The 40454-nt window shown below is 73.9% G+C and carries 30 protein-coding genes (1 of these 30 running past the window's edge); 7 read left to right on the top strand and 23 right to left on the bottom strand.

The genetic code is table 11. The features are described from left to right. Window positions 1–230: 230 nt before the first annotated feature. The 4 genes from ACZ6TV_RS20710 to ACZ6TV_RS20695 all read right to left on the bottom strand — a co-directional run bounded on the left by ACZ6TV_RS20710 (window position 231) and on the right by ACZ6TV_RS20695 (window position 5547). Window positions 231–1082 (bottom strand): FAD binding domain-containing protein, encoded by an 852-nt coding sequence (locus ACZ6TV_RS20710; RefSeq protein WP_465298822.1) that lies wholly within the window; start codon window positions 1080–1082, stop codon window positions 231–233. Beyond that, window positions 1079–3466, bottom strand: a complete 2388-nt coding sequence (locus ACZ6TV_RS20705; protein WP_465298821.1) for a xanthine dehydrogenase family protein molybdopterin-binding subunit — start codon at window positions 3464–3466, stop codon at window positions 1079–1081. Before ACZ6TV_RS20705 ends, ACZ6TV_RS20710 begins: the two co-directional genes overlap by 4 nt. 174 nt (window positions 3467–3640) lie before the next feature. Continuing rightward, window positions 3641–4147 (bottom strand): (2Fe-2S)-binding protein, encoded by a 507-nt coding sequence (locus ACZ6TV_RS20700; protein ID WP_465298820.1) that lies wholly within the window; start codon window positions 4145–4147, stop codon window positions 3641–3643. Window positions 4148–4293: 146 nt separating this feature from the next. Continuing rightward, entirely contained in the window at window positions 4294–5547 is a 1254-nt protein-coding gene (locus ACZ6TV_RS20695; RefSeq protein ID WP_465298819.1) for an LGFP repeat-containing protein, read from the bottom strand. Window positions 5548–5658: 111 nt separating this feature from the next. On the opposite strand from ACZ6TV_RS20695, the gene ACZ6TV_RS20690 reads away from it, so the two are divergent. Next, window positions 5659–5970: a LysR family transcriptional regulator gene (locus ACZ6TV_RS20690; RefSeq protein ID WP_465298818.1), complete on the top strand. Its 312-nt coding sequence runs from the start codon at window positions 5659–5661 to the stop codon at window positions 5968–5970. A 7-nt stretch (window positions 5971–5977) separates the two neighbouring features. Here ACZ6TV_RS20690 and ACZ6TV_RS20685 read toward each other — a convergent pair whose 3' ends face one another. Genes ACZ6TV_RS20685 through ACZ6TV_RS20670 form a run of 4 tightly spaced genes read right to left on the bottom strand, consistent with a single transcriptional unit; the run spans window position 5978 to window position 9729 of the window. Continuing rightward, window positions 5978–7096 carry an XdhC family protein gene (locus ACZ6TV_RS20685; protein WP_465298817.1) on the bottom strand — a complete coding sequence of 373 codons (1119 nt, stop codon included), beginning with the start codon at window positions 7094–7096 and terminating at the stop codon, window positions 5978–5980. Then, window positions 7089–8153, bottom strand: coding sequence for a vWA domain-containing protein (locus tag ACZ6TV_RS20680; protein WP_465298816.1), 1065 nt, complete (start codon window positions 8151–8153; stop codon window positions 7089–7091). Before ACZ6TV_RS20680 ends, ACZ6TV_RS20685 begins: the two co-directional genes overlap by 8 nt. After that, the gene (locus ACZ6TV_RS20675; RefSeq protein ID WP_465298815.1) at window positions 8143–9012 is read right to left on the bottom strand and encodes an AAA family ATPase; all 870 of its coding nucleotides are present in this window, start codon (window positions 9010–9012) and stop codon (window positions 8143–8145) included. Before ACZ6TV_RS20675 ends, ACZ6TV_RS20680 begins: the two co-directional genes overlap by 11 nt. A gap of 33 nt (window positions 9013–9045) precedes the next feature. Next, entirely contained in the window at window positions 9046–9729 is a 684-nt protein-coding gene (locus ACZ6TV_RS20670; RefSeq protein ID WP_465298814.1) for a nucleotidyltransferase family protein, read from the bottom strand. On the opposite strand from ACZ6TV_RS20670, the gene ACZ6TV_RS20665 reads away from it, so the two are divergent. Continuing rightward, the gene (locus tag ACZ6TV_RS20665; RefSeq protein WP_465298813.1) at window positions 9728–10231 is read left to right on the top strand and encodes an NUDIX domain-containing protein; all 504 of its coding nucleotides are present in this window, start codon (window positions 9728–9730) and stop codon (window positions 10229–10231) included. The genes ACZ6TV_RS20670 and ACZ6TV_RS20665 overlap by 2 nt on opposite strands. Window positions 10232–10386: 155 nt before the next feature. Here ACZ6TV_RS20665 and ACZ6TV_RS20660 read toward each other — a convergent pair whose 3' ends face one another. From ACZ6TV_RS20660 to ACZ6TV_RS20635, 6 genes are all read right to left on the bottom strand, one after another. Next, window positions 10387–12048, bottom strand: coding sequence for a bifunctional 3'-5' exonuclease/DNA polymerase (locus tag ACZ6TV_RS20660; protein ID WP_465298975.1), 1662 nt, complete (start codon window positions 12046–12048; stop codon window positions 10387–10389). Window positions 12049–12132: 84 nt separating this feature from the next. Beyond that, the gene (locus ACZ6TV_RS20655; RefSeq protein WP_465298812.1) at window positions 12133–13050 is read right to left on the bottom strand and encodes a carbohydrate ABC transporter permease; all 918 of its coding nucleotides are present in this window, start codon (window positions 13048–13050) and stop codon (window positions 12133–12135) included. 10 nt (window positions 13051–13060) lie between these two features. Continuing rightward, window positions 13061–13933: a carbohydrate ABC transporter permease gene (locus ACZ6TV_RS20650; RefSeq protein ID WP_465298811.1), complete on the bottom strand. Its 873-nt coding sequence runs from the start codon at window positions 13931–13933 to the stop codon at window positions 13061–13063. A gap of 49 nt (window positions 13934–13982) precedes the next feature. Continuing rightward, window positions 13983–15431 carry an N-acetylglucosamine/diacetylchitobiose ABC transporter substrate-binding protein gene (gene ngcE, locus ACZ6TV_RS20645; protein ID WP_465298810.1) on the bottom strand — a complete coding sequence of 483 codons (1449 nt, stop codon included), beginning with the start codon at window positions 15429–15431 and terminating at the stop codon, window positions 13983–13985. 21 nt (window positions 15432–15452) lie between these two features. Beyond that, window positions 15453–16205: an SIS domain-containing protein gene (locus ACZ6TV_RS20640; RefSeq protein WP_344502896.1), complete on the bottom strand. Its 753-nt coding sequence runs from the start codon at window positions 16203–16205 to the stop codon at window positions 15453–15455. Then, window positions 16202–17209, bottom strand: a complete 1008-nt coding sequence (locus ACZ6TV_RS20635; RefSeq protein ID WP_465298809.1) for a MurR/RpiR family transcriptional regulator — start codon at window positions 17207–17209, stop codon at window positions 16202–16204. Before ACZ6TV_RS20635 ends, ACZ6TV_RS20640 begins: the two co-directional genes overlap by 4 nt. 501 nt (window positions 17210–17710) lie before the next feature. On the opposite strand from ACZ6TV_RS20635, the gene ACZ6TV_RS20630 reads away from it, so the two are divergent. Next, window positions 17711–18718, top strand: a complete 1008-nt coding sequence (locus ACZ6TV_RS20630; protein WP_465298808.1) for a coiled-coil domain-containing protein — start codon at window positions 17711–17713, stop codon at window positions 18716–18718. A gap of 1 nt (window position 18719) precedes the next feature. On the opposite strand, the gene ACZ6TV_RS20625 is transcribed toward ACZ6TV_RS20630, so the two are convergent. The 9 genes from ACZ6TV_RS20625 to ACZ6TV_RS20585 are packed head-to-tail and all read right to left on the bottom strand — an operon-like array spanning window position 18720 to window position 36994. Continuing rightward, a complete protein-coding gene (locus ACZ6TV_RS20625) occupies window positions 18720–20276 on the bottom strand; it encodes a PucR family transcriptional regulator (RefSeq protein WP_465298807.1) in 1557 nt (518 codons plus the stop codon). A 40-nt stretch (window positions 20277–20316) separates the two neighbouring features. After that, a complete protein-coding gene (locus tag ACZ6TV_RS20620; protein ID WP_465298806.1) occupies window positions 20317–22164 on the bottom strand; it encodes a N,N-dimethylformamidase beta subunit family domain-containing protein in 1848 nt (615 codons plus the stop codon). Beyond that, the gene (locus tag ACZ6TV_RS20615) at window positions 22161–23513 is read right to left on the bottom strand and encodes a condensation domain-containing protein (RefSeq protein WP_465298805.1); all 1353 of its coding nucleotides are present in this window, start codon (window positions 23511–23513) and stop codon (window positions 22161–22163) included. Before ACZ6TV_RS20615 ends, ACZ6TV_RS20620 begins: the two co-directional genes overlap by 4 nt. After that, window positions 23506–23757 (bottom strand): hypothetical protein, encoded by a 252-nt coding sequence (locus tag ACZ6TV_RS20610; protein ID WP_465298804.1) that lies wholly within the window; start codon window positions 23755–23757, stop codon window positions 23506–23508. The genes ACZ6TV_RS20615 and ACZ6TV_RS20610 overlap by 8 nt, the downstream gene beginning before the upstream one ends. After that, window positions 23754–23951, bottom strand: a complete 198-nt coding sequence (locus tag ACZ6TV_RS20605; RefSeq protein ID WP_363522186.1) for an MbtH family protein — start codon at window positions 23949–23951, stop codon at window positions 23754–23756. Before ACZ6TV_RS20605 ends, ACZ6TV_RS20610 begins: the two co-directional genes overlap by 4 nt. Continuing rightward, on the bottom strand, window positions 23948–26875 hold the full coding sequence (locus ACZ6TV_RS20600) for a non-ribosomal peptide synthetase (protein ID WP_465298803.1): 2928 nt from the start codon (window positions 26873–26875) through the stop codon (window positions 23948–23950). The genes ACZ6TV_RS20605 and ACZ6TV_RS20600 overlap by 4 nt, the downstream gene beginning before the upstream one ends. Beyond that, window positions 26872–28437, bottom strand: coding sequence for a class I adenylate-forming enzyme family protein (locus ACZ6TV_RS20595; RefSeq protein ID WP_465298802.1), 1566 nt, complete (start codon window positions 28435–28437; stop codon window positions 26872–26874). Before ACZ6TV_RS20595 ends, ACZ6TV_RS20600 begins: the two co-directional genes overlap by 4 nt. After that, entirely contained in the window at window positions 28434–33944 is a 5511-nt protein-coding gene (locus tag ACZ6TV_RS20590) for an amino acid adenylation domain-containing protein (protein ID WP_465298801.1), read from the bottom strand. The genes ACZ6TV_RS20595 and ACZ6TV_RS20590 overlap by 4 nt, the downstream gene beginning before the upstream one ends. Then, complete coding sequence (locus ACZ6TV_RS20585) at window positions 33941–36994, bottom strand: amino acid adenylation domain-containing protein (RefSeq protein WP_465298800.1); 3054 nt, start codon at window positions 36992–36994, stop codon at window positions 33941–33943. The genes ACZ6TV_RS20590 and ACZ6TV_RS20585 overlap by 4 nt, the downstream gene beginning before the upstream one ends. A gap of 486 nt (window positions 36995–37480) precedes the next feature. Between ACZ6TV_RS20585 and ACZ6TV_RS20580 the strand changes: the two genes are divergently transcribed. The 4 genes from ACZ6TV_RS20580 to ACZ6TV_RS20565 all read left to right on the top strand — a co-directional run. Beyond that, on the top strand, window positions 37481–37663 hold the full coding sequence (locus ACZ6TV_RS20580) for a hypothetical protein (protein WP_465298799.1): 183 nt from the start codon (window positions 37481–37483) through the stop codon (window positions 37661–37663). A 134-nt stretch (window positions 37664–37797) separates the two neighbouring features. Beyond that, on the top strand, window positions 37798–38937 hold the full coding sequence (locus tag ACZ6TV_RS20575) for a SigB/SigF/SigG family RNA polymerase sigma factor (protein ID WP_465298798.1): 1140 nt from the start codon (window positions 37798–37800) through the stop codon (window positions 38935–38937). A 34-nt stretch (window positions 38938–38971) separates the two neighbouring features. Beyond that, window positions 38972–39841, top strand: a complete 870-nt coding sequence (locus ACZ6TV_RS20570; RefSeq protein ID WP_465298797.1) for an ATP-binding protein — start codon at window positions 38972–38974, stop codon at window positions 39839–39841. Window positions 39842–39891: 50 nt separating this feature from the next. After that, window positions 39892–40454: the 5' portion of a chemotaxis protein CheB gene (locus ACZ6TV_RS20565; protein WP_465298796.1), read on the top strand. 115 nt of this gene lie beyond the right edge of the window; 563 of the gene's 678 nt are visible here — the first part of the coding sequence; its start codon is at window positions 39892–39894; the stop codon falls past the right edge of the window.

The following is a 40454-nucleotide window of genomic DNA, read 5'->3' as shown; positions in this document are numbered from 1 at the left end:
GGAGGTTTGTTACAACGATGGTGGGGCAACAACCACAAGACGGGGGGAGGGGGCTGGGGGGGTACGCGTCCACCCCCCCAACCGAACCCCCTCCCCGTAGAGCGGTAGATTTTTTCCCCCCCGAAACCCCGGGCGTCCGACCCGGCGTCGCCGGCCGTGCAAGGCCGTTGCGACACCCGGACGCCCGGAGGATGAGGGCAGCGGACGACCCTCCTCCTCCGGGCCCGGGATCAGATGCCGAGCGCCTTGCGGACCGCGCGGGCGGTGAGGATCCGCGCCAGGTCGCGGCGGTAGTCCGCCGACGCGGTCAGGTCGTCGACGGGCGACGTGCCCGAGGAGGCGGACGCGCACGCCGCCTCCACCGCCTCCACCGTCGCCGGTCCGCCGGTCAGCGCCGCCTCGACCTCGACCGCCCGGTGCGGCACCGGGCCCATGTTGGTGAGTGCGACCCGCGCGCCCGTGATCGTCCCGTCCGACCGGGACACGGCGGCGGCCACGCCCACGATCGCCCACGCCTGCGCCGTGCGGTGGAACTTCTCGTAGTGCGCCGCCCAGCCATCCACAGTGGACAGCCGCACCTCGACGAGGACCTCGTCTGGGGCGAGCGCCGTGGTGAACAGGTCCACCGCGAAGTCCGCGGCGGCCACCTCGCGCCGCCCGCCCGGGCCCTGCACGACGTACGTCGCGTCGAGGGCCGCGGCGACCGCGGGCAGGTCCGCGGCCGGGTCGGCGTGCGCCAGGGAACCGCCGAGCGTCCCGCGGTGCCGCACCTGCCGGTCGCCGACGCTCGCCGCGGCCGCCGCGAGCAGCGGTGCGTGCCGCTGTACCAGCGGCGACGCGGCGACCTCGGCGTGGGTGGTCATGGCGCCGACCACCAGGGTGTCGCCGTCGAGCCGGACGCCGCTCAGACCGGGCACCCCCGCGAGGTCGACCAGCAGCGCCGGTGCGGCGAGCCGCAGCCGCAGCACCGGCAGCAGCGACTGCCCGCCGGCGAGCACCTTGGCGTCCTCGGAGGCGCCGAGCGCCGCGACCGCGTCCTGCACCGTGGACGGTTTCAGGTAGTCGAACGCGACGGGGATCATGACGTACCTCCGCGCTTGACGGCCCGCCACACCCGCTCGGGCGTGCAGGGCATGTCGATGTCGTCGACGCCGTACGGGCGCAGCGCGTCGACGACGGCGTTGACGACGGCCGGGGTGGACGCGATGGCGCCCGCCTCCCCGACGCCCTTGACGCCCAGCGGGTTGGAGGTCGCCGGGGTCTCGGTGCGGTCGGTGACGAAGTCCGGCAGGTCGGCGGCGCTGGGGATCGTGTACTCGACGAACGACCCGGTCAGCAGGGTGCCGGACTCGTCGTACACGGCCTGTTCGTGCAGGGCCTGTGCGATGCCCTGCGCGACGCCGCCGTGCACCTGCCCCTCGACGATGAGCGGGTTGACGACCTTGCCGACGTCGTCGACGGCGACGTACCGGTGGATGGTGACCTGCCCGGTCTGGGTGTCGACGAGCGTCGCGCACAGGTGGGTGCCGTGCGGGAACGAGAACGTCTGCGGGTCGAACGTGGCGTCCGCGTCCAGGGTCGCCTCGACGCCGTCCGGCAGGTCGTGCGCCGCGAACACCGCGAACGCCGCGTCCGCCAGGGTCTTCGAGGCGTCGGGGGTACCACGGACCCGGAACGCGCCGCCGGTGAACTCGATGTCCTCCGGGCTGCACTCCAGCATGTGCGCGGCGACGACGCGGGCCTTGTCGCGCACCTTCCGGCACGCCTCGACGAGGGCGACCCCGCCGACGGCGAGGGAGCGGGATCCGTACGTGTCCAGGCCCTTGTGCGAGGTGCGGGTGTCGCCGTGCAGGACCTCGACGTCCTCGAACGCGACGCCGAGCTCGTCGGCGACGATCTGGCTCCACGCCGTCACGTGCCCCTGCCCGTGCGGGCTGGTGCCGGTCACCACCTCGACCTTGCCGGTCGGCAGGACCCGCACCGACGCGGACTCCCAGCCGCCCGCGGCGTACCGCAGCGCGCCCAGGATCCGTGAGGGCGCGAGGCCGCACATCTCCGTGTAGGTGGACACGCCGATGCCGAGCTGCACCGGGTCGCCGGAGTCGCGGCGGCGCCGCTGCTCCTCGCGCAGCCCGGCGTAGTCGAACAGGTCGAGGGCCTTGTCGGTGGCGGCGTCGTAGTCGCCCGAGTCGTACACGAGCCCGGCGACCGTGGTGAACGGGAACTCCTCGGCCCTGATCCAGTTGCGCCGGCGCAGCTCGATCGGGTCGACGCCGAGCTCGTCGGCGAGGTCGTCCATGGCCCGTTCGATGGCGTACGTCGCCTCGGGCCGGCCCGCGCCGCGGTAGGCGTCGGTGATCGTGGTGTTGGTGAACACGCCGACGCACTCGAAGCGGTACGCGGGCACCTTGTAGATCGAGTTGAACATGAACGCGCCGAGGATCGGCACACCGGGACCGACCAGGCCGAGGTAGGCGCCCATGTTGGCGATGAGCTTCACGTCGATGCCCGTCAGCGTGCCGTCGCGGCGGGCGGTGAGCGTGATGTCCTGGATCTGGTCCCGGCCGTGGTGCGCCGACAGCATCGACTCGCCGCGGGTCTCGGTGTACTTCACGGGACGGTGTACCCGCTGGGCGGCGAAGAACGCGATCATCTCCTCCGGCGTGACCTGCAGCTTGCCGCCGAACCCGCCGCCGACGTCCGGTGCGATGACCCGGATCTTGTGCTCGGGCACGCCGGTGAGCAGCGCGTAGAACACCCGCAGGATGTGCGGGATCTGGGTCGCCGACCAGATCGTGTACTCCCCCGCCCCGGGGTCGACGACGACGCTGCGCGGCTCCATGAACGCGGGGATGAGCCGCTGCTGCACGTAACGGCGGTGCAGGGTCACCTCGGCGGTGGCGGCCTCGGCGGCGACATCGGTGCCGGTGCCGGCCTGCGCGGAGTCGAAGATCCAGGTGTACGAGCGGTTGGTGCCCTTGTCCGGGTGCACGAGGCCTTCGTCGCGGGACGCCGCGGCCAGGTCGAGGACCGCGGGCAGCGGCTCGTAGTCGACCTCGATGGCGTCGAGCGCGTCCACGGCGCTGTCCCGGTCGCGGGCGACGACGACGGCGACGGCCTCGCCGTGGTGGCGCACGAACCCGTCGGCGAGCGGCGGGCGGACCGGGTGGACGATGTCCTCGGTGACGGGCCACGCGCACGGCAGGCTGCCCTGGACGCCGGCGACGTCGGCGGCGCTGAACACGTCGACGACCCCGGGCAGCTGCCGCGCCGCCTGGACGTCGACGCCGGCGATCCGGGCGCTGGCGTGCGGGCTGCGCAGGATCGCCAGGTGCAGCATCCCGGGCAGCGTGATGTTGTCGGTCCACCGGGTCCGCCCGGTGATGAGCCGCGCGTCCTCCTTGCGGCGGCGCGCCGCGCCGACCTCCCCGGCGGCACCCGCCGACGGTTCCGCGACGGTGGTCATGCCGTCACCTCCGCTTCGCTCCGGCGCCGGCCTGACCCGACAACCACGCCGACGATGCCCGGCCCTCCGCTCCGCTCCGGTCCGGTCATGCCGCCACCTCCGCTTCGCTCCGGCGCCGGCCTGACCCAAACACTGTGCTCATGATGCCCGGCCCTCCGCTCCGCTCCGGTCCGGTCATGCCGTCACCTCGTCCTCGAGGAGGGCACCGGCGCGCAAGGCCGTTGCGGCCGACAGCACGGCGCGGACGATGTTCTGGTAGCCGGTGCAGCGGCACAGGTTGCCGGACAGGCCCTCGCGGACCTCGTCCTGCGTCGGGTCGGGGTTGTCGCGGAGCAGGTCGACCGCGGACAGGATCATGCCCGGGGTGCAGAACCCGCACTGCAGGGCGTGCAGCTCGTGGAAGGCCTGCTGCACCGCGTGCAGCGCGCCGTCCGGCCCGGCGAGGCCTTCGATGGTGGTGACGGCGGCGCCGTCGGCCTGGACGGCGAGGACGGAGCAGCTCTTGACGGAGTGCTGCGCGCCGTCGGGGTCGCCCATGAGGACGGTGCACGAGCCGCAGTTGCTGGTGTCGCAGCCGACGACCGTGCCGACCTTGCCAAGTCGTTCTCGGAGATGATGGACCAGCAGCGTCCGGGGCTCGACATCGTCGACGTAGCGACTGCCGTCGACGTCGACGCTCACCCGGACTCGGTGGGAAGAGGACACGATTGCCTCCCGCGGGGACGTGCCGAAACGGCCCGCCGCGCAACGGACGCACCCGGGCCACTGCCTGATCAGCAGAACGCACAAGCGGTGATCAACGCAACCCTCTGTGGGTCTTGACTTCGTCAGATCCGCCAGATACGGGCGATGCCGTCGCGGACCGTGGCGGTCCCGTGCTCGAACTCCTGCTGGTAGGCGGACGGATCGTCCTCGTCCGGGGACGGCCGCTGGTCGGCGACCGGCCAGCCGAACACGTCCGGGCCGCCGTCGCCGACGATGCGCTCCCAGACAGCCCCCGACACGGTGTGGGCGCCGTGCTCCTCGCTCCACAGCACCGCCCCGCCCTGGAAGACCTGCGACGAGCGACCGGCGGCGGCGGGTGCGGCGCTCCCCCGCGCGGCGGCGACCGGGAAGCCGAGCCGGCCGTCGAAGCCGCCGGCGTCGCAGTACGCGTCCCAGATCGGGCCGCCGACCAGGACCGCCGCCCCGGCGCCGTCAGGCGCGACGACGACCGCGCCGCCGCCGGGCAGCCCCGAGCCCCAGCCGGTCTCCCGGTCGCCCTCGAAGATCTGGTACCAGTTGCCCCGCAGCGGCTCGCCGGGCAGCGCGGTGACCGTCCGCAGCGCCCCGGCCAGCGGAAACCCGAGCCCGCCGGCGAACCCGCCGAGCCGCTCGTGCAGCCGCCGCAGACGTCCCGCGATCAGCAGCGCCGGCCGTCCGGGCACGGCGACGACCAGGCCGTGCTCGAACCGCTGCGCGACGCCGGTGGTGCCCCACGCCGAAGGTCCCACCGCCTCGGCCTCGCTCAGGGTGCCGCCGAGGACGTCGTCCGGGTCGCGGTACAGCGCCAGATGCCGCACGACCGGCGACGGCATCGCGAACGTCCCGCGCGCCGACGTGCGCACGGTGACCGGCCCGGTGTCCGGCGCCCCCTCGAACTCCTGCGCCGTGCCGGTGGCGTCGCCCGCGGGGAACCCGAGCCGGCCCCCGGTGCCGCCCGCGTCACGGTGGTACTCCAGCAGCGCACCCGTCACGGCGTGCGCGCCGAAGCGGTCGCTCCACAGCGTCACCCCGCCCGGGCGGGCCGTCCCGAATCCTTCGGTGCCGAACGGTGACGTCGCCGCCCGGTCGATCCGCGCCGGGGCCCCGCCCGCCACGAGCTCGTCCCTGGCCCGCGGGAACCCCGCGATCCACGGTGCCGTGCGGCTCAGCGCCCCGCAGATGCGCCGGCGGCTGCGCCCGGACACCCGGCCGAGCACGTCGAGGGTCAGCGCGGTGCGGCCGTCGTCCAGCGACGTCCGCAGGATCGGCACGACCAGTCGCACCGGCATCCGCGACAGCAGCGATGGATCCGCACCGGCGCGGGAATCGTCGCCCACCAGCCCGAGTATCCCGGACGGCGGCGGCGAAGTGTCGTGTTCCTGACTCCTGCCCGATTGTCGATCATCGCCGGCATAGGTGAGGATCAACGGATCGAACCCCACGGTGCAATGTGGCACGAGCGGCTCGCGCCGCTCATCGCGGGCTCGGCATCGGCACCGGCCGACGCCGGAGCGCGGCGGATCGAGCTGGCGGCGTTCCTCACCCTCGCGGAGGAACTGCACTTCGGGCGGGCCGGCGCGCGCCTGCACGTGTCGACGGCGCGGATCAGCCAGGCGATCCGGTCGCTGGAGCTGCGGGTCGGCGCGCGGCTGTTCGAGCGGACCAGCCGCCGGGTGGCGCTCCTGCCGGTCGGCCAGCAGCTCCTCGACGACCTCCGCCGCGCCCACGACCAGCCGGACTGCCAGCCGCCGGACCGCTGAGGGCCGGCTAGGACACGTCGTGGTGGATGCGGCCGTCGATCGTCGCCAGGCGGGCCCCGCCGCCGCCCCACCGCCCGGCGATGATCTCGGCGGCGATGCTGACGGCGGTCTCCTCCGGCGTCCGGGCGCCGAGGTCCAGCCCGATCGGCGAGGACAGCCGGGCGAGCTCCTCCTCGGTCATCCCCGCCTCGCGCAGCCGGGCGAGCCGGTCGTCGTGCGTACGCCGGGATCCCATCGCACCGATGTAGGCCAGGTCCTCGCGGAGCGCGACCTGCAGGACCGGCACGTCGAACTTCGGGTCGTGGGTCAGCACGCACACCACCGTGCGGGGGTCGACGCGCCCGGCGTCGAGCTCGGCCCGCAGGTACCGGTGCGGCCAGTCGACGACGACCTCGTCCGCGCCGGGGAAACGCTTCGACGTGGCGAACACGGGCCGGGCGTCGCAGACCGTGACGTGGTAGCCGAGGAAGTCCCCGATGCGGGCCACCGACGCGGCGAAGTCGATCGCCCCGAAGACGATCAAGCGGGCGGGCGGGGCGTAGGAGGCGACGAACAGGGTGAGGCCCTCGCCGCGCCGCTCCCCGTCGAGGCCGTAGTGCAGGGTGTCCGTCCGCCCCGCGGCGAGCAGCCCCCTGGCGTCGTCGGCGGCGGCCGCGTCGAGCCGTTCGGAGCCCAACGACCCGGACGCGGACGCGGGCCAGATCACCATCCGCCGGCCGATGCGGTCCTCCGGGCCCTCGACCACGGACACCACCGCGACGGGCTCGCGCGCGGTGATCGCGGCGGCGACCTCGCCGAGCTCCGGGAACGTGTCCCGCGACACCGGCTCGACCAGCAGCTCGATGATCCCGCCGCAGGTCAGGCCCACCGCGAAGGCGTCGTCGTCGCTCACGCCGTACCGCTGGACGACGGCGGAACCGGAGCCGGTGACCTCGCCCGCGAGCTCGTAGACCGCACCTTCCACGCAGCCGCCGGAGACGCTGCCGACCGCGGTGCCGTCCGGGCCGACGAGCATCGTGGCCCCGGCGGGGCGCGGTGAGCTGCGCCAGGTCCGCACGACGGTGGCCATGCCGACGGTACGGCCGGACTCCCACCAGCCGAGCAGATCGCTGAGAACCTCACGCACGGCGGACCTCCTCAAGGACGGCGTGTAGCGCCGCCACCGTATGCCCCGCCACGAGCGCGTCGACATGCGGGAGCACCGCGGCGAGGCCACCGGCGGTCGGGGCGAAGCCCGGACGGCCGGCGTGCGGGCTGACCCAGACGGTGCGGGCGGCGAGGCGGTGCAGGTGGGCGACGGTGGCGCCGAGCCGGGCGGGGTCGCCGGACTCCCATCCGTCGCTGAAGACGACGACCGCGGCCCGGCGGGCGACGCCCCGGTGACCGTCGCGGCGGACGAACGCGGCGACACCGTCGGCGAGGCGGGTCCCGCCGCGCCAGTCGGGGATGAGCCGCCCGGCCTCGCGCAGTGCCGCGCCGGCGTCGCGGATCCGCAGTGCCGGGGTGAGCCGGGTCAGCCGGGTGCCGAGCGTGTACGTCTCCGTCCACCGTGGACGGTGCCGGGTGAAGGCGTGCGCGAGGCGCAGCAGGGCGTCCGCGTACGGCGACATCGATCCCGACACGTCGATGAGCAGGACGAGCCGCCGGGGGCGCGGCGCCCGCCGGTGCAGCAGCATCGGCCGTGGCTCCCCGCCGGCCCGCAGCATCGCCCGGACGCTGCGGCGGCGGTCGACGCCACCGTGGCCCGCCGGGCGGTGCCGGTGCCCGGGCCGGGTGATGTCGGCGGCGGCGACCTCGGCGAGCAGCGCCGCGGCCTCGGCGCGTTCGGCGGGCGACAGGGTGGCCAGGTCGCGGTGGCGCAGGACCTCGGCGTCGGCGGCCCGCACCGCGAGGGCCGGGTCCCGCTCGGCGGTCGCCGCGGCCGGCGGCAGGGTGGCCCGTAGCAGCGACCGCTCCGGCAGCCGCCGCACCTGCCAGGCCGGGCCGCGCGCGGAGGACGCCGGGGGCGCGAGGGCTGCGTCGTACCGCGCGATGTCCTCCGGCGACCCGCACAGCGTGAGCCGGCCGACCCAGTACGCGTGGGCGACCCCGGCGGCGTCGAGGGCCTCGCCGAAGGCGGCGAGCCGGTCCGGCGTCACCGCGAGGCCGGCCGCCCGCAGCTTCCCGGCCAGCTCAACGAGCACCGACGGTCCCCGTGGCCAGCGTGATGTCCTCGCGGACCTTGAGGACCACGCCGAGGGTGGCGTCGGCGAGCTCGGCGGTCAGCGTGTCCGCGGACAGCGCCCGCAGCGCCGCGGCCCAGTCGACGGCCTCGGCGACGCCGGGCGGCTTCACCAGGTCGAGGGTCCGCAGGTGGGCGGTGGCCGCGGCGACCTGGGCCGCGAGCCGCTCGTCGAGGCCGGGCAGGCGTTTGCGCAGGATCGCCTTCTCCCGTTCCGGGGTCGGGTGGCCGACCCAGTGGTACAGGCAGCGCCGCTTCAACGCGTCGTGCACCTCGCGGGTCCGGTTGCTGGTGACCACGACGGTCGGCGGCACCGCGGCGGTGATCCTGCCCAGCTCCGGGACGGTCACCGCGGCGTCGGCGAGGACCTCCAGGAGGTACGCCTCGAACTCGTCGTCGGCCCGGTCGACCTCGTCCACGAGCAGCACGCAGGGGGCCCGCTCGACCGCCTGGAGCAGCGGCCGGGCGAGCAGGAACCGCCGGTCGTAGAGATCCGCTTCGAGGGCGTCCGCGGACAGCCTCCCGTGCGCCGCCGTCTCGACCGCCCGCAGGTGCAGGACCTGACGGGCGAAGTCCCAGTCGTACAGGGCGTGGGAGGCGTCGAGGCCCTCGTAGCACTGCAGCCGGATGAGCTCGACGCCGGCGGTCTCGGCGAGGGCGGCCGCGAACGCGGTCTTGCCGACGCCGGCGTCGCCCTCCAGGAAGATCGGCCGGTGCAGGCGCAGCGCGAGATAGCCCGCCATCGCGAGGCCCTCGTCGGCGAGGTAGCCCGCGTCTGCCAGGCCGGCCGCCAGCGCGGCCGGAGACTCGAAGTCCGGCACCGCTCCACTATGCGCGTGGACGCGCCCCGGCGGCTACTGGTCCTGCGACTCCGGGGACTCCGGGGGCACGTCGAGGTCGGTGTCGTCGGCGATGTCCTCGCACGGCACGGTGAGGACCTGGTCGGCGTGGGCCACCAGGTAGGCCCGCGCGCCGACGTCGGCGGTCGCGAGGGTGGCGACCCCGGCCCAGTGATCCCGGCCGAGGATCACCGGGTGTCCGCGTTTGCCCTGATACGTCGCCGTGACGAGCGACTTCGGCCCGCCGTCGGTCGCGGCGAGCAGGCGGGCCACGGCGTCGGGACCGATGCCGGGCGTGTCGACCAGGAGCACCGCGACCGCGAACGTGTCGGTCTCCGGCTCGGTCTCGGCGACCGTCTTCAGGCCGACCCGCAGCGACGAGCCCATGCCGCTCTTCCAGGTCGGGTTGTCCACCAGCCGGGCGTCGCCGAGCTGGGCCTCGTCGCGGACCCGCGCGGACTCCGCGCCGAGGACCACCACGATCCGCGTGCAGCCGCCGTCGCGCAGCGTCGCCACGGCCCGCTCGACCAGCAACCGGCCGTCGTCGTGGCGCACGAGAGCCTTGGGCCCGCCATATCGGCGGCCGCCACCTGCGGCGAGAACCAGTCCGACGATCGTGCTCAGCGGGAACTCCTCCGGTGCTCCTCTAAGTACCAGCGCGAGGCCCAGCGTAGTACCGGCGGTAGGCTCCTTGCTCATGGCCCTGCACGATCACTGTTCGTATTGCGGTGTCGCCTATGCGTCGAACGCCCCCTGGCCTCGCGTCTGTGCCTCCTGCGGCCAGACGACCTGGCGGAACCCGCTGCCGGTCGCGGTCGCGCTCCTGCCGGTGGAGACCGACGAGGGCCGCGGCCTGATCCTCGTGCGCCGCGACATCGAGCCGATGCGCGGCGAGCTGGCACTGCCCGGCGGTTTCATCGAGCTCGGCGAGACCTGGCAGGAGGGCATGGTCCGGGAGCTGCGCGAGGAGACCACGCTGCTGGCCGACCCCGCCGACGTCCGCCTCTTCGACGTCCGGAGCACCGCCAACGGCAACCTCATCGTCTTCGGTGTCCTCCCCCCGCGCCCCCTGGCCGACATCCCCTCGTCGGTGGCGACGGAGGAGTCGCTGGGCTTCGAGATCGGCGTCGGCCCGCAGCCGCTGTGCTTCCCCACCCACACCGAGGCCATGGCCGGCTACCTCGCCTCCGCCGACTGGTGACCCGCCGCCGCGCCGTGGCCTGGCGGCGCAGCACGGCCGGGTGCGGCCGGCCGATCCACTGACCTCGATGGCGCACGGCCACTTCGCGTCGGAGAAGCACCACGACGACGTCGCGCGGCACGGCGGACGTCAGAGTAGCATCCAAGGGCGCACGGTCACTTCGCGTCGGAATAGCGGGGCACCACGGCGACGTCGAGCGGGAACCTGACCGGGGTGTCGCCGAAGAGCAGGCGCCGGGCCTCGTCGCCTGCGGTGTGCACGGCGGCCACCACGGTGTCGGCCTCCGCCGACGGGCAGTGGACCACGACCTCGTCGTGCTGGAAGAAGACGAGCTCGGCGGCGAGACCGGCGAGGTGCGAGCGGAGCCGGGCGAGCAGGACCAGGGCCCATTCCGCGGCGGTGCCCTGGATGACGAAGTTGCGGGTGAACCTGCCGCGGGCCCGGCCCCTGGCACCGCCCCGGGCGTCGACCTCCATGCCCGGCTCGTCGAAGCCCTCCCGCCAGCTGACCGACGACGGCGGGCAGGTGCGGCCGAGCCAGGTGCGCACGAGCCCGCCTGCCTCGCCGGTGCGGGCGGCCTCCTCGACGAGGTCCCAGGCGGTCGGATAGAAGCGGCGCAGGGCGGCGAGGGCGGGTGCGGCCATGCCGCCGGTCTGACCGTACATGGCGCCGAGGAGCGCGACCTTCGCCTTCGCCCGGTCGCCGTCGAACGCGTCGGCGGCGAGGGCGGCGTAGAGGTCGCCGGCGGCGCCGGCCCGGGCGAGGCGGTGGTCGGCGGAGACGGCGGCGAGGATGCGCGGCTCGAGCTGGCCGGCGTCGGCGACGACGAAGGTCCAGCCCGGGTCGGCGACGACGGCCTTGCGCACGACCTTGGGGATCTGCAGGGCGCCGCCGCCGCGGGTGGCCCAGCGGCCGGAGACGACGCCGCCGGGGATGTATTCGGCGCGGAAGCGGCCGCCGCTGACCCACTGGTCGAGCCAGGACCAGCCGTGCGCGACCCAGAGGCGATAGAGCTCCTTGTATTCCAGCAGGACCGGCACGGCGGGGTGCTCGACGCCCTGCAGCTCCCAGCGGCGGGTGCTGCGCAGCGTGATGCCCTGCCGGGCGAAGGCGCGCAGGACCTCGGCGGGCGAGTCGGGGTGGACGCGGGCGCCGAAGGCGTCGTTGATGCGGGCGTTGAGCTCGACGAGCCGGGCCGGTGGCGCGCCCTCGATCGGTGACGGCGCGCCGAGCAGCTCGCGGAGCAGGGCGTCGTGCACGTCGGCGCGCCACGGCAGGCCGGCGAAGCCCATCTCGGCGGCGACCAGGCCGGCGGCGGACTCGGCGGCGACCAGGGTGCGCATCGCGCCGCCGCCGGGGGCCACCGACGGCGCGGCCGCGGCGCGGGTGCGCTGGTCGGCGAAGACGGCGAGGACCGCGTCGAGCGGCAGGGAGGGGGCCGCCATGAACACGTCGTCGAACAACGAGTCCTGGGCACCGCCCGGCGGCAGCGCCGCGCGCGGCGGCGGGTCGGGTGGCACCGGGGCGCCGGTCAGGCGGGCGTGGGCGGCGGCGAGGGCGCGGGGCTGGCCCCAGTGGCCCTCGGCGCCGAGCAGGAGGGCCTCGGCGAGCTCCAGGTCGTGGCAGCGCTCGACACGGACACCGGCGGCGAGCAGGCGCGGATAGCACTCGGCGGTGGAGGGCCACAGCCAGCGCGGGCGGTCGCGGGCCTCGATCTGCGCGACCGCGGTGGCCAGGTCGTCGACGCGGCGCTCGGGGCCGGCGACGGCGCCGTCGTCGCCCAGCGGGCGCAACAGTCCACCGGCACCTGAGGGCATGACCGCGATGAGCACGTCCGCATTACATCGCACACCCCCGACAGTTTTCGAGAAACCGCCGGGGGTGCGCGTGCCTTTGGTGGGTTACTTCACTGCCCCGGCCGTCAGACCGGCCTGGATCTGCCGCTGGAAGATCATGTAGATCACGATCATCGGCAGGATCGAGATGGTCAGCGCGGCGAAGAGACCGGACCAGTCCGCCTCGTAGCCGGCGGCCGTGGAGATCTCGGCGATGCCCTGGGTGAGCACCCACTTGTCCTTCGCCCCGGCCATGAGCACCAGGGGCAGCAGGTACTGCGCCCACTGGCCGATCAGGTTGAAGATCGTGAGGCTGATCAGGCCCGGCTTGGCCATCGGCAGCATCACCGAGAAGAACAGCCGGGTGTGCGACGCCCCGTCGATCGTCGCCGCCTCCGCCACCGAGTTCGGCAGCGAGCGGAAGAACGACGTCAGGAAGAAGATCGTGAAGGGCAGCGAGTAGGCGATGTACACCAGGATCAGGCCCGTGTACGTGTTGAGCAGCCCGAAGTTCTTCACCACGAAGAACAGCGGCACCACCGCCAGGAACGGCGGGAAGGCGATGCCCGCGACGAACAGGAAGTAGATGAGGCGGTTGCCCCAGAACCGGTACCGGGCGAGCACGTAGGCGGCCATCGAGCTGAGCAGGATCGTGCCGGCGGTGCTGATCGACACGACGATGACGCTGTTGAACAGGTAGGTGCCGACGTGGGCCTTGCTCCAGGCCCGGCCCCAGTTCTCCCACCGCAGCTCGGACGGCAGCGTCCACGGCGCGGCGAAGATCTCGGTGGTGTTCTTGAACGAGGCGAGGAAGACCCAGGCGAGCGGCAGCAGGATCGCCAGCGCCCAGATCGCCAGGAAGATGTGGCCGACGCTGCCGGCGATGTTGAGCTTGCGGGCCGGGCGGGCCGCGCGGGGAACCACGCGGCCTCCCGACCTGTCGTGGTGCTGACCCGGCGTCTCCCGGCCGATCGTGGTGGTCATGTCCGGCCTCTCAGAACTCGTAGGATTCGCGACGGGTGGCCCGCAGCGTGAATGCCGCGAACACCAGCGAGAGCACGCACAGCGCCACACCGTAGGTGGCCGCGTCGCCGTACCGGCTCTGCTGCATGTTGTTGTAGATCTCCAGGCCGAGCACGGTCGTGGAGCCGTCGGGGCCGCCGTTGTCCTGCGCGAGCACCGACACCAGGGCGAAGGCGTCGAAGGCGATGATGCCGAGGTAGACCCACGCGGTCTGGATCGTCTCCCACAGCAGCGGCAGCGTGATCCTGAAGAACAGGCTCACCTTGCTGGCGCCGTCGAGCTCGGCCGCCTCGTAGATCTCGCCGGGCACGTTGGCCATGCCGGCGGAGAAGAGCACCACGTAGAAGCCGACCGCCTGCCACACCAGCACCGCGATCAGCGCCGGCAGGGCCAGGTTCTTGTCGATCAGGAACCCGATGGGCTCCGAGAGCCCGGCCTTCAGCAGTACACCGTTGATGAGGCCGGACTCGTTGGGCCGGTACACCGTCGCGAAGAGCACGGCGACGACCGGCATGGCGAGGACCTGGGGGAGGAAGAACACCACCCGGTAGAAACTCGACCCCCAGACCCCCGACGTCTTTCCGCCGCTGCCTTTGCCTCCCACGTTGAGGAGGAAGGCAAAGAGCAGCGCGAACGCGATCGTGGCCAGCGGCAGGGTGACGAGCATGATTGCGTGATGCTCCAGGGCCTGCCAGAACCGGTCGGCGTGGAACATCCGATCGTAGTTCTCCAGCCCTACCCAGCGCTTCTTCGTGAAGCCGCGCCACTGGTAGAAGGACAGCTGGACCGTCTGGTAGTACGGCGAAAGAACGAAGATCGAGTACAGCGTTACCGGCGCAACCAAGAACCCCAGAATGAAGGGGAGTCTCCCATGCCGCATGATCAGGCTCCGATCAGCGCTTGAACTTGGTGATCGACGAGTCCTTCTTGATCTCGTCGGCCTTCTTCTGGATGCGCTCGACGAACGCGTCGGCCTTGATGCGACCGAACATCAGCTCGTTGGTGGCGGTGCGGGCCTCCTTGTCGAGGTCCTTGTACCAGCCGTCGAAGAACAGGTTGAAGACCTCGGAACCGGCCGCCTTCAGCGCGTCCTGCGACGACTGGGTGCCCGGCGTGAAGGTCAGGCCCTCGGTGCTGCCCAGGACCACCGTAGGCGCCTTGACGACCTCGGTGAAGCCCTTGCCGCCGGCCTTCGACAGCATCTGGCGCATGTACTCCATGCCGCCCTTGGGGTTCTTGCTCTTCGCCAGGACCATGTAGCCCTCGCCGGCGGTCGCGCGCAGCGCCGTCGACTTGAGCTTGTCCGAGCCGGTGATGCTCGGGGTGGTCAGCATCTGGTACTTGAAGCCTTCGGGTGTGTCCTTCTTCTGCTCGTTCTCGAGCCAGTCACCCGACGGGTACATCGCCAGCTGGTACTGGTTCTGCTTGAGCTGGACGTCGGTGTGCTTGAGACCCTCGGCGCCCTGCAGGTTGTACTTGGCACCGATCTCGGCCCACGCCTCGGCGGCCTGCTTGACAGCGTCGACCTTCCAGGCGCCGTCCTCAAGGTTGTCGATGTTCTTGAGGATGTCCGCGCCACCGATCTTCGCGGCGCTGGTGAGGATGATGTTCCACTGGTAGTACGCGGCGTTGGCGCCCGCGTAGGCGTAGGGGGCGATGCCCTTGGCCTTGATCTTGTCGCAGAGCGCGGTGAACTCGCTCCACGTCTTCGGGGCGACCCAGCCGTTGTCGGTGAAGAGCTTGCCCGAGTACCAGATGCCGAACACGGTCGACACGTAGTACAGGACGTACGGCTTGCCGTTGAACGAGCCCGTGTCCACCGTGCCGGGGACCAGGGTGTCCTTGACCTTCTTGCTCGGGTCGTCGACCGACGGCGCGTCGAACAGCGCGGTCAGGTCCTGCAGCTGACCGTCGGCGACGAGCGCGCCGAAGTCCAGCGACTTCTCACCGGAGTTGTTGACGAACTCCGGCGCGTTGCCGCCCGCGATCAGCGGCTGGACCAGGGTGGAGATGGCCTGGCTCGACTGGTGCTTGACCTCGGACTTCGGGTGAGCCTTCTTGTACATCGGCTCGTGGACGTCCGTGGCGTACTTGTCGCCGTAGCCACCGTTGAAGATGACGACGCTGATCGGCTGGTCCTCGGGGGCACCCAGCGGGTTGGTGGCGCTGACGGCACCGGTGTTCGCGGTGCCCGGCGACTCCTCCTCGCCGCCGCTGTCGGCGCACGCGGCGAGGAAGCCCGCCGCGGGCGTGGCGACGAGGCCGGCAACGGCAGCGCGCTGCAGGACGGTCCGCCGCGAGAGCGCGTTTGGCGTCGACGGGGACTCGGGGGTAACGGACATGATCTGTCTCCTCGGTTCGGGTCAGGCGGTGCGCCGGACACGTCCGGCGTACCGCGACTCGAGGGTGTGGTTGTGCTCGTCCCCGCCGGGGACGTTTGCGGACAGGTAGACGGGAGCCACCTCGCCCGCAGCCTCGATGCGTCGCACGACCTCGGCGACCACCAGCTGCGCCATGAGCGCGTTGGTGACCGATGAGACCGGGCAGACCGCGCCGCCGCTATCCAGCGACAGCAGTGCGTCACCGTACGGCGCGCCGTTGTCCAGCACGACGTCGGCGATATCGGCGAGTCGTTTGCCCGAGGGGTGCCTGGGGGACACCCGCTCGGTGTGCTCGACCGACGTGATCGCGATCAATTTGTGTCCGCGCTGCTTGATCAGCAGCGCCATCTCGACGATCCCCCCGTTGATCCCGGACTGTGAGGCCATCACGAACACGTCCTCGGGACGCGGCGCGGCGATCTCGTAGAGCTGGGCGGCGATCCGGGGATCGCGTTCCAGCTTCTCGTCCTCGAGGATCTGCGGGTCCTGGCCGCCGTAGACGACGAGGTCCCGCAGGAGGATCTTGTTCGTCGGCACGAGCCCGCCGGCGCGGCCGGCGAAGTCCACCGCCACCGCCTCGGAGTGCCCGGTGCCGAACGCCTGGAGGAGGCCACCGGCGCGCAGCGCGGTGACGATGTGGTCGGCCGCCTGGCTGACGTTGCCGACCTGGGTGGTGGCGATCCGGTCGATGACCGTCTGGATCGCGGAGACGTAGCCGTGCGCGGTGACTGTCATGCTGACGACGCCTCTTTTCCACTCGCCGCCGACTTGTGACCGGCGACCGCCTGTGCGGTGACGCTGAAGGCCGCGTGCGCGCGTTCGTGCGTGCGCTGCGCCACCGCGATGTACAGCAGGTCCAGCACCACCAGCTGGGGGTGCCGAGCGGAAAGGGCATCGGGCCGGAACGTCGTCGCCTGCGTCGCGGTGAGCATGACGATGTCGGCGACCTCGGCCAGGGCCGAGCGGGGGAAGCTGGTCAGCGCGATCGTGGTCGCGCCCCGGCTGCTCGCCTCGGCGATCATCTCGATGGTCTCGCGGGTCTGGCCACTGTGCGAGACGCCCAGCGCCACGTCGCCCGGCTTCAGCAGCGATGCGCTGGCCAGACCGTTGTGCACGTCGTTCCACGCCCACGCCGCGACGCCGATGCGGTGCAGGCAGAACTGCATCTCGCCGCCGACGAGCGCGCTGCCGCTGGCGCCGTAGATGTCGACGCGGTCGGCGCGGGCGATGGCCTCGGCGGCGCGCTCGACCTCGGAGAGGTCCAGCAGCGAGGCGGTGTCGTGCATCGCCTGCGTGTCGGCCGCCATGATCTGGCCCAGCACCCGCGCGAGCGGGTCGGTCGGCTGGATCTCCCGGCCGATGTCCATCGTCCAGCCGCCGGTCCGGGACGCCCGGCCCGTCTCGCCGGCGATGGCGAGGCGCAGCTCCGCGTATCCGACGAAGCCCAGGGCCCGGCAGAAGCGGGTCACGGTCGCGGGCGAGGTGCCGCTGCGCTCGGCGAGCTCGACGATCGTCGAGCGGGCCGCGGCGGCGGGGTCGGCGAGGATCAGCTCGGCGACCCGCTGCAGGGCACCGGTGAGCTCGGGCAGCTGCGCCCGGACCTTCGCCAGGACGCTGTCGGTGCCCACTCCGGCGAAGCCGTCGAGGGGGCCGGTCAGCACGCCCGCGGGGATCGACGACACGGGCGAGGCACTGACAGCGGTGTGCACCGCCGCCGTGAGCTCCTCGCGAGGTGTCATGTCGCTCCCTTTCAGCAAAGTTCCTTAACTGTTAGTGGTAAAAGTTCTTACTGAGGGGCCCTTCTTGTCAAGGAGTTGGGTGAAGTTTTCAAACTGTTACCTAAGATGTGGATCTTAAAGGGAGCTAAAAGCCCAGCTCAGGGCCGCTACGACCCCGTCGGCGACACGGCTCCCGCGCATCGGCCGACCCGACCAAGAAGAGCAGACGCAACCGGGTGACCGTCAGGGTGAGCCGCAGAAATAGCCCGTTTTGTTACATCCGCAGCACCCGAGGAGAACGGCCGTTTTCATGAAGAAGGGCCGAACAGACCGTTTCAGCCCGTTCGGCCCCTTCAGCCCCTTGTGAGCGTCGTCACCCGGAAGCGCTCCCACCAGCGGTCGGCGTTCTGGTCAAAATTTCCAAACCTTCCGGCCAGGCCATCGGAATCACGGTCCGTGACGGTTCGGTGGCGTACTTTCGGGCGCTGGTGTTTTGCCACCGCTTCGATATGCTGTCCGGCGATGTTGACGGCGCCGAGACGGATCCTCACCTTCCTGGTCACAGCGTTTCTGCTGGTGATCGCGTTCGCCGACCCCGCGACCGCCGAGCCCGGCGAGGACGACGGCCAGAATCTCACTGTCCGTCAGGCCCTGGACAAGGCGCTCGGCGAGTACAACGACGCGAAGGGCCGGCTGGACAAGTCGACCGCCGACCAGGCGGCGATCGAGGCCGAGCTCGGCAAGACCCAGGCCCGCCTGGCGGAGCTGGAGGTGGCCGCCGGTTCGGTGGCCAGCGCGGCCTACCGGGGACGCCGGGTCAGCCTGTTCAACGTGATGGTCGGCAGCGACAACCCCAGCGAGCTGCTGCACGACATGTCGACGATCGAATACATGGTCTCCCGCGACGACAAGGCACTGCGCGAGCTGGCCGAGACGCGCAGAAAACTGGAGCAGCAGAAGGCGGACATCGCCGCGGCGGTCGCCAACCAGCAGGCCCAGCTGAAGATCATGGAGGCCAACAAGAAGGCCGCCGAGGACGCGCTGCGCAAGGCCGGCGGCGGCGGTGCGGTCGGCAGCTCACCGAGCGGCGGCCGGGTCACCACCAAGCCGGTCGCGCGCAACTCCGACGGGTCCTTCCCGAAGGAGAGCTGCTCGATCAACGACCCGACCCCGGCGAGCGGCTGCATCACGCCGCGCATGCTCAACGCCTACAACGAGGCACGGCTGGCCGGCTTCACGCGGTACACCTCCTGCTTCCGCAGCGGCGGGAGCGGCGAGCATCCGCTCGGCAGGGCCTGCGACTTCTCCGCGAACACCAGCGGCTTCGTCAACGCCAACGCCGGCGGCGGCGACAAGGCCTACGGCGACAACCTCGCCGCCTGGTGCGTCGCCAACGCGAAGAACCTCGGCGTCAAGTACGTCATCTGGTATCGGCAGATCTGGCAGCCCAGCAGCGGCTGGAGGAGCTACAGCGGCAGCGGCGGGCCCGCGGCCACCCACACCAACCACGTACACCTGTCGATGCAGTGACCTAGTCCCGCAGCGCGTCGAGGGCGAGCAGCGCGACGTGCAGCGACAGGCACGCCTGCACCGAGTCGAGGTCCGTGCCGAGGACCCGGCGGATCCTGGCGAGCCGCTCGTAGAACGCCGGCCGTGACAGGTGGCTGTGCTCGGCGGCCGCCGACTTGTTGCGCCCGCATTCGAGGTACACCCGCAGCACCCCGAGCAGTTGCTCGCGGGGATGCCGGGCGTCGTGCGCGAGCAGCGGCCCGAGCTCCCGCTCGACGAACGTCTGCAGCCGCGGCTCGTCGCGCAGCATGTGCAGCAGGCCGGGCAGGCCGACGTCGGCGAGGCGGACGACCTCCCCCGGTCCGGCCGCCGTGTGGCGCACCGACATCGCGACCTGGCTCGCCTCCAGCAGCGACCGGCGGGCCTCCTTCGGCGTCGCCGCCCCGTCCCCCGCCGCCACGACCACGTCACCGCCCGCGAGGTCGCGCACCCGCACCGCCAGCCGCCGCAGCGCCTCCTGCTCCTCCTCCACCGCCCGCAGCGCCAGCAGGACCGCGGTGACCTCGCCGTCGAGCACCCCGGCCAGCCCGGCGAGGGACGTGTCCCGCAACGCCCGGGCGGCGACGCCCGCGGTGCAGCCGCGGATCACCACCCCGACGAGGTGCCGCCGCTCCAGGTGTACGCCCAGCGCCCGCGCCCGCACGACGACGTCCCCGACCGGTGCGGTGTGCCCGAGCAGGGCGGCCAGCAGCGCCGACTGTGCCTGCCGCTCGGGGTCGTGCTCCTCGCGCTGGGTGAGGCGGACCAGCGCGAGCGTCGCCGCGGCCCGCTCGATGAGCGTGACGTCGCGGTCCCGGGCCGCCGGCAGCCGGATCAGCAGCCGCCCCCAGTCCTGCCCGCGCGCGCCGACGACGGTCACGAGCCAGCCCGCGCCGGCGTCGTGCCCGGTCCGCCCCACCGGCCGCACCGCCCGCGAGTGCGCCTCCCAGTTGGCCAGCAGCAGCTCCGCCGAGCCGCCGGCCGCGTCGTACGCCAGGACCTGCCGCGACAGGTTCTCCAGCACGACGGGCGCCCCGGCCAGCGCCGCGGTCTGCGCGACCACCTCCGCCGGCGCCGCGCCTTCCACCGACAGGTCCGTGAACCGCTGGTGGATCTCGGCGGTGGCCCGCAGCTCGGCCAGCTGCGCGTCCACGATCATCCCGTGCACCGCCTGCGTGATCAGCACGAACGGGGTGCCCCGGTGCAGCTCGACGAGCGGCAGCCCGAGCTCCTCCGCGGTGCGCACCATGACCGCCGGCAGCCGGGCCGTGAACCGCCGCCCCATCTCCACGGCGAGCCCGCAGGCGCCGACGTCGGCGACGTCGGTGACGAAGCGGCGCAGCCCGGCGTCGTCGAGCGGCAGCCCGATCCCCGTGATGAGGATCAGCTCACCGCCGCGCAGCAGCGTCGCGATGTCGGGCACCTCGGAGCTGTGCACCCACCGCACGGCCTGATCGAGCCCGCGCTCCCCCGCCACGACCCGCGGCGCGCCGTTGCGCACGGGGTCGAGCTCGAGCACCTCACGGACGGACGGGAACATCAGCGCGGATGCTACCGCCCGCCGGCGGCGAAGGGACCGGTCAACCCAGCGGCGGCACGCGGTGGCGCAGGAGGGTGCCGGGACCGGCGGCGACGAGGCGGCCGGCGTGGGCGGCGAGCGCGCGGCCGGCGGCGGCGTCGCACACGTCGGCGAAGGCATGCGGGCGGGCGACGGGAGGGCGGCTGACGACGCGGCCGGCGGCGGTGATGCCGTACAGGCGGCCGCCGAGCGTGGCGAGGGCCACGGTGCCGCCGGCGGGGCCGATCGGGCGCCACTCCCCGGTGCCGAGCTCCAGCGCGGGCAGGTACCACAGGATGTCGTCGTCCGTGCCGGCGAACAGGCCGGCGTCGCACAGGGCCAGGCAGCGGGCGCCCGGCGGGGCCGCGGTCAGGTCGGTCCACGCGGTGGCGTCGGCGGACGGGTCGCGGTAGGCGAGACGGCCCGCCCCGGTGATCGCCCACAGGCCCTGCCGCATCGCGCCGGCGGCCTCCCGCGGCGAGGCGAGGCACAGCGCGCCCGGGGTGTCGCCGATGCGGCGCCACGGGAGGTTCTGGGCGCACGCCTCGCGGGTCAGCAGACTCCCGTCGACGGCGACGGCGTAGAGGGCGCCGTCGCACGCGGTGAGGGCGTGCAGGTCCGCCGGCGGGCCGATGACGGTCCAGCCGGTCACGGGGGCGGGTGCGCTGAAGCGGTCCAGGACGTTGCGGGTGATGCGGTCGACGACCGGGTCGTGCAGGCCCTTGCCCCAGTTGACGGTCGCCGCGGTGAAGACCGTGCCGGCGCCGAGGTCGAAGACGCCCATCGTGGCGGCGCCGCCCTGGCCGTAGCGGCGCCAGTGGCGCAGGTCCGCGGTGGCGAGCACGGCGAACGACGGCGGGGTGCCGTCGCGGCCCGTGGCCCTCGGAACGCCGTCGACCTCGACGACGTCGGCGGCGTCGGTCTCGTACCCGAGGGTGCCCTGGCCGAACTTGTCGCCGTCGCTGAGCCCGGTGCCGTCGAAGACCCAGTGGTCGGCGAAGCGGGCGGTGAACGCCTCCCGGCCGATGACGGCCATCCCGTCGCCCCAGGCGCCGGCGCCGCGGCGGAAGCTGACGCCGGTCATCGCGTTCTCCGGCCGGTGCACCGGGGCGCTGGACCATTCCACCGTGACCCGACCCGGGTCCACCGCGGACATCGGGTCGGTGGTGGCGTCGCGGTGGCAGACCATGGTGCGGCCGCCGTCCTCCAGGCGCATCTGCCACCAGGCCGTGTTGGCGCCGAAGACGGCGAGGTTGCCGCCGCGGCGGACGAAGCCCTCGACGGCGTCGCGCTGCTCCCACGTCCAGTACTCGTCGTGGGCGCACACGACGAGCACCCGGTGCCCGTCGAGGATCCCGGGGTCGAGGTGCAGGTCGAGGTTGGAGCAGAACTCGACCGGGTACCGCGCCGCCCGCAGCCAGTGCAGCAGCGGCTCCTCCCACCGCTCCGGGGGCGGCCCGCCGCCCGGCCGGTCGAAGGTGACGGCGGCCGCGCGGGTGGGCTCCTCCGCGTAGTACAGGCCTTCGCCGGGCACGCCGGCGCGGTTGTACGCCTGCCACGTCGAGAACGGCACCGACACGAGGATCGGCGCCCGGGGGACGGCCGGCCGGACCACGAACCAGGCCTCGTCGTCGCCGGCGCCGTCGATGTCCGGCCGGGCACCGGGGGCGGCGAACGTCGCGCGGTACAGCGACGACGGCCACGACCCGGGGACCGGCAGTGTCCACTCCGGACCGTCCACGTCGGACCGGCACATGACGAGCCCGGTGACCGCGTCGGTGACGACCACCGTCGCGGCGCCGGTCACCGCGAAGGACAGCGAGGTCCCCGCCACGCACGAGGTGGCGCGGGCGTACGCCTCGGCGGTCACAGCAGCCCGGTCAGCGTGGACATCGGCACGTCCTCACCGGCGGCGCGGACCAGCAGCTCCTCGATCGCCCGCAGCTGCCCCTCGATGGCGGCCGGCGGCAGGTAGGCGGTGTCGGCGGTGAGCGTCACGACGAGTCCCGGCCCGTCCTGCGTGACGTGCAGGCAGTAGCGGCACGCCACCCGTTCCTGGGTGGCGGGGAAGTCGAAGCGGGTGTCGCGCTGCAGCGCCCGCAGCTGCGTCGCGGGCCGCACCGGGCGGCCCTCGACCAGGCGCATGTCGTTGAAGCAGCAGTAGGGGTGGACCTCCTGCCCGCGGGCGGCGGCCGCGTCGGCGAGCATCGCGTCCCAGCCGGCCGGGTCGTAGGCGGCGGCCCGGTAGCCGCGCAGCGCCGCCTGCCAGCCGGGGCGCAGCAGCGCGCCGAACGTGGGCCGGTCGACGTCGAGGACGAACAGGCCGTCCTGCGACAGGGTGCTGACGAGGTCACGGTGCCCGGTGGTGAAGCGGTTGCCGACGATCGGCATGACCGCGGTCGTCGCGTGCCCGCCGGCGGTCGCGGCGAGCGCACCGGCGGCGGTGAGCAGGACGGTGGAGCCGCTGACGCCGTGCTGGGCGGCGAGCGCGTCGACGGCACCGCCGAGCGCGGTGGAGACGATCCGGCCGGTCCAGTAGCGGGGCGCCCGCGGCGGCTCGACCTCGGCGCCGAACATGGTGGCCGGGATGCGGGCGAACTGTTCGGCCCAGTACGACAGGGCGGCGGTGCCGCGGCGGTGCCCTTCCGGGGACTGCTGCTCGGCGGCGAGGTCGAGCGGGGTCGTCTCGGGCGCGCGCAGGCCGCGGTTGCCGCGCAGCGCGAGCAGCCGCAGGTCGCGGGCGAGGACCTCGGCGCCGTGCCCGTCGGTGGCGAGGTGACACAGCACGAGGACCAGGTGGCTGACGGCGCCGTCGCGGGTGACGAGCGCGGCCCGCAGCGGCCACTCGTCGTGGTAGTCGAAGGCGGTGCCGGCCAGCAGGTCCCGGACGCGGGCCGCGGCGGCGGCCGGGTCGTCCCCGCCGTCGGCGACGTGCACGTCGAGGAGCCCGTCCGCGGCGAGCACCTGGCCGCCGCCGGCACCGAGCCTGGTGCGCAGCGCCTCGTGCCGGGCGACGAGCGCGGCCAGGGCGGCGAGGGCGGCGTCGACCGGCACGGTCCGCGGGCCGAGGTCGACGATCCGGTCCAGGTTGAAGTAGTGGTCGTTGGGGACCGTACGGCCGATCGCATGCCAGATGGCCCGCTGCCCCCACGTCAGCGGGCCGGTCCCGGCGCGGTCACCGGCGAACGGCACCCGGTGCGGTGCCAGGACCTCAGTCATCGCGGACCGCCCGCTCGACGGTGCGGACCAGGTCGTCGAAGTCGTCGAAGGCGCCGGGCGCGGCCAGGTCGAGCTGGACGCCGAGCTCGTCGTCGAGGGCGTCGACGAGCCGCAGCACCGCCAGGGAGCCGACGCCGAGCGCGGCCAGGGAGCCGCCGCCGAGGATCTCCCCCGTGGTGACCTCGCCGTCGGTGGCGGAGCTGAGGATCGTCGCGACCCGGTCGCGCAGGGCGGCCCGGCTCATCGCGCGGCCAGCCGCTGGCGCAGGCTCAGCGGGCGGATGTCGGTCCACACCTCGTCGATGTGGGCGACGCACTCGTCCCTGCTGCCGGTGAAGCCGGTGCGCCGCCAGCCGGCGGGCGGCTCCTCGGCCGCGTTCCACAGCGAGTGCTGCTCCTCGTCGTTGACGACGACGGCGAACGTGTCCGGCGTGCTCATCTGGCCTCCCGCAGGTCGGCGATCGCGGCGGCCACGCCGTCGATCGTGGGGGTGTCGAAGAAGACGTCGAGCGGCACGTCGACGCCGAGGCGCTTGCGGATGCGGACCGCGATCTGGGTGATGGTGAGGGAGTGCCCGCCGAGGTCGAACAGGTCCTCGTCGGGGCCGATGTCGTCGATGCGCAGCACCTCCTGCCAGATGGCGGTCACGGTCGCGGTGGTGTCGTCGCCGGTACCGGCGGCGGCAGGGGCAGCGGTGGCGGCGGCGGCAGGGACCTCGACGGGTGCGGGCAGCGCGGCCCGGTCGAGCTTGCCGTTCGGGGTGAGCGGGAAGCCGTCGAGGGCGACGACGGTGGCCGGCACCATGTAGCCGGGCAGCGTGTGCGCCACGTGCTCGCGCAGCGCAGCGGCGTCGACCGGCTCGCCGGGGGCGGGCACGACGTAGGCGACGAGCCGGGCGCGGGGGCCGTGCGGGTCGGCGAGGATGACGGCGGCCTGCGCCACCGACGGGTGCGTGGCGAGCCGGGCCTCGATCTCGCCGGGTTCGATCCGGTGGCCGCGCAGCTTCACCTGGTTGTCGACCCGGCCGAGGAACTCCAGGCCGTGGGGCCCGCGGCGGACCCGGTCGCCGGTGCCGTAGATGCGGGTGCCGGGAGCGCCGGACGGGTCGGGGCGGAAGCGGTCGGCGGTGAGCCCGCCGCGGCCGCGGTAGCCGTGGGCGACACCGAGCCCGCCGATCCACAGCTCCCCCGCGATGCCGTCGGGGACGGGCCGCAGCGCGTCGTCCAGGACGTGCAGGGTGGTGTTGGCGACCGGCCCGCCGATGGTGACGGGGGCGCCGGGCGCGATGTCGGCGAGCGCGGACCACACGGTCGTCTCGGTCGGCCCGTAGGCGTTGACCAGGCGCCGGACGAGCGGGGCGAGCTGCCCGGCGAGGTCGGCGGGCAGCGCCTCGCCGCCGGTGACGGCGACCAGGTCGCCGCGGGTGAGGCCGGCCTCCAGGAGCAGCCGCCAGCCGGACGGGGTGGCCTGCACGTGCGTGACGGCGTGCCGGTCGATGAGCCGCAGCTGGCCGGCGGCGTCGCGGTGCCCGTCCGGCGGGACGAGCACGACGCGGGCGCCGAGGGTGAGGGGCAGCAGCAGCTCGACCGTGGAGATGTCGAACGACAGCGACGTCAGGCCGAGCCAGGTGTCGCCGGCCGTGCAGCCGAGGTGGTCGCGCATCGAGTCGACGAGGTTGCTCAGTGCCCCGTGCGGGACGGCGACGCCCTTCGGCCGGCCGGTCGATCCGGAGGTGTAGATGACGTAGGCGACGTCGTCCACCACTGGCCTCGCGAAGCTGCCGGCGGCGCCCTGGTGCTCACCGCCGAGCGGTGCGTCGTCGGCGGTGAGGACCAGGGCGGCGCCCGCGTCGGCACGGATGAAGGCGATGCGCTCCGCCGGGTAGGACGGGTCCAGCGGCAGGTACGCCGCGCCCGTCTCCAGGACGCCGAGCACCGCGACGAGCAGCTCAGCGGTCCGCGGCACGGCGATCCCGACGAGGGACCCGGGTCCGATCCCCTGCGCCCGCAGCCGGCCGGCGAGCCCACCGGCGGCGGCTCGCAGCTGCCCGTAGCTGATCCGCCGGTCCCCGCAGACGACCGCCTCGGCGCCGGGTTCGGCGGCGGTACGGGCGAGGAACCGGTCCAGCACGGTGTCCCGCGGCCCGGCGCCGATCGCGGCGGCGGCGGCCGTGGACGGCACCGGCAGGTCGCCGATGAGGGTGTCCGGGGCGGCCAGCGCGGCGGCGAGCAGCGCCTGGTACTGGGCCGCGACCTGGCCGGCGTCGAACGACCCGGCGACCAGGTGGAGGCTGCCCTCGACGGCCGACGGGCCCTCGACGAGCTGGAGGTTGGCGGTGCCGCGCACGGCGCCGGGGAACACCAGCCAGTCGACGGCGCTGTCCACCCCGGCGAACGCGGGCGGGTCGGCGCGCCGCCGGTAGCTGACGGTCAGCGGCGCGAGCGAGGCCCGGGGGGTGAGCCGGACGGCGTGGCTGAGCGGGACGGCCCGGTGCGCGTAGATCTCGCGCAGCTGGGCGCGCAGCGCGCGGGCGAACTCGGCGAACGGCTGCGCCGCCGCCGGCGCGGTGGTGACCGGCAGCTCGTTGACGTGCAACCCGATCCGGGGCGCGGCCCGGTCCGCCGTGGACAGTTCGAGGGCGGTGGTGACGGTGTCGTTGCCGTACCGGCGCAGCAGCGCGTGCCAGGCGGCGAGCAGCAGCTCGAAGCGGGTGACGCCGAGCGCGGCGGCCGTCTCGGCGAGGGCGGCGGTGCCGACGGTGAACGGCACCGCGACGGCCTCGGTGCCGGGCGGGGTGTGCCGCAGGCCGGGCAGCTGCAGCGCGGCCGGCTCCTGCCAGCGCGTCGCCCAGTAGCCGGCGGCCGCGGCGACGTCCACGGTGGACTCCCGCGCCGGTCCGCCCACCGTGGCCGGTGCGGCGCCGTTGTACGCCGCGGCGAGGTCGGCGACGAGGACCTGCTTGGACACGCCGTCGAAGACGAGGTGGTGCACGACGACGCACAGGAGGTGCTCGCCCGGTCCGGTGTGCAGCAGCGTGAACCTGGCCAGGGGGCCGCGGCGCAGGTCGAACGGCGCCGCGACGAGGGCCGCGACCTGCGTCCCGTCGCCCGGCCGGACGGCGAGCACGACTGGGTCGGCGGCGGGCACCAGCGACAGCAGTTCGTCGTCGACGGCGCCGGCCAGGACCGGGTGCCGGGCGACGACCGCGTCGACGGCGGCGCCGAGCCGCCCGACGTCGAGGGCGCCGGTGAAGCGGACGGTCACCGCGAGGTGGTAGGCGGCCCCGGCCGGCAGGGCCTGTTCGGTGATCCAGACGCCGTGCTGGGCGGGCGTCAACGGGTCTGCGGCGGTCACGGTGGTCATCGGCCCGGCCTGTCGTCGTCGAGGAGCTGGCGCAGCTCACGTTTGAGGATCTTGCCGTTGTCGTTGCGGGGCAGCCGGTCCAGGAACAGCATCCGGCCGGGGATCTCGTGCCCGGCCAGCCGTTCGAGCAGGAACGCGCGCAGCTGCGGCGCGGTGAGGGAGGTGTCGGCGACGACGGCCGCGGCGACGGCGGCGCCGAGGACGGGGTGCGGGACGCCGAACGCGGCGGCCTCCCGCACGCCGGGGTGTTCGTGCAGGGCGTGCTCGATCTGCAGCGTCGACACCTTGTGCGCGCCGGACTTGATCACGTCGGAGTCGCGGTCGACGAGGTACAGGTAGCCGTCGGCGTCGAGCCGGCCGACGTCGCCCATCCGCACCCACCGGCCGCGGAACACCTCGGCCGACGCGTCACCGTCGCGGTAGTACGAGCGGGCCGCCGTCGGCGAGCGCAGCCACACGTCGCCGGTCTCGCCGGCGGGCAGCGGCCGCCCGTCGGGCCCGGCGATCATCAGGTCCGCGGCGACGGTGGGGCGGCCGAGCGCCGCGGGTCGTTCGGGGTCGAACACCATCGACGTCTGCGCCGGGGCGGCCTCCGTCGACGTGTAGTAGTTGACCACCGTCGCCTCCGGGAACGCCTCGGTGAGCTGCACCGCGACCGACGGCGGCAGGGCGGCGGCGGTGGAGCCGATGAGCCGCACGCCGCTCAGGTCGTGGGTGGTGTGCACCTTCGCGTGCAGCAGTTCGATGGCCATCGCGGGGACGAGGAAGACGGTGCCGGCGGCGTGCCGTTCGACGAGCTTGGCGAAGCGGCCGGGGGTGAACGCGCCGAGGGTGAGCGCGGCGGCGCGGGCGTTGAACGCGTTGACGAGCATCGTCTGCCCGGCGTTGCTGCCGACCGGGAACGCGTGCACGAAGTGCGTGGAGTGCGCGAGCGGGCGGCGGCGCGGGTCGAGGGTGCAGCCGTGGGCGAGGTTGGCGTGGGTGGCGCCGACGCCCTTCGGCACGCCGGTGGTGCCGGACGTGTAGAGGATCTGCGCCAGGTCCCGCGGCCCCGGCGGCGTCGGCGGCGCACCGCCGGTGCTCTCGACCTCGGCGAGGGTCGTGGACCGGACGCCGTCGGGCGAGGGGCGGCCGGCGGGCTGCAGCACCGCCGCCGCGCCGCTGTGCCGCAGCACGTGGCGGACCTCGGCCGGGGCGAGCCGGTCGGACATCGGCACGGCGACGAGCCCGGCGCGCAGGACACCCGCGAAGGCGACGGCGTAGTCGTTCCAGCTCGCCGTGCCGTAGTGCAGCGCGACCCGGTCGCCGGGGGCGAGGCCGAGCCCGCGCAGCCCCGAGGCGACGGCCTCCGCGCGGGCGTGCCACCCGCCGAACGTGACCTCGTCGTCCCCGGCGACGAGCGCGACCCGGCCGGGTTCGCTCGCGGCCCGGTGCGCGAGGAGCTCCACCAGCGTCGCCGGCACCGCGGGCGCGCGTCCCGACCCCGCCGCGCGGGGCGCCGGGACGGCCGCGGTCGCGGTCGCGGTCGCGGTGGACGGTGCGGCGGGCGGGGTCGTGGTCATCGGACCGGCTCCAGCGGCCGCGCGTCCCCGGCCCCGGGGCGGCCGGCGGGTTCGTCGTCGGCGCGGACCCGGCGGCGCAGTTCCTGGATGCCGACGAGGTCGTCGGGCAGGGCGTCGGGCACGTCCTGGTCGAAGCGCCGCAGCACCGGGATCCGCAGGCCGAGCGCGACCATGCCGGCCATGGCGAGGCCGAACACGATGTACATGAGCGCGATGCCGCGGCCCGGCCCGGTGCCGATGACGGCGCCGACGGTCCCGGCGAGGGCGCCGCCGGGGGCCAGGAGCGGCTCGAAGAGCTTGGTGCCGAGCGGCGCGACGATGCCGTGCCCGACCGGCAGCGTCGACCAGGCGACCATGGTGTTCAGGGCGAAGACCCGGCCGTGGTACCGCTGCGGCACCTTCACCTGCACGATCGTGGTGTAAACGCCGTTGACCAGCGACAGGGCCGCGGACAGGCCGAACGCGCAGGCACCGACGATCCACACGCTGGGCCTGGTGCCGCCGAGGACGGCGGCGGCGGCGAGGAGCGCGGCGAGGCCGAGCATGCCGCGCAGCCGCTGCCGGCGGGGCCCGCCCCAGAAGCCCATCGCGATGCCGCCGACGATGACGCCGGCGCCGCCGCACATGGCGACCCGCGCGGCGGTGCCCAGCCCGGCCGGTCCGTCGCCGGCGAAGGACAGCACGAGCGGGGTCATGAGCAGGAACAGCGGGGCGAGGAAGATGTTGAGCCCGGCGAACCACAGCAGCATCGCCCGGAAGCCGCGGTGGTGCCACGAGTAGGCGAAGCCGTGTTTGATCTCGGCGAGCAGCGTCTCGCGGCGCCGCCACGGCAGGGTCCGCGGGAACTTCACGACGGCGAGGACCGCGATCGCGAAGGTGTAGCTGGCCACGTCGAGGATGAGGATGCCCTTGAGGCCGATGCCGGCCATGAGCCCGACGGCGATGAGCGGCACCACGAACGCGCTGACGCCGCCGGCGAGCTGGACGATGCCGTTGGCGTGGCCGAGGTACTGCTTCGGCACCAGCTGCGGCACGGCCGAGGCGTACGCGAGCCGCTGGAACGTCAGCGCGATCGACAGGGCGGCGAGCAGCGGGTAGATGTGCCACGGCACGAGGGCGCCGCCGAGCAGCAGGGCGAGCAGCGCCGCCTGGGTGCCGCCGGCGGCGATGTCACCGGCGAGCATCACCTTGCGCCGGTCGAAGCGGTCGACGATCGCGCCGGCGAGGGGCCCGGCGAGGATGCCGGGGAGCATGCCGATGACGGCGTAGAGCGCGTACCGGGCGACGGACCCGGTCTCGAGGTAGATCCAGATCGGCAGGGCGAACTCGGTGAGCGCGGAGCCGGTGATGGACACGAGCTGGCTGAGCGCGACGATGAGGAACCGCGCCATGCCGGGCTGGGCGATCGGCTTCGCCTCGGCGGGGTCGGCGGGGGCGGGCGCGGCGGCGCCGGTCCCGTGCAGCCACCACGACGTCTCCCCGGCGGTGGCCGGCAGGGCGTCGTACGAGCCGTCGTGGGTGCGCCCGACGATGTCGGCGAGCTCCTTGGCGCGGTATTTGAGGAAGAAGTGCCCGGCTTCGTCCAGCAGCACGAGGGCGACCCGGTCGGAGACGAGCAGCCACTCCTTGAACCGCTCCTGATAGAAGTCCGCGGCGGGGTCGCGGGTGCCCATGACCGACACGATCGGCGCGCGCAGCCGGTCGACCCCGGTGTCGAGCGTGCCGGTGAAGTACTCCTCGGCGGCGACGGAGTCGCGGCGCATGTTGCCGATGATGAACTGCTTCTGGGTCTCGTCGAGGTCGGCGACGTCGGCGCCCATCGACGTGAGCCAGTTCTCGTAGACGCGGTTGCCGAGCAGCGGTTCGAGGGCAGCGAAGCGGCTCAGGGCGCTCAGCACCCTGCTGCGCGGGCGGGCGAACGGGAACTGGGCGCCGATGTAGACGGCTTCGAGGTCCCGGCCGGCGGTCTCGAGGCGGCGGGCGACGGCGACGATGAGGGCGCTGCCGACGCCGCAGTGCCCGTAGAGGGCGACGGGACCGCTGACCAGTTCCTGGATCTCGGCGGCGACCCGGTCGGCGAGCTCCTCGAACGGCAGCCGCTCCTCGGTGAGGCCGACGTCGTGGCCGGGGATCGCCACCGACCACAGCGCGTGGCCGGCCGGGAGCGCGTCGGCGAGGGGTTGGTAGACGACCGCGCTGCCACCGCCGTACGGGACGCAGACCAGCGACAGGTCGGGCGCCTTCGTCGCGGGTGCCTTGGTGAGGCGGTGCAGCAGCCGGCGCGGCCCGCGGTCCTCCTCCGACATGGCCGCGAACGCGGCGAGCTCGCGGATCGTCTTGAGGGTGAACACGTCCATGACGCTGACCGGCTGGCCGATCCCGTCCAGCTGCTTGCGGGCGCGGGCGACGACCTGGGTGGCGAGCAGCGAGTGCCCGCCGAGGTCGAAGAAGTCGTCGTCGATGCCGACGGATGGCAGCCCGAGGACGTCGGCCCAGATCCCGGCGAAGACCAGCTCCACCGGGGTGGTCGGCGGGGCGGACTCGAAGCCGCTGGCCGCGGCGGCGGGCGCGGGCAGGGCCCGGCGGTCGAGCTTGCCGCTGGGGCCGAGCGGCAGCCGGTCGAGGCCGACGAACGCGCTGGGCACCATGTAGTCGGGCAGCGCCTTCTTCAGCGCCGGCTTGAGCGCCGTCGCGTCCACTTCGGACGGTCCGACGAGGTAGCCGACGAGCCGCTTGTCGCCGGGGCGGTCCTCGCGGACGGTGACGGCGGCCTCGGTGACGCCGGGCTGGGCGCGCAGCGCGGCCTCGATCTCGCCGAGCTCGATCCGCAGCCCGCGCAGCTTCACCTGGTGGTCGATGCGGCCGAGGAACTCGATCGTGCCGTCGGTGCGCCAGCGGGTGAGGTCGCCGGTGCGGTACAGCCGGGATCCGGGCGGCCCGAACGGGTCCGGGACGAAGCGGGTGGCGGTGAGCCCGGGCCGGTCGTGGTATCCGAGGGCCAGGCCGACACCGCCGATGTGCAGCTCGCCGGGGACGCCGGGCGGCACCGGCTGGCCGGCGGGGTCCAGGACGTACAGGCGGATGTTCTGGATGGGCGCGCCGATCGGCACGGTGTCCAGGTCGCCCGCGCACTCGAAGGCGGACACGTCGACGGCGGCCTCGGTCGGCCCGTAGAGGTTCCACAGCGGCGTTGCGGGCAGCGCGGCGGCGAACGCGCGGACGGCGTCGACGGGCAGCTCCTCGCCGCTGCACACGACCCGGCGCAGGCTCGTGCAGGCGGCGACGCCGTCCTCGGCGAGGAACATGGCGAGCATCGACGGCACGAAGTGCGTGGTGGTGACGCCCTCACGGACGATCAGGTCGCGCAGGTAGGCGGCGTCCTTGTGCCCGCCCGGCTTGGCGAGGACGAGCCGGGCGCCGGTGATGAGCGGCCAGAAGAACTCCCACACCGACACGTCGAAGCTCGCCGGGGTCTTCTGGAGCACGACGTCGGTGCCGTCGAGGCGGTAGGTGCGCTGCATCCAGTCGAGGCGGTTGACGATGCCGCGGTGCGTGTTCGGCACGCCCTTCGGCTTCCCGGTCGAGCCGGACGTGTAGATCATGTAGGCGACGTCGCCGGCCTCCGGCGCGTCGGGCACCGGCGGCAGCTTCCGGGCGAACGCCGACGGGTCGTCGAGGAAGACGACCGTCGCGGTCGTGTCGGGCACGGGCAGCCGCGACTGGGTCAGCAGGACCGGCGCGTCGGCGTCGGCGAGCATGAACGCGAGCCGGTCCGCGGGGTAGTCGGGGTCGAGCGGCACGTAGGCCGCGCCGGACTTGAGCACCCCGAGGAGCCCGACGACGAGGTCGGTGGAGCGTTCCGCGCTGACCGCGACGAGCCCGCCGGGGCCGGCGCCCTCGACGCGCAGCCGCCGGGCGACGCGGTCGGCGGCGGCCTCCAGCTCGCGGTAGGTGAGCCGCTTGTCCTGGAACTGCACGGCGACGGCGTCGGGGGTCCGGGCGGCCTGCGCGGCGATCAGCCCGGGCAGGGTGGCGTCGGCGGGGAAGTCGGCGGCGGTGTCGTTCCAGCCGCGCAGCACCTGGTCGCGTTCGGCCGGCTCGAGGAGGTCCACCGTGGACACCGGTACGTCCGGGCGGGCGACGACCGCGCGCAGGAGCTTGTCGAGGTGCCGGCCGAGGCGGGCGATCGTCGCCTCGTCGAACAGGTCGACGTTGTAGTTGAAGGCGCCGCGCAGCCCGGCCGGGTCCTCCATGACGAACAGTTCGAGGTCGAAGCGGGTCCCGGTGGCCCGCAGGCCGAACGGCGTCACCGTCAGCGGGCCGGTGGGCTCCCCGGCGGCCGCGTAGTTCTGCACGGCGAGGACGGCCTGGAACACCGGCGAGCGGCTGACGTCGCGGGGCACGTTGAGCTCGGAGACCAGCTGCGCGAACGGCAGCTCCTGGTGCGCGTAGGCGGACAGGCACGTCTCACGGGTCCGCTCGACGAGCTCCGCGAACGTCGGGTCGCCGTCGAGCCGGGCCCGCATCGCCAGGACGTTGACGAACATGCCGATGAGCCGTTCGAGCTCCGGCTCGGGGCGCCCGGCGATCGGTGAGCCGACGGCGAAGTCCCGCTGCCCGCTGTGCCGGGACAGCACGACCTGGAACGCGGCCATGAGCACCATGTACACGGTGGCGCCGTGCGCCTTGCCCAGGGCGGTGAGCCCGTCGAGGAGGTCGCGGTCGATGTCGAAGCCGTAGCCGGCGCCGTCGAACGTCTGCTGCTTCGGGCGGGGCCGGTCGGTGGGCAGGGCGAGGGGTTCGACGCCGGCGAGCTCTGCGCGCCAGTAGTCCACCTCGCGGGCGAGCGCGTCGCCGGTGAGCCGTTGCCGCTGCCACGCCGCGAAGTCGCCGTACTGCACGGGCAGCGGCTGGACCGGGGACGGGACCCCGGCGGCGTGCGCGTCGTAGCCGGCGAGGACCTCGCCGACGAGCACCTCGCTGGACCAGCCGTCGCTGATGCTGTGGTGGGTGACCAGCAGCAGCACGTGGTCGTCGGGCGATTCGGCGATCCGCACCAGCAGGGCGTGCAGCAGCGGGCCGTGCACGAGGTCGAAGAGCCGGCCGACGGCCTCGTCGACGATCCGCTCCGCGGCGGCCTCGTCGGCGGCGTCGACGACGGTCAGCGACACCGGGCCGGGCGGGGCGAGGTCGAGGACGGGCTTGCCGTCGTCGGTGACCGGGTAGCGGGTGCGCAGCGACTCGTGCCGGGCGACGACGTCGTCGAGCGAGCGGGCGAGGGCGGCCTCGTCGAGCGCGCCGCGCAGCCGGCGGGCGACCGGGATGTGGTAGGCGGCGGTCCCGGGCGCGAACTGCTCCATGAACCAGAGTCGTTCCTGAGCGAACGACAGCGGCGGGACGGTGCCTTCGGGGCGGACCGGGACGGTCGTGGCGGCGGTCTTGGGTCTGTTGCGCAGGCGTGCGGTGAGCAGCGCCCGCTTGGTGGCGGACAGGTCGTCGACGGTCACTGGTCCCCCGTGAGCATGTGATGTGCCGTTTCCTCGTCCATCGCCTCGATCTCGGCGATGAGCAGTGCCTCCACGGCCGCGGCGAAGCCGGCGACCGTGCGGTGGGTGAACAGGGTGCGGATCGGCACCGTCAGGTCGACGGCGGCCCTGACCCGGGCCACCATGCGGGTGGCGAGCAGCGAGTGGCCGCCGAGGTCGAAGAAGTCGTCGAGCGCGCCGACCTTCTCCACGCCGAGGACCTCGGCCCAGACGCCGGCGACGAGGTCCTCGGCGTCGGTGCGGGGCGCGACGTAGCCGGCCGCCGAGCGGACCTCGGGGTCGGGCAGGGCGGCCCTGTCGAGTTTGCCGTTGACGGTGAGCGGCAGCGCCTCGATCGCCACGACCGCCGTCGGCACGAGGTGCGCCGGCAGCGACTCGGCGAGGGCCTGCCTGAGCACCGCCGGGTCGAGGGTCTGCGGCACCACGTAGCCGATGAGCGCGTCGGCGCGGGCGACGACGGCGGCCTGGCCCACCCCGGGCAGCGCGAGCAGGGCGGCGGTGACCTCGCCGGGCTCGATCCGGTAGCCGCGGACCTTCACCTGCTCGTCGAGGCGGCCGAGGAACTCCAGCTGCCCGTCGGGGCGCCATCGGACGAGGTCGCCGCTGCGGTACCGCCGCGCGCCGGCCGGACCGTCCGGGTCGGGTTCGAACGCCTCCGCCGTGCGGCCGGGACGGCCCAGGTAGCCGTGGGCGACGCCGGCGCCGCCGATGCGCAGCTCCCCCGCGACGCCGGGCGGCACCGGCCGGCCGTGCCGGTCGGTGACGGCGACCGTGGTGTTCCACAGTGGACGCCCGATCGGCGGCCGCTCGCCGGAGCCGTCGCCGGTGAGGTCGGCGACGGTGGCGATGATGGTGGTCTCGGTCGGGCCGTAGGAGTTGACCAGGCGGACCCGGTCGCCGAAGACCGCCGTCCACTGCCCGACCGCGGCCGCCTCGACCTGGTCGGCGCCGAGGATCACCAGGCGCAGCCCGGCGGGCCAGCGGACCCCGCCGAGATCGTCGACGAGGCGGTGCCAGTAGGGCGTCGGCAGGTCCAGGACGGTGACGGCGGCGCCGGCCGGGGTGGCGAGGAACTCCGGCAGGTCGGCGTCGGCGAAGACGACCGTGCCGCCCGCGCTCAGCGCCGGCCACAGCTCCTCGGCGTGCGTGTCGAAGCTCAGCGCCGCGAACTGGGCGACGGTGTCGGCGGCGGTGATCCCGTAGCCGTCGCGCATCCACGCCGCGCGGGCGGCCAGGGCGCGGTGCGGTACCAGTACACCCTTCGGCGTGCCGGTGGAGCCGGACGTGTAGATGACGTAGGCGGTGTCCTCGGCGGCCGGGGTCACCGGGGTCGCGTCGCCGGCCGCGGTCACCGGCACGGTCCGGACCTCGCCGAACGTGTGCCCGCCGCCGGTGACGACGACGCCGGCGCCGCTGTCGGCGACCATGAACGCGAGCCGGGCCGCCGGGTACGCCGGGTCGAGCGGCAGGTAGGCGGCGCCGGCCCGCCACGCGGCGAGCATGGCGACGACCGCCTCCGGGCCGCGGGGCAGGCACACGCCGACGATCCGCGGGGCGTCCGCCAGCAGGGCACCGGCGAGCCGGCCGGACCGCTCCCAGAGCTCGCCGTAGGTCAGGTCGTCGAGGGCGGGCCGGTCGGGGTGCGCCGCCACCCGCGCCGCGAGCTCGTCGAAGACGCTCCCGGCAGGCCCACCGTCGAGGCCGGGGGCGGTGGCCGTGTTCCACGCGGCGAGCCGGGCGAGGTCCGCGCCGGTGAGGACCGGCAGGTCGCGCAGCGGTGTGTCGGGTGCGGCGAGCGCGGCCCGCAGCAGCACCTCGAAGCGCTCGGCGAGGGCCTCGATCGTCTCGGGGCGGAACAGGTCACGGCGGAAGCCGAAGACGCAGACGAGGTCGTCGCCGGAGCGCCAGACGTCGAGCATGACGTCGACCTTGGTCTGGCTGTGACCGCCGTCGACCTCGACCGCGGTCAGCGGGCCGAACGCGTGCGGCACGCCGTGCCGGTCGCCGTCCTGGCTGTGCACGGTGAGCAGGGTCTGGAAGAGCGGGTTGCGCGACAGGTCCCGCTCGACGTGCAGCTCGTCGAGGAGCCGCTCGAACGGCAGGTCCTGGTGGGAGAAGGCGCCGAGCGCGGTGCGGCGGGTGGCCTTCAGCAGCTCCCGGAACGTGCCGCCGCTCAGGTCGGCGCGCAGCACGAGGGTGTTGGAGAAGTAGCCGACGAGCGGCTCCAGGTCTGGGTCGTTGCGGCCGGCGACGGGCACGCCGACGCTGATGTCGTCCTGGCCCGTGTGCCGTTGCAGCAGCAGCTGGTACGCGGCGAGCAGGACCATGAACTGGCTGACCCGCTGCCCGCGGGCGAACCCGTCGACGGCCGCGGCGAGGGCGATCCGGCGGGTGTGGAAGGCGCCGTCGGAGGTCTTCGAGGCGGGACGGCGCAGGTCCGGCTGCAGCTCCAGGGGGGCGGCACCGGTGAGCTGCTCCCGCCAGAACGTGGTGTCCTGCTCGGCGCCGGCGTCGCGCTGGGCCTGCGCGTAGGCGGCGTAGGTGGTCGGCAGCGGCGGCTCGTCGAAGGTGCCGGCGTAGCGGCGGGCCAGCTCGTCGCGCAGCACGTTGAGCGACCAGCCGTCGGCGACGATGTGGTGCACGACGAGGCTCAGGACGTGTTCGTCACCGACCGTGACCAGGGTGGCGCGCAGCAGCGGGCCCTCGGCGAGGTCGAACGGGGCGTTGCTGCGCTCGGCGAGCAGCGCGCCGAGGCCCTCCTCGGTGCTGGTCACCTCGTCCAGGACCGGGGCCGGCCCGGCGGTCGCGTGCGGGCGGCCGTCGACGGCCGGGAACCTGGTGCGCAGCGTCTCGTGCCGCTCCGCCAGGCCGGCGAGGGCGGCGCGCAACCTGCCCGCGTCGAGGTCGCCGGTGAGCCGCAGGACCAGTGGGATGTTCCAGGAGGCGTCACCGGGGTCGAGCTGGTCCAGGAACCAGAGCCGTTCCTGCCCAAAAGACAAAGCTCCCGACACGAGTCCCCCTCTCGTCGGCGTGACCATCGGTAAGGTACGAGTCGATACGTAAACTGTCAACAATCCTTACGATTAACGCGGTGATCGACGGGGATGACGTCGCGATCCCTGGCGACCTCCCGGCGGTACGATGGATTCCGGTTCGGACATGAGCCACGGGCGCGCCGGCGCCCACTCCCGTGCACGGGCCGATGCCAGCGCCCGCGAGCTGCGAGGATGCGCCTCATGTCCGCGGATCGACCTCTCGATCGACCCGACCTCCCAATCGACGCACACGCCGACGCAGGCGACGCCACCCTGGCCGCCGCCCGAGCCGGCGGGCTGCGATCCGGCGCATCCGGGGGCGATCCGGGGGACGACGGCCAAGCCACCGGACCGGTCGCCGATCCAGGGACCGATCCAGGGGGCGACGCACAGACGGTCGCCCGGCGGCTGATAACGGCGGCCGCGCGGCGGGAGACCGCGCAGGCCCGTGAGACGAGCCGGTTGGCGGCACTGCAGTCGCGGCAGGCGCAGGCGATGCTGGTGCGGCGGCAGCAGCACGCCATCGCCGCCCAGACCCGGCTCCAGGCGCTGCTGGAGCAGGCGGCCCCGCGGCTCACCCACGCCCGGCGGGCCAGGACTCTCGCCGACCGGACCCGACCGCCCGAGGGCACCGCAGGGGACTGACGGCCAGCGATTTGGCATCAACCTCGTCACGAACGGCCGCGACGGCGCACCACGACCGGCGGGAACGGGAGGAAACTGGGGGTGAGAGCGGCGCGGCGGGGACCGCCATCAGGGCCGCCACAGGGAGTAGTCAGATGGACCTGACGATCACCTTGTCCTCCCGGCGGGACGAGGACCTCATCGAGGTCACCGGCGCGGTCGACCATGCCACCGTGCCCTACCTGCGGGAAGTGCTGTTCGGGCTGCTCGACGCCGGGCGGTGCCGGATCACCGTCGAGGTGTCCGGGCTGCGGATCCTCGACGCGGCGTCGATCAGGGTCCTGTTGTGGCTGCGCGACCGGGCCGGGCAGGCCGGCGGCGACCTGCGCCTCGCCGGCGCGACCGGCACCGTCCTGTCCGCGCTGGAGATCACCGGCGTCGCGAAGCAGTTCCACGCCTACGAGCAGGTCGGCTGGCCGGAGTCGCAGCGCGACCGGCAGCTCGTCGACCTCGACGGCGTGCGCGTCGGTCACGACCAGTGGCCCGCCCAGGTCGACGGCCTGCTCGACCGGCTGCACACGATGCGCGAGGGCCCCCCGGACCGGGACCGGGTCCGGGTCCGGGAGACGATCATCGAACTGTGCCTGCCCGGCGCGCACCGCCTGGCCCGCCGCTACGTCGCCCGCGGGGAGATCCAGGAGGAACTCACCCAGGTCGCAGCGTTGGCGCTGGTCAAGGCCGTCGACGGCTTCGACGCCACCCGCGGCGTCGAGTTCGGCGCGTACGCGACGCCGACCATCCTCGGCGACCTGCGGCGGTATTTCCGCGACCAGAGCACCGGCATCCGGATGCCCCGCCGGCTCCAGGAGCTGCGGCTCGCCGCCGGGCACGCCCAGGAGCAGCTCACCCAGCGGCTGGGCCGGTCGCCGACGACCGCCGACGTCGCGGGGCACCTCGACGTCGACGAGGACGAGATCGTCGAGATGCTCGGCGCCTCGTCCGCGCACCGGCCGCTGTCCCTGAACGCCCCGGGGCCCGGATCCGATCATGACAACGCGACGCTCATGGACGTCATCGGCGGCGACGACCCGGCGTTCGGCCTGGTGGAGTACCGCCGATCGATTGAGGTGATCATGGCCGGGGTGCCGGAACGCGCACGGCTGATCATCGGCCTGCGCTTCTACGGCAACCTGACCCAGGCGGAGATCGCCCGCGAGGTCGGACTGTCGCAGATGCACGTCTCCCGGCTGCTGCACCAGACGCTGCGCCTCCTTCGCCGTAGGCTGACGGAATGAGCCACGGTCGTCGCGCGGGTGCCACCACGACGCGTTGCCCGGCCGGACCGTGCTGACCTGGACAGCACGGCCCGCGACCGCCGCGGTGGTGCTGCGCCTGACCGGCCAGCTGGACCTCGCCGGGGTGGCCCAGGTGCGCACCGCGCTGCACAAGACCCTCGCCGACCAGCCGGCGGCGATCGTCGTGGACCTCGACGGACTCACCGTCGAGGACGACGTGCTGCTGACGGTCTTCGCCGCCTTCGCCCGCACGGCCGTGACCTGGCCGGGGTGCGCGGTGCTGCTGGCCGCGCCGGACGCGGGGCTGCGCACGGCGCTGCACCGCGTCTCGATCAGCCGGCTGCTGCCCGTCTACCCGGACTCGCCGGCGGCGGCGCTCGCCGCCGCGTCGCTGCCCGCCCCACGCCGCTTCGACCTGTCGCTGCCGCCGGGCACGGAGGCGGTCACCGACGCCCGCCGGGCGGTGCGCGACGCCTGCGCCGGTTGGGAGCTGCCGCACGTCGTCGACGACGCCGAGCTCGTGGCCAGCGAGCTGGTCGGCAACGCCGTCAGCCACGGCGGCGCACCCATTGCGCTCGCCCTGGTCATGGGGCGGTACTTCCTGCAGCTGTCCGTGCGCGACGGCAACCCCGACCCGCCGGTGCGGCGGTTTCCCAGCCAGGAGCCCGCTGCGGAGATGAGCATCGGCGGCCGCGGGTTGCTGCTCGTCGAGGCCCTCGCCGCCGGCTGGGGCAGCAGGTTCGCCGGCCCAGGCAAGGTCGTCTGGGCCACGCTGCGCCTCCGCGAACCGCTGATCCGGCGCCGCCCCGGCCGCGCCCGCCAGGCGACCACCGGACAGCCGGTCACCGGCCAGGCGACCGCCGACGGTCACGCCCCCGGCGACCACGGCAAGGGCGGCACCTGAGCGCGCTCGGATAAGGCGGTGGCTGGGGTGTCGGCGTACAGTCGTGAGGCATGGGCACGCCCGCACAGGGTGAGGTGACCACACCGAGGGCAGTGGTCGTGATCGGCGCGTCCGCCGGTGGCGTCGAGGCGCTGCGGACCCTGGTCGCGGCGTTCCCCGCGGACTTTCCGGCGGCCGTCTGCGTGACCCTGCACATCCCGCGGACGGGCGTCAGCGTCCTGCCGCAGATCCTGTCCAGATCGGGTGCGCTCACCGCGGGCCACTCGCACCACGGCACCCCGCTGCGCGCCGGTCACATCCACGTGGCGCCCATCGACCGGCACCTGCTGCTCCAGGACGGCCTGGTCCGCCTGTCGCCGGGGCCCCTGGAGCACGGGCTCCGCCCGGCGATCGACCCGCTCTTCCGCTCGGCGGCCCGGCAGTGGGGTCCGCGGGCCGCCGGGGTGGTGCTGTCCGGCACCGGCGACGACGGCGCCGCCGGGCTGGCGGCGATCACCGCCCGGGGCGGCAGGGCGTTCGTGCAGGACCCGGCGGAGGCGCTGTTCCCCCGCATGCCGCGCAGCGCCGCGCAGCGGGTCCCCGGCTGCCTGGTCCTGCCGGTGGCGGCACTCGG

It is taken from the genome of Dactylosporangium sp. NPDC051087 (genome assembly GCF_055586325.1).
This window is presented reverse-complemented; position numbering and strand designations above follow the sequence as displayed.

Coding starts and splice junctions, on each gene's coding strand:
- ACZ6TV_RS20710 (WP_465298822.1), bottom strand. CDS start 1,082: ATGATCCCCGTCGCGTTCGACTACCTGAAACCGTCCACGGTGCAGGAC.
- ACZ6TV_RS20705 (WP_465298821.1), bottom strand. CDS start 3,466: ATGACCACCGTCGCGGAACCGTCGGCGGGTGCCGCCGGGGAGGTCGGC.
- ACZ6TV_RS20690 (WP_465298818.1), top strand. CDS start 5,659: ATGTGGCACGAGCGGCTCGCGCCGCTCATCGCGGGCTCGGCATCGGCA.
- ACZ6TV_RS20665 (WP_465298813.1), top strand. CDS start 9,728: ATGGCCCTGCACGATCACTGTTCGTATTGCGGTGTCGCCTATGCGTCG.
- ACZ6TV_RS20670 (WP_465298814.1), bottom strand. CDS start 9,729: ATGAGCAAGGAGCCTACCGCCGGTACTACGCTGGGCCTCGCGCTGGTA.
- ACZ6TV_RS20660 (WP_465298975.1), bottom strand. CDS start 12,048: ATGCCCTCAGGTGCCGGTGGACTGTTGCGCCCGCTGGGCGACGACGGC.
- ACZ6TV_RS20655 (WP_465298812.1), bottom strand. CDS start 13,050: ATGACCACCACGATCGGCCGGGAGACGCCGGGTCAGCACCACGACAGG.
- ngcE (WP_465298810.1), bottom strand. CDS start 15,431: ATGTCCGTTACCCCCGAGTCCCCGTCGACGCCAAACGCGCTCTCGCGG.
- ACZ6TV_RS20640 (WP_344502896.1), bottom strand. CDS start 16,205: ATGACAGTCACCGCGCACGGCTACGTCTCCGCGATCCAGACGGTCATC.
- ACZ6TV_RS20635 (WP_465298809.1), bottom strand. CDS start 17,209: ATGACACCTCGCGAGGAGCTCACGGCGGCGGTGCACACCGCTGTCAGT.
- ACZ6TV_RS20630 (WP_465298808.1), top strand. CDS start 17,711: ATGTTGACGGCGCCGAGACGGATCCTCACCTTCCTGGTCACAGCGTTT.
- ACZ6TV_RS20625 (WP_465298807.1), bottom strand. CDS start 20,276: ATGTTCCCGTCCGTCCGTGAGGTGCTCGAGCTCGACCCCGTGCGCAAC.
- ACZ6TV_RS20615 (WP_465298805.1), bottom strand. CDS start 23,513: ATGACTGAGGTCCTGGCACCGCACCGGGTGCCGTTCGCCGGTGACCGC.
- ACZ6TV_RS20610 (WP_465298804.1), bottom strand. CDS start 23,757: ATGAGCCGGGCCGCCCTGCGCGACCGGGTCGCGACGATCCTCAGCTCC.
- ACZ6TV_RS20605 (WP_363522186.1), bottom strand. CDS start 23,951: ATGAGCACGCCGGACACGTTCGCCGTCGTCGTCAACGACGAGGAGCAG.
- ACZ6TV_RS20600 (WP_465298803.1), bottom strand. CDS start 26,875: ATGACCACCGTGACCGCCGCAGACCCGTTGACGCCCGCCCAGCACGGC.
- ACZ6TV_RS20595 (WP_465298802.1), bottom strand. CDS start 28,437: ATGACCACGACCCCGCCCGCCGCACCGTCCACCGCGACCGCGACCGCG.
- ACZ6TV_RS20575 (WP_465298798.1), top strand. CDS start 37,798: ATGGACCTGACGATCACCTTGTCCTCCCGGCGGGACGAGGACCTCATC.